Annotated in this window: 53 protein-coding genes and 1 tRNA gene (1 of these 54 cut by a window edge); 22 read left to right on the top strand and 32 right to left on the bottom strand. The window is 70.5% G+C overall.

The features are described 5' to 3' along the window. Positions 1-772: 772 nt before the first annotated feature. Positions 773-1,939 carry an alanine--tRNA ligase-related protein gene (locus tag ABZT74_RS24450; protein WP_356438064.1) on the top strand — a complete coding sequence of 389 codons (1,167 nt, stop codon included), beginning with the start codon at positions 773-775 and terminating at the stop codon, positions 1,937-1,939. Positions 1,940-2,000: 61 nt separating this feature from the next. On the opposite strand, the gene ABZT74_RS24445 is transcribed toward ABZT74_RS24450, so the two are convergent. The 12 genes from ABZT74_RS24445 to ABZT74_RS24390 all read right to left on the bottom strand — a co-directional run bounded on the left by ABZT74_RS24445 (position 2,001) and on the right by ABZT74_RS24390 (position 12,044). After that, positions 2,001-2,441 (bottom strand): glutaredoxin domain-containing protein, encoded by a 441-nt coding sequence (locus ABZT74_RS24445; RefSeq protein WP_356438061.1) that lies wholly within the window; start codon positions 2,439-2,441, stop codon positions 2,001-2,003. Positions 2,442-2,515: 74 nt separating this feature from the next. Then, entirely contained in the window at positions 2,516-3,535 is a 1,020-nt protein-coding gene (locus ABZT74_RS24440) for an alcohol dehydrogenase catalytic domain-containing protein (RefSeq protein ID WP_356175582.1), read from the bottom strand. Positions 3,536-3,828: 293 nt separating this feature from the next. Beyond that, the gene (locus tag ABZT74_RS24435; RefSeq protein ID WP_356438058.1) at positions 3,829-4,623 is read right to left on the bottom strand and encodes an enoyl-CoA hydratase/isomerase family protein; all 795 of its coding nucleotides are present in this window, start codon (positions 4,621-4,623) and stop codon (positions 3,829-3,831) included. Further along, positions 4,620-5,867, bottom strand: a complete 1,248-nt coding sequence (locus ABZT74_RS24430) for a cytochrome P450 (protein ID WP_356438054.1) — start codon at positions 5,865-5,867, stop codon at positions 4,620-4,622. Before ABZT74_RS24430 ends, ABZT74_RS24435 begins: the two co-directional genes overlap by 4 nt. Before the next feature lie 93 nt (positions 5,868-5,960). Then, positions 5,961-7,343, bottom strand: coding sequence for a cytochrome P450 (locus ABZT74_RS24425; RefSeq protein ID WP_356438051.1), 1,383 nt, complete (start codon positions 7,341-7,343; stop codon positions 5,961-5,963). Between the two features lie 10 nt (positions 7,344-7,353). Beyond that, positions 7,354-7,914, bottom strand: coding sequence for an ATP/GTP-binding protein (locus ABZT74_RS24420; RefSeq protein WP_355876043.1), 561 nt, complete (start codon positions 7,912-7,914; stop codon positions 7,354-7,356). A 3-nt stretch (positions 7,915-7,917) separates the two neighbouring features. Next, the gene (locus tag ABZT74_RS24415) at positions 7,918-8,301 is read right to left on the bottom strand and encodes a DUF742 domain-containing protein (protein WP_355876040.1); all 384 of its coding nucleotides are present in this window, start codon (positions 8,299-8,301) and stop codon (positions 7,918-7,920) included. Then, positions 8,294-9,136: a roadblock/LC7 domain-containing protein gene (locus tag ABZT74_RS24410; RefSeq protein ID WP_356175573.1), complete on the bottom strand. Its 843-nt coding sequence runs from the start codon at positions 9,134-9,136 to the stop codon at positions 8,294-8,296. The genes ABZT74_RS24415 and ABZT74_RS24410 overlap by 8 nt, the downstream gene beginning before the upstream one ends. After that, positions 9,133-10,314 (bottom strand): ATP-binding protein, encoded by a 1,182-nt coding sequence (locus ABZT74_RS24405; RefSeq protein ID WP_355876034.1) that lies wholly within the window; start codon positions 10,312-10,314, stop codon positions 9,133-9,135. Before ABZT74_RS24405 ends, ABZT74_RS24410 begins: the two co-directional genes overlap by 4 nt. Before the next feature lie 274 nt (positions 10,315-10,588). After that, the gene (locus ABZT74_RS24400) at positions 10,589-11,491 is read right to left on the bottom strand and encodes an alpha/beta hydrolase (RefSeq protein WP_356438048.1); all 903 of its coding nucleotides are present in this window, start codon (positions 11,489-11,491) and stop codon (positions 10,589-10,591) included. Then, entirely contained in the window at positions 11,491-11,838 is a 348-nt protein-coding gene (locus ABZT74_RS24395; protein ID WP_356438044.1) for a hypothetical protein, read from the bottom strand. Before ABZT74_RS24395 ends, ABZT74_RS24400 begins: the two co-directional genes overlap by 1 nt. Continuing rightward, positions 11,805-12,044 (bottom strand): hypothetical protein, encoded by a 240-nt coding sequence (locus tag ABZT74_RS24390; protein WP_356438041.1) that lies wholly within the window; start codon positions 12,042-12,044, stop codon positions 11,805-11,807. Before ABZT74_RS24390 ends, ABZT74_RS24395 begins: the two co-directional genes overlap by 34 nt. A 134-nt stretch (positions 12,045-12,178) precedes the next feature. On the opposite strand from ABZT74_RS24390, the gene ABZT74_RS24385 reads away from it, so the two are divergent. Then, on the top strand, positions 12,179-12,622 hold the full coding sequence (locus ABZT74_RS24385) for a MarR family transcriptional regulator (protein ID WP_356438039.1): 444 nt from the start codon (positions 12,179-12,181) through the stop codon (positions 12,620-12,622). A gap of 103 nt (positions 12,623-12,725) precedes the next feature. On the opposite strand, the gene ABZT74_RS24380 is transcribed toward ABZT74_RS24385, so the two are convergent. The 4 genes from ABZT74_RS24380 to ABZT74_RS24365 form a co-directional block, all read right to left on the bottom strand. After that, positions 12,726-13,043, bottom strand: a complete 318-nt coding sequence (locus tag ABZT74_RS24380) for an ankyrin repeat domain-containing protein (protein WP_356438036.1) — start codon at positions 13,041-13,043, stop codon at positions 12,726-12,728. Between the two features lie 43 nt (positions 13,044-13,086). After that, on the bottom strand, positions 13,087-13,677 hold the full coding sequence (locus tag ABZT74_RS24375) for a cysteine hydrolase (protein WP_356438033.1): 591 nt from the start codon (positions 13,675-13,677) through the stop codon (positions 13,087-13,089). Positions 13,678-13,789: 112 nt separating this feature from the next. After that, on the bottom strand, positions 13,790-15,157 hold the full coding sequence (locus ABZT74_RS24370; protein WP_356438090.1) for an MFS transporter: 1,368 nt from the start codon (positions 15,155-15,157) through the stop codon (positions 13,790-13,792). Between the two features lie 64 nt (positions 15,158-15,221). Further along, positions 15,222-15,668, bottom strand: coding sequence for a MarR family transcriptional regulator (locus tag ABZT74_RS24365; protein ID WP_356175555.1), 447 nt, complete (start codon positions 15,666-15,668; stop codon positions 15,222-15,224). Positions 15,669-15,988: 320 nt separating this feature from the next. Here ABZT74_RS24365 and ABZT74_RS24360 point away from each other — a divergent pair, with 320 nt between their 5' ends. Next, positions 15,989-18,346: an ATP-binding protein gene (locus ABZT74_RS24360; protein WP_356175552.1), complete on the top strand. Its 2,358-nt coding sequence runs from the start codon at positions 15,989-15,991 to the stop codon at positions 18,344-18,346. Here the strand turns inward: ABZT74_RS24360 and ABZT74_RS24355 are convergent. Beyond that, on the bottom strand, positions 18,298-18,774 hold the full coding sequence (locus ABZT74_RS24355; RefSeq protein ID WP_356175630.1) for a response regulator: 477 nt from the start codon (positions 18,772-18,774) through the stop codon (positions 18,298-18,300). The two genes, ABZT74_RS24360 and ABZT74_RS24355, sit on opposite strands and share 49 nt — an antisense overlap. Before the next feature lie 2 nt (positions 18,775-18,776). After that, a complete protein-coding gene (locus ABZT74_RS24350) occupies positions 18,777-20,585 on the bottom strand; it encodes a GAF domain-containing SpoIIE family protein phosphatase (RefSeq protein WP_356175549.1) in 1,809 nt (602 codons plus the stop codon). Positions 20,586-20,991: 406 nt separating this feature from the next. On the opposite strand from ABZT74_RS24350, the gene ABZT74_RS24345 reads away from it, so the two are divergent. After that, positions 20,992-22,098, top strand: a complete 1,107-nt coding sequence (locus ABZT74_RS24345; protein WP_356269288.1) for a ferritin-like protein — start codon at positions 20,992-20,994, stop codon at positions 22,096-22,098. Positions 22,099-22,144: 46 nt separating this feature from the next. Here ABZT74_RS24345 and ABZT74_RS24340 read toward each other — a convergent pair whose 3' ends face one another. Continuing rightward, the gene (locus ABZT74_RS24340; protein ID WP_355876016.1) at positions 22,145-22,492 is read right to left on the bottom strand and encodes a VOC family protein; all 348 of its coding nucleotides are present in this window, start codon (positions 22,490-22,492) and stop codon (positions 22,145-22,147) included. A 56-nt stretch (positions 22,493-22,548) separates the two neighbouring features. After that, positions 22,549-23,349, bottom strand: a complete 801-nt coding sequence (locus tag ABZT74_RS24335; protein ID WP_356175544.1) for a class I SAM-dependent methyltransferase — start codon at positions 23,347-23,349, stop codon at positions 22,549-22,551. Positions 23,350-23,731: 382 nt separating this feature from the next. Here ABZT74_RS24335 and ABZT74_RS24330 point away from each other — a divergent pair, with 382 nt between their 5' ends. Next, on the top strand, positions 23,732-25,024 hold the full coding sequence (locus tag ABZT74_RS24330; protein ID WP_356175540.1) for a phosphatase PAP2 family protein: 1,293 nt from the start codon (positions 23,732-23,734) through the stop codon (positions 25,022-25,024). Between the two features lie 12 nt (positions 25,025-25,036). Here ABZT74_RS24330 and ABZT74_RS24325 read toward each other — a convergent pair whose 3' ends face one another. After that, entirely contained in the window at positions 25,037-26,818 is a 1,782-nt protein-coding gene (locus tag ABZT74_RS24325; RefSeq protein WP_356175539.1) for a SpoIIE family protein phosphatase, read from the bottom strand. 358 nt (positions 26,819-27,176) lie between these two features. Here ABZT74_RS24325 and ABZT74_RS24320 point away from each other — a divergent pair, with 358 nt between their 5' ends. The 3 genes from ABZT74_RS24320 (at position 27,177) to ABZT74_RS24310 (ending at position 28,630) form a co-directional block, all read left to right on the top strand. Continuing rightward, complete coding sequence (locus ABZT74_RS24320) at positions 27,177-27,833, top strand: hypothetical protein (protein WP_356175536.1); 657 nt, start codon at positions 27,177-27,179, stop codon at positions 27,831-27,833. Positions 27,834-27,952: 119 nt separating this feature from the next. After that, positions 27,953-28,186 carry a hypothetical protein gene (locus ABZT74_RS24315; RefSeq protein ID WP_355876001.1) on the top strand — a complete coding sequence of 78 codons (234 nt, stop codon included), beginning with the start codon at positions 27,953-27,955 and terminating at the stop codon, positions 28,184-28,186. A 78-nt stretch (positions 28,187-28,264) separates the two neighbouring features. Continuing rightward, on the top strand, positions 28,265-28,630 hold the full coding sequence (locus ABZT74_RS24310) for a hypothetical protein (RefSeq protein WP_356175533.1): 366 nt from the start codon (positions 28,265-28,267) through the stop codon (positions 28,628-28,630). A 1-nt stretch (position 28,631) separates the two neighbouring features. On the opposite strand, the gene ABZT74_RS24305 is transcribed toward ABZT74_RS24310, so the two are convergent. From ABZT74_RS24305 to ABZT74_RS24290, 4 genes are all read right to left on the bottom strand, one after another. Continuing rightward, a complete protein-coding gene (locus ABZT74_RS24305) occupies positions 28,632-29,144 on the bottom strand; it encodes a GNAT family N-acetyltransferase (protein ID WP_356175531.1) in 513 nt (170 codons plus the stop codon). Between the two features lie 50 nt (positions 29,145-29,194). Continuing rightward, the gene (locus tag ABZT74_RS24300; RefSeq protein WP_356175528.1) at positions 29,195-30,520 is read right to left on the bottom strand and encodes a lanthionine synthetase LanC family protein; all 1,326 of its coding nucleotides are present in this window, start codon (positions 30,518-30,520) and stop codon (positions 29,195-29,197) included. A gap of 55 nt (positions 30,521-30,575) precedes the next feature. Further along, positions 30,576-30,977: a hypothetical protein gene (locus tag ABZT74_RS24295; protein WP_356175525.1), complete on the bottom strand. Its 402-nt coding sequence runs from the start codon at positions 30,975-30,977 to the stop codon at positions 30,576-30,578. 545 nt (positions 30,978-31,522) lie between these two features. After that, positions 31,523-32,539 (bottom strand): LacI family DNA-binding transcriptional regulator, encoded by a 1,017-nt coding sequence (locus tag ABZT74_RS24290; protein WP_356175522.1) that lies wholly within the window; start codon positions 32,537-32,539, stop codon positions 31,523-31,525. Between the two features lie 146 nt (positions 32,540-32,685). Here ABZT74_RS24290 and ABZT74_RS24285 point away from each other — a divergent pair, with 146 nt between their 5' ends. The 4 genes from ABZT74_RS24285 to ABZT74_RS24270 all read left to right on the top strand — a co-directional run bounded on the left by ABZT74_RS24285 (position 32,686) and on the right by ABZT74_RS24270 (position 37,814). After that, on the top strand, positions 32,686-34,509 hold the full coding sequence (locus tag ABZT74_RS24285; RefSeq protein WP_356175519.1) for a sugar-binding domain-containing protein: 1,824 nt from the start codon (positions 32,686-32,688) through the stop codon (positions 34,507-34,509). Between the two features lie 68 nt (positions 34,510-34,577). Further along, positions 34,578-35,918 (top strand): extracellular solute-binding protein, encoded by a 1,341-nt coding sequence (locus ABZT74_RS24280; protein WP_355875988.1) that lies wholly within the window; start codon positions 34,578-34,580, stop codon positions 35,916-35,918. 34 nt (positions 35,919-35,952) lie between these two features. Continuing rightward, positions 35,953-36,858 carry a sugar ABC transporter permease gene (locus tag ABZT74_RS24275; protein ID WP_355875985.1) on the top strand — a complete coding sequence of 302 codons (906 nt, stop codon included), beginning with the start codon at positions 35,953-35,955 and terminating at the stop codon, positions 36,856-36,858. A 2-nt stretch (positions 36,859-36,860) separates the two neighbouring features. Then, positions 36,861-37,814 (top strand): carbohydrate ABC transporter permease, encoded by a 954-nt coding sequence (locus ABZT74_RS24270; RefSeq protein WP_356175516.1) that lies wholly within the window; start codon positions 36,861-36,863, stop codon positions 37,812-37,814. A 70-nt stretch (positions 37,815-37,884) separates the two neighbouring features. Here the strand turns inward: ABZT74_RS24270 and ABZT74_RS24265 are convergent, their stop codons facing one another. Beyond that, positions 37,885-38,397: an SRPBCC family protein gene (locus tag ABZT74_RS24265; RefSeq protein ID WP_356175513.1), complete on the bottom strand. Its 513-nt coding sequence runs from the start codon at positions 38,395-38,397 to the stop codon at positions 37,885-37,887. Between the two features lie 306 nt (positions 38,398-38,703). Here ABZT74_RS24265 and ABZT74_RS24260 point away from each other — a divergent pair, with 306 nt between their 5' ends. Next, positions 38,704-39,915, top strand: coding sequence for an MFS transporter (locus tag ABZT74_RS24260; RefSeq protein ID WP_356175510.1), 1,212 nt, complete (start codon positions 38,704-38,706; stop codon positions 39,913-39,915). A 9-nt stretch (positions 39,916-39,924) separates the two neighbouring features. Here the strand turns inward: ABZT74_RS24260 and ABZT74_RS24255 are convergent, their stop codons facing one another. Further along, positions 39,925-41,187, bottom strand: a complete 1,263-nt coding sequence (locus ABZT74_RS24255) for an aromatic ring-hydroxylating dioxygenase subunit alpha (RefSeq protein ID WP_356175507.1) — start codon at positions 41,185-41,187, stop codon at positions 39,925-39,927. Between the two features lie 605 nt (positions 41,188-41,792). On the opposite strand from ABZT74_RS24255, the gene ABZT74_RS24250 reads away from it, so the two are divergent. Continuing rightward, complete coding sequence (locus tag ABZT74_RS24250) at positions 41,793-42,773, top strand: hypothetical protein (RefSeq protein WP_356438028.1); 981 nt, start codon at positions 41,793-41,795, stop codon at positions 42,771-42,773. 725 nt (positions 42,774-43,498) lie between these two features. Next, the gene (locus ABZT74_RS24245) at positions 43,499-47,773 is read left to right on the top strand and encodes a discoidin domain-containing protein (protein WP_356175501.1); all 4,275 of its coding nucleotides are present in this window, start codon (positions 43,499-43,501) and stop codon (positions 47,771-47,773) included. A gap of 120 nt (positions 47,774-47,893) precedes the next feature. On the opposite strand, the gene ABZT74_RS24240 is transcribed toward ABZT74_RS24245, so the two are convergent. After that, positions 47,894-48,505, bottom strand: a complete 612-nt coding sequence (locus tag ABZT74_RS24240) for a DUF4232 domain-containing protein (protein WP_356175498.1) — start codon at positions 48,503-48,505, stop codon at positions 47,894-47,896. Positions 48,506-48,659: 154 nt separating this feature from the next. Further along, a complete protein-coding gene (locus ABZT74_RS24235) occupies positions 48,660-49,097 on the bottom strand; it encodes a MarR family transcriptional regulator (protein WP_356438087.1) in 438 nt (145 codons plus the stop codon). Positions 49,098-49,205: 108 nt separating this feature from the next. Here ABZT74_RS24235 and ABZT74_RS24230 point away from each other — a divergent pair, with 108 nt between their 5' ends. The 5 genes from ABZT74_RS24230 to ABZT74_RS24210 all read left to right on the top strand — a co-directional run bounded on the left by ABZT74_RS24230 (position 49,206) and on the right by ABZT74_RS24210 (position 52,362). Further along, positions 49,206-50,084, top strand: a complete 879-nt coding sequence (locus ABZT74_RS24230) for an alpha/beta hydrolase (RefSeq protein WP_356175495.1) — start codon at positions 49,206-49,208, stop codon at positions 50,082-50,084. 128 nt (positions 50,085-50,212) lie between these two features. After that, positions 50,213-50,285, top strand: a tRNA-Gly gene (locus ABZT74_RS24225). A 403-nt stretch (positions 50,286-50,688) separates the two neighbouring features. After that, a complete protein-coding gene (locus ABZT74_RS24220) occupies positions 50,689-51,147 on the top strand; it encodes a lamin tail domain-containing protein (RefSeq protein ID WP_356175492.1) in 459 nt (152 codons plus the stop codon). 357 nt (positions 51,148-51,504) lie between these two features. Next, entirely contained in the window at positions 51,505-51,675 is a 171-nt protein-coding gene (locus tag ABZT74_RS24215) for a hypothetical protein (protein WP_356438024.1), read from the top strand. 87 nt (positions 51,676-51,762) lie between these two features. Continuing rightward, on the top strand, positions 51,763-52,362 hold the full coding sequence (locus tag ABZT74_RS24210; RefSeq protein ID WP_356438021.1) for a DinB family protein: 600 nt from the start codon (positions 51,763-51,765) through the stop codon (positions 52,360-52,362). 42 nt (positions 52,363-52,404) lie between these two features. On the opposite strand, the gene ABZT74_RS24205 is transcribed toward ABZT74_RS24210, so the two are convergent. Next, the gene (locus ABZT74_RS24205; RefSeq protein ID WP_356438018.1) at positions 52,405-53,577 is read right to left on the bottom strand and encodes an epoxide hydrolase family protein; all 1,173 of its coding nucleotides are present in this window, start codon (positions 53,575-53,577) and stop codon (positions 52,405-52,407) included. A gap of 100 nt (positions 53,578-53,677) precedes the next feature. Here ABZT74_RS24205 and ABZT74_RS24200 point away from each other — a divergent pair, with 100 nt between their 5' ends. Beyond that, complete coding sequence (locus ABZT74_RS24200) at positions 53,678-54,253, top strand: CGNR zinc finger domain-containing protein (protein WP_356438016.1); 576 nt, start codon at positions 53,678-53,680, stop codon at positions 54,251-54,253. 225 nt (positions 54,254-54,478) lie between these two features. Continuing rightward, on the top strand, positions 54,479-55,936 hold the full coding sequence (locus ABZT74_RS24195) for an FG-GAP and VCBS repeat-containing protein (RefSeq protein ID WP_356438013.1): 1,458 nt from the start codon (positions 54,479-54,481) through the stop codon (positions 55,934-55,936). A 137-nt stretch (positions 55,937-56,073) separates the two neighbouring features. Here ABZT74_RS24195 and ABZT74_RS24190 read toward each other — a convergent pair whose 3' ends face one another. Then, positions 56,074-56,502, bottom strand: a complete 429-nt coding sequence (locus ABZT74_RS24190; protein ID WP_356175479.1) for a pyridoxamine 5'-phosphate oxidase family protein — start codon at positions 56,500-56,502, stop codon at positions 56,074-56,076. 119 nt (positions 56,503-56,621) lie between these two features. Further along, a protein-coding gene (locus tag ABZT74_RS24185; RefSeq protein WP_356438010.1) for a PhzF family phenazine biosynthesis protein crosses the window boundary here: on the bottom strand, positions 56,622-56,729 show its final stretch. It continues 774 nt past the right edge of the window; the window shows 108 of its 882 coding nt (coding positions 775-882); its start codon lies beyond the right edge, outside the window; it ends in the stop codon at positions 56,622-56,624.

Here is a 56,729-nt window from a genome sequence, read left to right as displayed (position 1 = left end):
ACGGAGAGCGAGCGTTCCCGGCCCTCTCTGAGGCCGGGTTCGCATACGTCCCCCTCGAAGACCTGCTGAGGGTGCGCTGCGGTGGCGGCGCTGAATCTCAGGGGTGCCGCGCGAGAGTGGAAACGGCGAGGCGGGGTCCGGTCGGACCTCGGGTCGCGGTGACGCGCGTGCCGGGTGCGGTGCCCTAGGCGCGACAGGCGGCGCCGGCGACGCGGCCAAAGTCGATATGCCGACGACGAACCAGTCGTAGCTGCGGAAGGGCCATGTACATCATCCTGCGCAGTCGGCGGTCGGGCCGTCAATATATTCCTAGTAAATCGATAGGAAATGTAGGGAACGCAACATCGACGGTCTGCTCCGGTCATCCCTCCACGCGGGCGGCGGCGCGTTTCGCCATCGGTGCCGGATACGCGGTGTGCCGGGGGCCGTCGACGGACAGTGCCTGTCAGCGGCGCGTCGCCTTCCTGATCGCCATCGCCGACGGGACGGAGACGGTGGCGTCGCCATGACGGACTCGGTGCGGCGGGAAATGGCGTGCCGACGGGCTGCCGTGTCCGTTACCGTCAGCCCATGAACGTCACCGGCCGAGGCCTCACCGCAACCGCGCGAGCGACCAGCTCACCGGTTGCCGCCGTCTGACCTTCCCCCATCCACCGGCGACCGGAAACGGCCCGTCGGTGGTTCCGTGGCGTTCAGGCTCTCCTGCCCCGGTGTCGACCCGGCGGACCCGTTGTCCGGTGCCTCCCCGCATTGACGCGAAGGAGACCCCGTCATGAAGACGGATCAGATCGTCCGCACATTCGTCGAGTTCTTCGAGGAGCGCGGGCATCACCGCATCACCGGCTCGACACTGTCGCCGCCGAGTGGCGACCCGGTGCTGTTCACCACCTCGGGCATGCATCCCCTCACGCCCTATCTGCTGGGCCGGCCCCATCCGCTCGGCAGACGTCTGGTCAACGTGCAGCGCTGTCTGCGGACCACGGACCTGGAGGAGGTCGGCGACGACACCCATCTCACGGTGTTCGAGATGCTCGGCTCCTGGTCACTCGGCGACTACGAGGGTCCGCAGAGCCTCGACTGGGGCCACCGTCTGCTCACCGAGGGTCTGGGCGTCGATCCGAGCCTGCTGTACGTCACCGTCTTCGCCGGTGACGAGCAGACCGGGCCGGACACGGATTCGCTGAGGCTGTGGGAGGAACGCGGAGTCCCCGTGGAACTCACCGTCGAGGACAACTGGTGGTCCAACGGACCGGTCGGACCGTGCGGCCCCGACTCGGAGATCTTCCTGTGGAGCGGTGACACCCCTCCCCGGTCGACGCCCAGTCGCGACGATCGCTGGGTCGAGGTGTGGAACCACGTGATGATGCGCCATCGACGGCTCGGCGACGGATCCCTCGTGCCGCTTCCCCAGCGCAGCGTCGACACCGGACTCGGCCTGGAACGGCTCGCCTGCCTGCTCCAGGGCAAGTCGTCCGTCTTCGACTGCGACGTTTTCGAACCCTGGCGGCGCCTCGTGCCGCCCCTGTGGCCACTGGACGAACCCTCGCTCCGTGTCGTCCTCGACCATCTGCGCTCGTCCGTCGTGGTCGTCGGCGACGGCGTGCGCCCGTCCAACACGGGACAGGGCTACGTACTGCGCCGCCTCGTGCGACGCGTGCTCACCGTGCTGTGGCGGGGCGAACCCTCCCGCACGCTCGGCGACCTGCCCGACGACCTGGTGCGTCACACCCTCGATGACTTCCGGCAGGCCGTGGACCCCGGAGAGGTCCGCCGGGTGCTGCTGGACGAGGAGGGCCGGTTCCGCCGTCTCATGGAACGGGGCCGGCACCTCCTGGCCCGCCCCCGGTTCCAAGGTCCCTTGGGGGACGAGGACTTCCACTACCTGCACGACACCCACGGCCTGCCACGGGAGCTGGTCCTCAACCTGCGGGAGGAGTGAGGCACCGTCATGGTCCGCGCCGAGGGGGGCAGTTCACGTGCACGGGCGGTCCTCGCGTCGCCTATCGCGGTACGGACGTGATCTGCGCGCGTACCCACTCAGGGTCCGGGTTGACGTGGGGGCGGCCCGCGACGAGGACCGTCGGAACGGTCTCGTTGCCGTCGTTGGCCGCCCGCACCACCTCCGCGCCCGCGGGGTCGCGCCAGATGTTCACCCAGTGGATCCGACGGGAGCCACGGCCCAGCCGCATGCGCAGCCGCAGGCAGTACACGCATCCTGGCCGCCAGAAGACGACCGGCCGGCCGTCGACCGCGCTCAGGCTCTGCGCCTCGACGGCGCCGATCGACCGCGGGAAGGCCAGGGGCGAGTGCATGCCCGCGAGGATCACGAACACCGGCAGGAGTACGGCCGCGAGGCCGGGGCTCCCACGCAGGGCCGTCCCCGTCGCCACGAGAGAGCCGCAGAGCAGCAACAGCAGAGGCAGGATCCAGGCGCGCACCATGATGACGCAGGCTACCGGTACGTCGCCCCGTACCGGGCACGGCAGCCGGCCCCCTCGACCGCTCGCCCCGTTCCTCAGGACATGGTCAGCACCATGCGGAACCGGGCGTCACCGGACAGCATCCGTTGATAGGCGTCGCCCACTCCGTCCAGCGGTACGGTCTCGATCATCGGACGGATCCCGTAGAGCGCGCTGAAACCCATCGTGTCCTCGACGTCCTGCGAGGTGCCGGACGGATGACCGCGAACGACCCTGCCCGGGATGAGGAGTTGGGTGGGAGTGACGTCCAGGGACGACATGTCCGCGCCGACCACGATGAGTTCACCACGGGGAAGCAGTCCGTCGATGACCGCCGAGGTGGCCTGGGAACTCGCCGCCGTGGCCAGCACCGCCTTGGCGCCGCCGAGAGCCTGCAACGCCTCGGAGGGCGAACCGGCGGTGCTGTCGATGTAGTGGTGCGCCCCGAGCTGTTCGGCCAGTTCGGCCTTGGCACCGCCGCGCGCGATGACCACGGTCTCGAAACCCATGGCGACCGCGTACTGGACGCCCAGATGCCCGAGACCGCCGAGTCCGAGCACGCCGACCAGGTCACCGGGGCGGGCCGAGCTGCGCCGCAGACTGTTGTAGACGGTCACACCCGCACAGCCGAGAGGCGCCGCCTCCGTGAAGGACAGGCCGTCCGGGATCCGCGCCAGCGCGTCCTGCGGCACGATCACGGACTCGGCGAACCCGCCGTCGTAACTCCAGCCGGGCACCATGAGGTTCTCGCACACGATGAAGTCGCCCTGACGGCACGGCCTGCAGTGGTGGCAGCTTCCGCCGAACCAGCCCACGCCGACACGCTCGCCAGCCGTCCAGCCCTCGTGGACACCCTCCCCGATCTCCTCGATGCGCCCGGCGATCTCGTGGCCGACGACCAGGGGGAAGGTCACGCCCGGCAGCCCGGCACTGATGAAGAAGACATCGCTGTGGCAGATCCCGCAGGCCTCCACGCGCACGCGCACATGACCGGGGCCCGGTTTGGGCACCTCGCGCTCGGCGATCTCGAACGGACCGTTCGCGACCTGGACCTCCGCGACCCGATAGGTGCTCATGGCATCTCCCTCGTGCATGCGTGAAACGCCCCGCTCTCCAGCGAACCAGCTCCCGCGGGATCACGCACGCCGAGACGCCCGAGCCTCCTGTCTCCGGGGACGACGGACCGGCCACGGCGGACCATCGCCGTGTCGGATCAGTCGACTCGTGGAGGTTTGCGACCGCGGCCCCGCCGGGCAGGCGGTCCCCCATGATCCGGTCCAACACCCGTGTCGAGGCCCCGATGAGCACTCCTCGGGGCCCAACCCCCCTGTGCGGCGGTCCGGTTCCGCACAGGGGTCGGGGCGTGCCCCTACAGGGCCGTCAGGTCGCGGCTCTGCGGCCGGGTGAGGTGGGCGGTCAGGAGGTGGGCGTCGAGCAGGGAGACGTCGGCGGTGCGGGACGCCTGCGAGAAGCCGGTGAGCATACGTTTCGTCAGGACCAGACTCTCGGGAGCGCGTCGGACGAGCGGCCTGGTCCAGGCCGCCACGGTCCGGTCGAGCTCGTCGACCGGGGCGACCTTGTGGAGCAGACCGAGCCGATGGGCGGTGTTCGCGTCGAACACCTCGCAGGTGAGCATGAGTTCGCGGATCCTCGCGACACCGGCCTCGGAGACGAGCCGCCCCATCGCGCCTCCCCAGGCCGGGGGCAGGCCGAGGCCGACCTCCGGCATGCGGAACCGGCAGGTGTCGGCACCGACGCGCAGATCGCAGTAAGCGGCGAGGGCGAGACCTGCCCCGACGACCTTGCCGTGCAGCCGGGCGACGGTGATGGCGTGGGTGTTCTCCAGCGCCCGGCAGAGGCGTTGGGCCTTGTCGGCGATCCGGCGCATGGTGGCGCCGGCCGGGTCCGCGTCGAGCGCGGCCAGGTATTCCGTGCGGTCGGCACCGAGACAGAAGTCCTCGCCCAGGGAGGAGAGGACCACGACGCGGACGTCTGGCCGGTCGTGCAGCTCGTCGAGCAGGGCGGTCAGTTCGTCGAGGACGGCGACGCCCAGTGTGTCGTCCAGGTGCGAGGGGTTGAGGCGCACGTGGAGGACTGGTCCGTCCCGCTCGGTGCCGATGGAGCCGGGGGAGTGCGCCGGGAGGGCGGGAAGTATGTCGTTCATGCGAGGGCGACGTCCAGGTTCAGCAGACGCCTGAAGGCGACACGGGGTGCCCTCTGCGGGCGCCGCACGAGGGTGAGGCGCGGCAGGCGTCCAACCAGTTGACGGAGGAGGGTCTGGGCCTCGAGGCGGGCCAGTGGGGCGCCGAGGCAGTAGTGGATGCCTCCGCTGAAGGCGAGGTGGGCCGGTTTTCGCCGAGGGTCGAAGCGGTCGGGATCGGGGTGCTTGGCCGGGTCCCGGTGGGCCGCTCCCACCATCAGGTGGACCATGTCGTTCGCGTGGATCTCGACACCGTCCAGGACGCAGTCCTGCGCCGCGACCCTGCTGATCACGTGCGTGGGTGAGTCGTAGCGCAGGGCCTCCTCCACGAACGCGGGCACGATGTCCGGGTCCGCCGCGACCATGTCCCACCGCTCGGGATGTTCGAGGAGCAGGAACGTCATGGTGGACAGCAGGGTGGAGGTCGTCTCCAGCGCGGCCAGCAGAATGAACAGGACCAGCAGGTAGACGGCTTCGTCCGCCTTCTCCTGGTCCGGTTCTATGCCGTCCCATGTGGCGATCCACCGGGACACCGGGTCGTCGCCCGGATGGCGGCGCCGGTGGCGCACCACCTCGGTGAGATAGGAGCGCAGTTCGGCCATGGCCGCGTCGGACTGCGCCAACTGGCTGGCGGAGGGCAGCAGTTCCTGCGTGAAGACCTGGTCGTGGGTCAGTTCGCGCAGGCGCGGCCAGTCCGCGGGAGGCAGCCCCAGCCAGTCACCGATGGCGGCGATCGGCAGCTCCTCGCTGACCAGGGCCGCGAAGTCCGCCTCACCGTGCCGCAGTTGCTCCTCGAGGGTGTCGATGAGCGTGTCGGTCACCCGGCTCACCGTGCGACCGATCTGCTCGATGGTTCCGCGGTCGAAACTTCCCGCCGCCCGCCGCACCCTGGTGTGCTCCGGCGGATTGAGCGCCGGCAGGGTGCGGCCTATCTCGCGCGAGGAGAAGGCGCTCCAGCGGGTGCGCGGTCCCTGGCTCTCGCGCCAGTTCCTGTCCGGCTCCAGCCAGTTGGCGCTTCGGAGGATCTGGTCGCAGGCGGCGAAGCCGGTGACGAGGAAGCCTCCCCAGGGCGCGGGGCTGACCCCGCCTCGCGACCGGAGTTCCGTGTAGATCGGAAAGGGGTCGGCTTGGCCCTCTGCTGTCCGCAGGCGGGAGAAGAGGGCGACGGCAGTCCGACGGTCGGTGGACGGTGTCGTGGCGATCCCCACGGTGGCGGCTCCTTTCTGAGCAAACGCCGCCATGCATACCCGCGGGGTCATTGAAGCATCCAATAACACTCTGGTCTCTTAGGGTTACCTACGTCACTCGCCTCGCGTCCATGCCAGGAAGCGGCTGAAGAGTCCCCCCTTGTGCTGCGGCGCGGCGTGCGCGGCAGGACGGGCGCCGGGGGCCCCGGAGGCCTGCTGGGCCGAGGCGGACGTCTGCGCCGCCTGAGCGGGCAGCGAGTGGGCCTGCTGGGCCGCTGCGGAGGGCACCGGGCGCGGGGTGAAGCGGATCGGGACGGTCACCAGGGAGCGGCTCCAGGGCGCGGGCACCCAGGAGAGGTCCTTGAAGGGGACGCGCAGTTCGACGTCGGGGAGACGGTTGAGCAGGGACTCCACGGCGGTGACCGCGATCATGAACGCCGGGTCCTTGGCGGGACAGGCGTGGGGTCCCGCACCGAAGGCGAGGTGCGCCTTGCCGCTGAGCTGCTCACGGTGCTCGGTCAGCTTCGGGTCGGTGTTGGCGGCCGCGAAGGAGACGAGGACCGGGTCGTTGGCACGGAGCGTCCTGCCACCCAGTTCGACGTCCTGCGTCGGGTAGTGGGCCGCGTAGTTGGCGATCGGCGCGTAGTTCCACAGCGTCTGGACGACGGCGTCCTCGATGGGCAGACCGGCCTGCCACTCGTCGCCGAGGTACAGCGCGCTGCTGGTCCCGATGGCGGCCGCCAGGGGTGCGGTGCCGCCGGAGAGCAGGGTGACGAGCTGGTGCAGCACCTCCTCGTCGGTCAGACCCGCGGGGTGCTTCATCAGACGGGTGGTCAGGTCCTCGCCGGGCTGCCGGTGCTTGAGGGCGATCAGCTCGGCGAGTGCGCCTCCCAGCACCTCGTCCGCGCCGGGAGTGCCCTCGAAGATGCCGCTGATCCCGACGATGACACGGTCACCGATCTCGGGCGGACAGCCGAACAGGTCGCTGAAGACCAGCAGCGGGAGCGGCTGGGCGTAGTCCGCCATCAGCTCCGCCTGGCCACGGAGTTCGGTACTGAACCGGCTGATGAGGTAGTCGGCGGACTGCTGCACCTGCCGGATCAGCTGGAGTTCGTTGACGGTGGCCAGACTGTCGGTGACCGCCTGCCGGAGCCGCGCGTGCGCCGCGCCGTCGCTGAACAGGGCGTTGGGCCGGTAGCCCATCATCGGCAGCGCCGGGCTGTCCGCCGGGACCCGCCCCTCGTTCAGCGCGTTCCAGCGGCGCGAGTCGCGCACGAACCAGGCCGGGTTCTGCAGGATGTACAGGCTGGCGTCGTAACTGGTGACCAGCTCGACCTCGACACCCGGCGCGATGTCGACGGGCGCGCTGGGACCGGCGGCGCGCAGCTCGGCGTAGTGGGCCTCAGGATCGGAGCCGAACTGCGGGCCGAACAGCTGGACGTTCCCGTGCGCGGGGCAACCGGGCGGTATGCCGGGCGTGTTGAAGGGCTGCTGCATGGCGTGTCTCCTAGCCGAGGACGGTCATGAGGTGGGTGACGAGGGCGATGAGCGCCTGCGCGGAGGACTGCTCGTCGCGGACGTCGCAGTGCACGATCGGTGTTTCCTCGGAGAGGTTGAGTGCCTCGCGTACTTCGTCGAGCGGGTAGTCCGGTGTGTTGTCGAAGCGGTTGACGCCGACGGCGTACGTCAGGCCGAACCGCTCGACCAGGTCCAGGATGGCGAAGCTCTCGTGGAGCCGCGTGGGGTCGACCAGTACCAGGGCGCCCAGCGCGCCCCGGGACAGTTCCTCCCACATCTCCTTGAAGCGTTCCTGCCCGGGGGTGCCGAAGAGGTAGAGGACGAGCTCCTCGCTGAGGGTGAGCCGGCCGAAGTCCATGGCGACCGTGGTGGTCGTCTTGTCCGGCGTCCCCGACAGGTCGTCGAAGCCCTCGCTCGCCTCGGTGATCTCCTCCTCGGTCTGCAGCGGCTCGATCTCGGAGATGCTGCCGATGCAGGTGGTCTTGCCCACCCCGAAGTGCCCGACGATGAGTATCTTCACGGAGTTGGAGACGGCTGGATCCAGATACACGAGTCACGCTCCGAATCGGGTTCGCAGGCCGTCGAGCACGGCGCTGAGCAGTTCGCGGTCGACACTCTCGGCGCGGGGCACGGGCTTCCTCACGAGGATGAGGCCGTTCTCCTCCAACTGCGCCAGCAGGATGCGCACGATGCCGATCGGCAGGTGCGTGTGGCCCGACACCTCGGCCACGGACAGGAACCCGTCCGCGACGAGGTCCAGCACCTTGCGTGCCTCGGGGGACAGCACGGGCGCCGCACCGGGCGCGTCCTCGTGGGCGGTGACCAAGGTGGTGTGCTCGTACTCGTGGTCCGCGGGAAGCTCGCGTCCGCCCGTGATCACGAACAGGGGGACTAAGGGCGCCGTCAGTTCCAGTTCGTCGTCCGGTCCGTCATGCATCGTCGGCCCTCTCTCCCTGGGGTGCCCGCTTCGCGAGCAGTGTGGGAACGGCGTCCTCGAGACGTGCGGTGAACTCTTCGATGTCGCAGTCGTGGTCGGCGGACGCGGCGAGGAACGCGCCGTCACCGGCCGCGATCAGGAAGATCCAGCCGTGCTGGAACTCGATGACCGTCTGACGCCACTCGGCGTCCTTCAGGCCACCCGCGAACTGCGAGGTGACACGGCTGTAGGCGTGAATGCCCGTCATGGCCGCGGAGATGGTGTCCGCGAGGTCCTTGCTCATCCCGGACGTCGCGCCCCGCGGGAGCCCGTCCGACCCGAGGAGTACGGCGTGCCGGGCGCCCGGCACATCGGCGATGGCCTGGTCCAGCGCGGCGAGCACGAACCCCGAGGAGCCCGTCCCCTCGCGCAGGGCGGCCGCGTCGTCGCTGCGGGGGTCACCGGCGCTCACCCGCGGCGGTGAGGTGAGGTTGTCGCCCAGCCGGGCGACGAGGCGGTGCATACGGAACGAGATCTGCTGCAGGTCGACGTCGGGTTCCGCGGCGGCGGCCAGGTAGGCACCCTGCCCCGCGCCGATGAGGAAGATCCATCCGTGGGAGAACTCGATGACCGTCTGGTTCCACCGCCGCTCCTCGGCCGGGCCGGCGAAGTGCGCGGTGGCCCGGCTCAGCGACTGCATGCCGGCCATGGCGGCGGAGATGGTCCGAACGTCCTTCGGGGTCAGCCCGTCCGTGGACCCGCGGGGAATGCCGTCCGCGGACAGCACCACGGCGTGCCGTGCCCGGGGGACGTTGTCCACGATGTCCCGGACCATCCACGACATGTCTGTGGTCATGCGTCTTCGGACCCTTCGGGCGAGGGAACTGCGAGGTCGCGGCCGGAGAGAGTGCCACGCTGGAGGGCACCGAGCCCGCCGGAGCCGCGGGCGGTCCTGCGGGGCGTCCGGGCCGGCGGAGTGTCCTCGTCGTCGGTGAGGCTCGCGACGGGCTCCTGACGGTCCGCCCGCTTCGGCAGACCATGCAACGTACGCGTCGCGGGCTGCTCCTCCCGGCTCTCGACCCGGCGGATCCTCGTGACGGGGGCCTCCTTCGGGGTCGGCGGGGTCTCCTCCACGGTCCACAACTCCTCGGGCAGCAGGACGACGGCCCGGACGCCGCCGTACCGGGAGACCCCGGTGACGTCCACCTTGAAGCCGTACTGACGGGCGATCAGGCCGACCACCGGGAAGCCGAACTTCGGCTGGGTGCCCAGCTCGGACAGGCGCGGGACGGACTCGCCGGACAGCAGCGTGGTCGCCTTCTGCCGGTCCTCGTCGCTCATGCTCACGCCGGCGTCGTCGATGACGATGCAGAGGTTGCTCTGGACCCGCTGGAACGTCACCTCGATCGGTGCGTCGTGCTGCGAGAAGCTGGCAGCGTTGTCAAGCAGCTCGGCCACGGCGAGTGCGACGGGCGCCACGGCGGACGCCTTCAGCGCGATGCCGCTCTGTTGCATGATCTGGACGCGGTGGAAGTTCCGGATCTGCCCCTGCGCGCTGCGCACGACGTCGTACACGCTGGCGGGCTGGTTGCGGCGGCCGAGCGGGGCACCGCACATGACCGCGATGCCCTGGGCCTTACGGGCCATCTGCGCGTTGGCGTGGTTGACGTCCAGGAGGTCGGAGAGGACCGCGTGTCCGCCGTACTTGCGCTGGATGCTGTCGAGGAGCGTCGTCTGCTCGGCGGCGAGGCTCTGCAGGAAGCGGGCCGCGCCCTTGAGGACGGCCTTGGTACTCTCCTCCGCCGACCGCTCGGCCTCCTGGATGACGGCGGCCTGTTCGTCACTGAACTTCTGCAACTCCGCGCGCGAGTGCCCGAGTTTGCCCTCGGACTCGCTCAACTGCGCGGTGAGCGCCGCCTCGACCTGCTTCCTCCTGGCCCCGAGGGCCTTGTTGCGGATGACGAGGACCACGGCTGCGCCGACGGCGACCGCCGCTGCCGCGGCCAGACACCATATGAGCGTGTCTTGATTCATGGAAACCTTTCCTGGTGCGTGGCATGCAGGCATCGCCAGATACACCCCGAAAGGGCCCGCGACACATCCGCTAACTGCATGACCGCTGTTACACGAAGAGCAGGCCGACCTCGGACCACCACGCAAGCCGAGTTGATCAAGGTCGAAGACGCGGGAATGCTATCACTGTGCGATGGCCTCCGGATCGCGACCCCTTTGACCGAATTCGACGCCAACGCGGCTGCTGGGTAGGCTTGTTGATACCCCTTCAGTTACCGCTGCGGCCGGTTCCGGTTCACTTTGCCGCAGGCGGCCGGATCATGCGCGGATCCGTTCGGCCACCGGCCCGTTCGTGGGCCCAGTGGAGCGAGGCGGCGAACACCTCCTCGACCTGGTCCTCGGGCAGGCCGTACCAGACGTGGTCGGCACCCGGCACGAGCCGCAGGTCGACCGGCGTCCCCACCTCCGAGAGTCGTGCGGCCAGTCGCGTCGCGTGCTCGGGGCCGACCATGGAGTCGTCCTCCCCGTGTGCGAGGAAGAAGGGAGGCGCTCCCGGACGTACCTGCTGGACGGGCCCGGCCAGGACGGCGCGCCGCGGATTCGCGGAGGGGGCGGCGCCCAGCAGCAGCGCCTCCGGGCTGAGCGTGTTGTCCGCGTCCAGGGTGAGGTCGGTCGGCGCGTACCAGACGACGGCACCGACGATCCCTCGTACGTCGTCGGCCAGGGCGAACAGCGCCGCGAGGTGTCCGCCGGCCGACTCGCCCCACACCACCGTCCTCCCGGTGTCGAGGTCGAGTTCGTCGGAACGTGCCGAGAGCCAGTCGAAGGCGCCGCGCAGGTCGTTGAGTTGGGCCGGGAACACGGCCTCGCCGCTGAGCCGGTAGTCGACCGAGGCGACCGCGAACCCCGAAGCCGCGATGCGGGCGAACGGACTCGGCTCCCACGAACGCATGCGATACCCCATGTCGCCCCGGTGGCCCCTGCGCCAGGCGCCCCCGTGCACGAGGAGGACCAGCGGATGCGGCCCCGTCCCCGCCGGCAGCCACAGGTCGAGTTCGAGCGGACGTGCGCCGGGCACCTCCGCGTACGGGACGCCGCGGTACAGCCGCAGCCCGTCACCGACCGGTGCCGGCGGCGGGAGCGGTGCGACGCCGGGGTGGGGCGGCGCGATCAGCGGGCGGAGGTCCGGCGCGGGCATCAGACCTTCCACTGGTGCTGGGGCAGGAACCGGACGTCGTACTGCTGGGGCACGGTGCCGAACTTCTGCGGCTCGGGGACGTAGGGCTCCTGGGGGAGTCCGAGCGACTCCGTGGGCGTGCCCAGGTTCTCGAAGAAGCGCTCGAAGGTGCCCGAGGGTCCCGAGGCGACGCCGACGATGCGGCTGCCGTTGCGCTCGATGCGATAGGCGTGGGGGCAGTTCTTGGGTACGAAGCCGAAGTCCCCACTGGTCAGCAGTTTCGTGTGCTGCGTGCCGTCGGGCTCCTCGACGTAGAGCCGGACCGCGCCGTCCGTCACGAAGAACACCTCGTACGTGTCGGCGTGCATGTGGGCGGGGATGATTCGCCCTTGGGGCCCTCGCACGTGAAGAAGTTGAAGGTGTTCTCGGTCTGCTCGCCGCCCGCGTACACGGTGAACAGGTCGGTGAAGAGGTGAGCCCTGTCGCCCATGCCCTTCTCGACGAAGTAGGGCTTTCCGGGCTCCGGCGGGAGGTGCGAGGCGGGGCGGTAACGGGTGGCGTACTCGAAGGTCATGCGATCTCCTCGGAGTCGGCAGGGAATGTCGGGCTGCGAATGTCAGGCTGCCTGACATAGGTGTAAAGTAGCCTGACATGCCGGTCCGGGAGGTGCAATACCCGGGCCGTGGTCCGCGGGGAGGCGAGGAACGTATGGGTGGCCCAGGCCGCAACCTGCCGCAGTTGCTGGGCGCCGCGCGTCGGTGGTTCGACGAGGGACTGCTCGCGGCGCTGGAGGCCGAGGACGTGGATCCCGTCACCGCGACCCAGCTGCACGTCTTCACCGTTCTCGACGAACAGGGCACGACGGTGGCCGAGCTGGCCCGGCGCATGGGCGTCACCCGGCAGACGGCTCATCAGGCGGTGCACAGCCTGATCGCCGTCGGCCTGCTGGAGCAGACCCCGGACCCCGAGTCCGCGCGCCGACGGCTGATCCGCCGGACGCCCAAGGGCCGCACCGCGCACGAGCGGGCGGAAGCCATGGTCGGACAACTGGAGCGCGCGCTCGCCGCCCGCATCGGCGAGGACACCGTCACGGCACTGAGGGCCGCCCTCGAACAGCCCTGGGGCCCCCCACCCGAAGGCCTGGGCTCCTAACAGGCCATCTCATTTGGTGAAGTCGGCAGGCCGTGGGCCGTGCTGGGGATGGTCGAGCGGCTGGCGCAGGACGAGTTGTGGGGGCTGTTCCAGAGAGTGCGGCTCATTTGCTCATGTGGGTGCGCAACAGCTGAGCCGCCAGGTCATGCGCGTAGTAGGTGGCCATTTCCCAGGGCGTGCGACCGTCTGGATCCGCGAGTTCAGGATCCGCACCGAAGGCCAGCAGTACAGCAGTTGTGTGCACGGTCAACGGCTGACCGCTCTGCAGGGATCCGTCCCCCTCGGTATCGATCGCGTGCGTCAGCAGCGTCATGTTGCTGAAGATCTCATCGGGATCCGAACCGTTGGCGAGCAAGCGGGCCAGGGCCTCTGCATCCTCGTGCTCAACCGCGTGATGAGCGGGCGTCCAGTAGTCACTCACCATGGCATTCAACAACGTTCGAAACGCATCTACCAGCGACTGTCTACGCTGACCGCCCTTGCGGGCCGGCCGTCCGTCGGACAGAGGTCGTGAGCGTGTCGGCCCAGCCGCTCGTCGTCATGACCTCGCAGCGGCGGTCGAGGACCTGGGTGAGCAGGGTCGTGTGCAGGTCGGGGTCGCGGTCGGCGCAGGCGTCGGACAGGACCGTGACGCGGTAGTCCAGGTCTGCCGCCTCCAGGGCGGTGGACAGGACGACGCCGCTGGTGGCGATACCGGCGAGGACGAGGTGATCGATGCCCTGCGCCGTGAGGATCTGGCGGAGGTCGTTGCCCGCGAAGGCGCTGACGCGGTTCTTGTGCACCACGATCTCGTCGCCGCGCGGGGCGAGGTCTGGGTGGATGGCGGCACCCGGGTCGTCGGCGGTGAACAGGTGGAACGGCAGCGCACCGAAGATCTTGTCGGCGGGGTGGACGTCGAGGTGACCCGGGCGGAGCCGCAGGGCGACGTGGATGACGGTGACCTCGGCGGTCCGGGCCGTCTCCAGTGCCCGGACCGCGTCCGGCAGGTAGCCGTCGGGGACGTGCGCGATGTGGTTGAGCTGGACGTCCATGGAGAGGAGGGCGCTGCGGGACACGGCTTCTGCCTTTCACGACGGGTACGTGGTTCGGGAACGCCTGCGTGCACACGGGACTTGGTGATCCGCACGGAGGGGCCCTGCCTGCCCTCCCGCGCGTCAGGCCGCGCCGCTACGAGGACGTGGGAGACGCGGGAGCGGACGAAGGGCCGTCCGGGGCGGCCGAGCCCCGGCGCAGGCTCCGGTCGAGGACGGTGACGAGCAGATACAGCACGCCCGCGCCGAGCATGATCCAGGCGAGGCGGTGCATTCCCTCGGTACTGGCGCGCTCTCCGAAGGACGCGGCGGTGGCCGAGGAGGCGATCATCGACCCCACGTAGGCGAAGGTGCGCAGCAGGCCGGCGGACGAGCCGGTTCGCTCGGGATCGGCCTGGAAGTACACGGAGTTCTGCAGGGCCAGACTGTTGGACCCCTGGGGCACGCCGAAGACGACGGCGAGGAGGACCAGCGCCCACACCGGGCTCGCCGCGGTGAGCGTCAGCATCAACGCGCAGCCGACGATCTGGCCGACGCCCCCGAGCAGGAGCTTGCCGAGGACCCCGGCGCGCCGGCCGACGGTCACCGAGACACCGACCCCCACGAGGAACATCGGGATCTGCACCAGTCCCGCGTGGAACGGCGAGAGCCCGTAACTCTCCTCCGTCCACTGCGTGAATCCGTAGAGGAAGGCGTACGACACGACGTAGGCGACCAGGGCCCGCCCGTAGGTGGCCAGCAGTGGGGCGTTGCCGCCGAGGACGCGGAGGTCGATGAACGGTGTCCTCGCGCGCCGTTCCCGCAGGGCGAACGCGACCGCGGCGGCGACGGTGATCACCGGTAGGTACCAGTTGCCGGCGCGCAGGTTCATCAGGAACAGCAGCAGCGAGAAGAGCGTGGCCGCGAACAGCCCCATGCCCGGCAGGTCGACCTGGGAGGCCAGGCCACCTCGGCCGTCCGATCGCGCGCGGGGCTGCTTGGGGAGCCGCAGCCGGCCGAGTACGACGGCCACCACCGCGAGAGGGATGTTGAGCGCGAAGGTGGAGCGCCAACCGCCCAGCCCGATCAGCAGGCCGCCCAGCAGCGGGCCGACCACGGCGATGGTCTGGTTGGTGACGGCCAGCGTGGTCAGTACCCCCGCGGGACTGTCCTGCCCGGTCCGCTCGGCCTCGCTGCGCACCAGGGCCATGGCCGCCGGGTAGCCCGCACACGTGCCGAAGCCGAGCAGGACGCGTGCGGCGATGAGGACGCCGAGATTCGGCGCGAGCGTCCCGACCACGCCGGCGACGCCGACGAGGCTGGTACTGAGAAGGAAGAGGCGCCGGGGGCCGAAGATGTCGATCAGGCGGCCGACGATCGGCTGACCGAGGGCGGTGGCCAGATAGAGGGCCGAGACCAGCCAGGCGGTCTGCGAGGCCGGGGCACCGAACGCGACGCCGATCGGGACGAGCGCCACGGCGATGATGGTCGAGTTGACGGGGTTCAGGACCGACCCCAGCATCATCGGGGGGAGGAGCCGGTGGTCGAAGCCTGCCTTCCTGGTGTCGCCGGATACGGCGGTGCTCTGCTCAGTCACTGACGAGTCGCTCCAGTACGGCCATGGCCGCTATCACGGTCCGGCGTTCCTCTTCGGTGCACTTCTCCTGCAGCTCCCCTGCGAGCCATTCGCCGCGCGCCTGCCTGCCCGCCTCGGCCCGTCGGCGGCCCTCGGTGGTGAGCGCGATCAGCAGGCGACGGCCGTCCCCGGGGTCGCGGCGCCGTTCCACCAGACCCCGGCCCGCCAGGGCGCCGACCGTGGACGCCATCGACTGATGGCGCATCCCCTCGGAGACCGCCAGGTCACTGGTCGTGAGCCCTTGGTCGTCCGTCAGGCGGGCCAGCACCGACGCCTGGGTGAGGCTGAGGTCCTCGGTGCTCCCGGCGGCGCGGATACGGCGCCGCAGACGCCCGATGACACCTCTGACCAACTGTGAGGCGCGGACTGCTGAAGGCGACAGCGCACGATCGTCACTCATGGTTTCCAGCCTAGGATCGCCAGTTCAGGTTGTCCAGGTTACCTGCGCAGTTTAGCTGGAGAGCAGAGGCGTCGCGGGGTCGGAGGCGCGGCGTGCCGAACGGGCTCCCAGGGAAGGGAGTGCCGGATATGACGGACCGGGCGCTCCTCGCAGGGGCGGCGATCACTACCGAACCCCGCCGCCGGGACCACGTGCCGACCGAGAGGCGAAATCCCCGGCTGCGAGCCCGGGGCCGCACCGCGGCGGTGTCGCGCGTGCCGTCTCCCGGCCGGTGCGGCAGGATGCGCGGGAACGATCAGCTCAGGTGGAGGTGCGGTCCCGTGGGGGATGACTGGCTGTCGCAGCGGGCACAGGCGGCGGAGCAGGCGGTGCCGGGCGGCTTCGACCTGTCGGAGTGCGTCCGCGAGCCGATCCATCTCCTGGGCGGTGTCCAGTCGTACGGCACCCTGCTCGCCGTCGACGCGGCGACCGGTGTGATCGACACGGCGGCGGCGAACACGGGCCTGCTGCTCGGTGTGGCCGCCGAGGACCTCGTCGGCGGCCCCGTCACCCGGGTCGTGGAACCCGACGACTGGACCGAGGCACTGGAGGCGACGAGCGGTGACGAGGCGCCGTCCGCCGCGCTGCCCGTGACGGCCGGCGCGGGCAGCGCGCGCGGCACCTTCGACCTGTCCGTCCACCGCAGTGGCGAGCTGCTGGTGCTGGAGTTCGAGCCGCGTGACGAGCGGCAGGCGTTCCTCTTCTCCGGCTTCTACCAGGGCGTCCGCAGGGCGTTGGCCCGGCTCCGGTCGGCGTCGACGGTCACGGACGGCTGCCGCACCGCCGTGAAGGAGATCCGGACGCTGACGGGCTTCGACCGCGTCGTCGCCTACCGCTTCGACGGCCCGGACGGGCCGGGTGAAGTGGTGGCCGAAGAGGTCACCGAGGCCTGGGAGCCCTGGCTGGGACTCTGGTTCCCGGCCACCGACATCCCCCCGCAGGCACGCCGGCTCTACCAGGACAACTGGATCCGGGTCATCACCGACGTGGACGACCCGACCGTCCGCCTCCACCCCCAGGTCAGGCCGAGCACAGGACAGCCGCTGGACCTGTCGGGCGCCGCGCTGCGCACGGTCTCCGCATTCCATCTGGAGTACCTGCGCAACATCGACGTCCGCTCGTCCATGTCCGTCTCGGTCATGCGGGAAGGACGGCTGTGGGGCCTCATCGCCTGCCACGGGGCCGCCCCCAAGGTCCTGGCGCCGGAGGTCCGCTCCGCCTGTGAACTGTTCGGCGCCGCGTTCTCCCTGCAACTGGCCGCGATCGAGGAGCGCGAGCGGGCCGACGGGTTCGCCCGTTCCGGTGCCCGCGCGGGTGCCGTCGCCGAACTCCTCGACGCCGACGTCGAAGCGTCGCTGCTGCGCAACGAGGAGGCCTTCCGCGGGCTGACGAACGCCGACGGGGTGGCCCTCGCCCGGTCCGGCCGCGTGGTCACCGCCGGACTGCCGCTCCCGGACCGGCTGGCATCAGAACTGAGCCGCCGTGCCGCCCTGATGACGCCCGGCACGGTGTGGGCCACGGACCGGCTGCCGGAACTCCTGGCCACCGACACCGACGCCGACGCCGGCACCGATACCGACGCCGAGAACGGGCCGGTCGCTGAGCCGGACGGCCTCGCGGGCCTGCTGATGGTCTCGCTCGGCAGGTCGGGCGAGTTCCTCGCATGGACCCGCGCGGAGCGGCCGATGCCCCGTGAGTGGGCCGCCGACCCCGCGGTGCCCGTCCGCGTCGGCCCCCGCGGGGAACGGCTGACGCCCCGCGGCTCGGGCGCGGTGTTCCGTTCCGTCATGCGCGGCCGCAGCCTGCCGTGGACCGCCCAGGACCAGTCGGCGGCACTGGAGATGTGGCGCATGCTCACCGGCCTCGTCCTGCGCCACGCGAACGAGCTGGGCCGCCTCAACGACGAACTCCGCATGATCAACGTGGACCTGGACTCCTTCGCCCACGCCGCGGCCCACGACCTCAAGGAACCGCTGCGCGGCATCTCGAACGCCGCCACCTTCACCCTGGAGGACGCGGCGGACGACCTGGACGCGACCAGCGTGCGACGGCTGGAGACCATGCAGCGACTGGCCGGCCGCATGGACGAACTCCTCAACTCCCTGCTGCACTACGCCCGGTTGGGCCGCGGAGGCGTGCAACGCGTCGACGTGGCACTGGACGACGTGGTCGACGCCGCCCTCGAGGTCGCCGGCCCGCGCCTCGCGGACGAGAACGTCACGGTCGTACGCGAGGCCACCCTCGGCCGGGTCCGCGCCGACCCCGACCGGCTCTACGAGATCCTCGTCAACCTGCTGGTGAACGCGGCCAAGTACGCCGCCGACCGTCCCGACCGGACGGTCGAGATCGCCGTGGCGGCCGTGCCCACGCAGGACGGCGCGGGAAGCGAACAGGCCGTCCTGGTACGGGACAACGGGATCGGCATCCCTGCGGGCCGCCAGAGCGAGGTCTTCGACCTGTTCCGGCGGCTGCACGGGCCGGCCGAGTACGGAGGCGGCACCGGCGTGGGACTCGCGGTCGTGAAACGAATCGTCGAACGCCACGGCGGACGCCTCTGGCTGGAGAGCGAACCGGTGCAGGGCACGGCGTTCTACTTCACGCTGGGCGACCCGGGAACGGAGGCGTCCGGCCGCGCCTGACCCTTCGTCTGCTGCCAGTAGTCGATCGCGCCCTTGAGGACGGTACGGAAGAGGGCGAAGTTCACCGGCTTGTAGATGTAGCTGTCGGCGCCCGCCGCGTAACAGGCGTCGACCTCGGCGGGCGCCGTCGACGACGTGAACACGATCAGCGTGACCTCGGCGAGCTCCGGATGACCGCGGATCGCGCTGAGCACCGAATGCCCGCTCAGGCCGGGCATGTTGAGGTCCAGCAGGACGAGGCCCGGCAGTTCGGCCGCGTCCAGGAGCCGTTCGGCGATTCCGTCGCCATGGTCGGTGAACTCCAGCCGCAGGTCCGGGTGCGTGCGGTTCAGCGCCCGCTCGATGGCCTCGGCGTCCTCGGCGGAGTCCTCCACCACGAGGATCCATTGGTTGTCGACCCGCCGGCCGCCTTCGTCCGCGTGCCCCATGGTCATTCCCTCACCTCGGCGATCAGTACGGCCGTGTCGTCGTCGCCCGCCGCGCGGAACTCCGCGGCCAGGGAGATCAACCGGTCGGACGCGGACGGTCCTCCGCCGTTGCGTCGGACGGCTGCCGCGAGGTGCTCTTCGAAGAAGGTGCCGTCCACACCGCGCGCTTCGAGGAGCCCGTCCGTGAACAGCACCAGCGACTCGCCCAGGCCCAGCGTCCGACGGAGCGGCTCGTACGCGGACCGGTCGAGCACACCGAGCAGTACGCCCCCGGTCGTGAGCTCCTCCACCACCTCGCCGTCCGCGCTGCGCACCAGTGGCCTCGGGTGTCCGGCGTTGGCCAGCTCGACCTCCCAGCCGTCCGGCACGGGGGTCAGCACCGCCACCAGCGCGGTGACGAACCGGGAGCTGCGCTCCGCGATGAGCGCACGGTTCAGCCGGGCCAGGGCCTGCGCCGGCGGAGTCCCGTCCTCCAGCAGTGTGCGGAGGGTGTGCCGCGCCAGACCGGTCAGCGCCGCGGCCTCGGCCCCGCGACCGCACACGTCCCCGATGATCAGGGCGAGCCGGTCGTCACCGGTGACGACCGCGTCGTAGAAGTCGCCGCCGACCTCCAGCGACTCGTCGGCCACCTCGTACGCACTGCTCAGGATCAGCCCCGGCACCTCGGGCAGGGCCCGGGGGAGCAGATGCCGCTGCAGGATCTCCACATGGCGCCGCCGCTGCTCGTACAGGGTGCTCGTGTCGATGGCCAGAGCCGCACGCCCGGCCAGGTCGCCGAGCATGCGCAGGTCCTCGACGCCCTCGGAGCCGTGGTGCAGGAACGTCAGGGTGCCCAGGGCGCGCCCCCTCGCGCGCAGCGGACTGATGCTCAGGACGCGGACAGCGGCTCCGTACCCCTCGGAGCCGGAGCCGGGGCCGAACGGGCCGCCGGACAGGTCCGCTCCGCGCAGCAGCGCGCCCTCGGCCTGCTCCGAAGCGCCGCGCAGCGCCTTGCCGAGCCACGCGTCGTTCAGTGACACCTCCGCCAGCCAGGTCTGGGCGGGTGCCGCCACATGAGCCCACGCCACGGGCGCGAGCCGGCCGTCCGCTCCGAAGAGATGGACGACGCAGCCCTCCGCCATCGCCGGGACGGCGAGCCGTGCGACCCGGCGCAGCGTCTCCTCGACGTCCAGACTGGAGTCCATCTGGAGCGACGCCTCGGCGAGGAACGCGTCCTCCACCTGCCGGCGCTCATGGCCCCGGTGGACCAGCAGGCGGTGGTTGCTCACCATCAGGATCTCCGCGACCTGCTCCAGGCGTGCCCGCAGAACCGGGAGGTTCTCGGGAGGCGCGTCCAGGCCCACCCACAGAGCGGCCCGGTCGGCACCGAGCGGGAAGTGGCACTCCAATACCGTGACGGCCGCGCCGAACGCACGCATCGAGTCACCGGGCCAGAGTGCGGCGTCCCGTGTCAGAGCGTCGTCCTCTACGACCACCGGGCCCTCGACGGCGGCCCCGCGTCGGCGGAACGTCTCGGGGACGGCCCACCGCTCACCGGCCGGCGGCCGGTGCGTGTCGGGCGCGGCCATGGCCGTCGTCAACGTCCGGGTGTAGATCAGCAGCCCCTCGGCGTCCCAGCGCGCACCGGCCGCGACGACGGCGCCGGGCTGCGTCAGCAGGGCCTGATACACCAGGTGGGCGAGATCGGTGACGTCCTGGACGCCGTTCGCCGCCAGCCAGAGACTGTGCAGTTCCCTGGGCCAGCCGTCGGCCTCCGGGGAGCCGCCCCTCTCAGCTGTGTCCTGCTGCGCCTGCTCGGGTTCTTCTGGCATGGCCCCCGCTTCTTCCTCCGAGCCGCGTGGGGGCGAGCCCGAAGCCGCCCCGACCCCCATCAGTTGTCATGAGGAAACTACCTGTTCGGGGAACCATACGGCCTCCACTCCGTCCGGGATCGTGAGCCCGGCTCCCCTTCCATCCTGAAGCGGGGCCGGGATTCGTGCGAACCGCATCCCGTCCGGGTCGCTCCTTCCGTCGTGCGCGGCCCGCCGGACCCTCATCCGTTCGCCGCTGGGCTGTCCGTGGGGGAGGACGCGCCACGCGGTCCGTGCGCTCGGGGCAGGCGCGCCCCGGCTGTTAGCTTCTTGATCGTCAGTGGCCGCCCGGACCACGGGTGAGGCCCGTGTCGGGGTGAGCGTGGAGGCTGCGGTGGCGGAGACCAGAAGAACCCCCGAGGAAACCGTGTCCACCGCACTCGGGCGTCGCGGTTTCCTGGCATCGGCCGCACTGGCGGCCACCGCGCCGGTGGCCGTCTCCTCGGTCGCCCGGGCGTCCGAGCGGTCGGCGCCAGGACGGCTTCCCACCCCCGAACGAGGGGCAGCGGAACGCCTGCTCGCCGTACCGCTGAAGCACCGCCGGGACGACTGGCTCCAGGAGGCCCTGCAGATCGCCGTGGCGGTCGAGTTCTCGACCATCCCGCCGTATCTGTGCGGCTGGTGGTCCATCGGGGACCGCAAGAGCGAGGCCGCCCAGCTGATCCGGCGCGTCGTGCTCGACGAGATGTACCACCTCGGCGTCGTCTGCAACCTGCTCGTGGCGGTGGGCGGCCGGCCCGACATCAAGGCGGCGGCGCCGGTCTATCCGGGCCCGCTGCCCGGCGGGGTGCACCCTGGGCTCACCGTGTACCTGTCGGGCCTGACCAAACCGTTCGTGCGCGACGTCATGATGGCCATCGAGGCCCCCGCGGCGCCCCTCACCGACAGTGGCGACGACTCGCTCAGCATCGGCCTCTTCTACGAGGAGCTGCTGAAGACGTTCCGGTCGGCCGCCCCCGAACTGTCCACGGCCCGGCAGTTGCAGCAGCGCGTCGGTGTGGACGATCTCACCCCCGTGAAGACGCTCGATGACGTGGAGCACGCCATCGACATCATCCGCGAACAGGGCGAAGGCAGCTCCGGCTCACCGGCGGACGCGCCCGGCGACGACCACGTGGCCCACTACTACGCGTTCGCCGAGATCTACCACGGCCGGCAGCTGCGCGAGGAGGACGACGGCTGGCAGTACACCGGACCCGTCGTGCCCTTCCCGGACTCCCGGCCCATGGCCAGGGTGCCCGCCGGCGGCTGGGACAGCCCGCCCGACGAGGCCCAGCGGCTCATCAGCGCCTTCGACAGCGCGTACGCCGGTGTGCTGGAGTCGCTCGACGCCGCGTGGGCCGACGGTGGTGCGAGCAGTCTGACCGCGGCGGTGCGGGGCATGGGGAGACTGGAGTCGCCCGCCGTGGAACTGATGGAGATGCAGATCCCCGGCAGCCAGGAGACGTACGGCCCGCAGTTCCGGCCGGCCTGACCGCTCGGGCCCGCGGGGCCGGGGCGCCGCGCGACGGCGGTGGGCGTCACTCCACCGGGTTCTCGATCAGCGTGATCCGGTTGCCGTCGGGGTCGTGGAGCGCGGCGAACCGCACGGTCTGCGCTCCGGGCTGGACCGCCCCGGCGGTGAGACCGCGTGCGGCGAGGTCGGCGAGCGCCCGGTCGAGGTCGTCAACGTTCAGGTTGAGCAGCGTCGAACCGGCGTGTTCGGGGTCCTGGAACACCTGGATCCAGCCGGTGGGCGTGAGGTGCCAGTCCGCGAGCCCGGGCATGGGCCTCAGATCGGCGGGCCTTCCCAACAGCCGTTCGTACCAGGCCACCGCCCGCTCGATGTCACTCACCGGGGCGACCGCGAGAACGCGTGTGATGGTCATGGAGGGTCTCTTCTCACTCTGGGCGGGTGTCGTCGGGACGGCCGCGTCCTCAGGCCTCAGGGCCGCTGTCCCCAGGCCATCGCCATACCCGGTCCGAACTCGGCCAGAGCCGGGGAGGCCAGGTAGGCGAGGGCTTCGTCGATCACGGCCGAGTCGACGAGCCCGGTCTCCTCCAGCGCGGGGCGCATCCGGTTCCACGTCTCGGACCAGAAGCGGGCCAGGGGGCGGTCCGCGGCCAACGGCGGGCAGACGAGCTCTCCGGCGACGTGCTGGAGACCCTCGTCCCGCAGGAAGTGCGGATACGCGGGGACGGTGGACGTGTCGGTCCCGATGGTCGCCCTCAGCGCCTGCCACATGGCGTCCATGGTCCGGCGGTAGGCCGAATCCGCGTCCAGGGCGTTCGGCAGCTCCACGGCGTCGCCGAGCACCAGCCAGCCGCCCGGGTTCAGCCATCGCGCGAGCCGTGCGATGAGCTGACGGCGTTCGGGCAGATGCATGAGCACGAACCGGGCGTGAATCAGGTCGAAGCCGCCGAGGTCCAGGCCCTCGTCCCTGAGGTCCGCGGTGACCACCCGCACGCGCGAGTCGTCGAGGGAGCCGAGGCCGCTGGTGTCCCGGTCCAGGGCGACCACCTCGGAGGCACCCGCCTCGTCCAGCAGCCAGCGAAGGATGGTGCCCGTTCCGGCTCCCACCTCAAGGCAACGGCGTCCCGGCGCCGCGTCCAGGGCGCGCAACCGACGAACGGTGACCGGGTCGTACACGAGCGCGGCCGCGTCGATCCGCTCCGCTTCCTCGGGGTGCTCGGGTTCGAACAGGTCCTTGCCGTAGTCACCCTCGGAGACCGGAGCGCCGCTCACGACCGGAACCCCGGTCGCTGACCTCCCGGGGCTGCCCTGCCTGTCCGTGCCATGAGAACTCCCTGAGCAGAGAAGACCGGCCGTGTCCCAGGGTGGCAGCATTCCGTTCGCGTCGCAGGCCGTCGAGGGCCCGGGAACGCATTGGCCCCCGCATCGCGCGTGCGCGCCGGAACCCACTTGTGCCGCTCCGATAACATCGTCGGGCTCACGGTGATCGCCCCGATCGCCCGACCTTCACCGGGACGCCATGCCGTCCGGCCGGAAGGGTGAGCCGGGATGACCACCACCTAACACATCGGCCGAACAGTTGATATCTGGAACACCGCGAGAGCCCTCGCGAACAAGCAGCAGCATCGCGTCCGCCGTACGGCGACAGCCCCAGGTGGTTCTGTGGGGCGCGGCGGGGGCGGCGGTCCTGGGATTCCTCATCGCGCTGGAGATCGTCGCGCGGAGGTACGGCGATCCCGGGCCGATCACCAACCTGGGGCGGGAGTTCGTGGCGGCCCCGCATTCGGGACCGCTGCTGTACGCCGGGCTGGCGCTGATGATGGTGGTGCTCACCTGGCGGGAACGGTTCGTCGCGGCCGGCACGGCGATCGGCATCGACGTCGTCCTCACCCTGGTGCGCTGGGCGGCAGGCGCCGACCAGAACTTCGGCAGCGGCGCGCTGTGGGTGATGCTGGGCTGCGCGGGCGTCGCCCTCGTACGTCGCACCGGCCGGGAACGTGCCCTGCTGCTGAAGGGCGTCGGGCTCGGCCTGCTCCTCGTGGGCGGTCACAAGACGGGCGACACCTGGCTGCTCATCACGTCGAAGACGCGCCACGCGGTGCTCGACCCGTACGTGGCGACCGCCGATCACGCGCTGGGCAACCCTTCCTGGCTGGTGGGCCGCGCGGTCATGGCCACCGATCCGATCGGCACCCACGTCCTGAACGCGGTCTACGGTCAGCTCCCGCTGGCCGCCGCCCTCTTCGGGCTGTACCAACTGCGCAACGTGGCCGCCGAACGCGGCTTCCCGGGCCATCACCTGGTGCGTACGTTCCTGGTCATCGGCCTGCTCGGACCAGCCATCTACATGATCTTCCCGGTGGTCGGACCGGTCTTCGCCTACAGCACCGAGGGCGGCCGGTGGGCGGTGGCCGATCTGTGGCCGAACACGGCGCCGCCGCTCGGAGCGCTGCACGCGGTCCCCTTCGACGAGATCACTCCTCGCAACTGCATGCCCAGCCTGCACACGGCCTGGGCCACCACGCTCTTCATCCACTCGCGCAGAGCACCGCGCGTCCTGCGCTGGGTGGGCGCCTTCTGGCTGGTCGCCACGCTCACCGCCACGCTGGGGTTCGGCTATCACTACGGCGCCGATCTCCTGGCCGGCGCGGTGTTCGCGCTCACGATCGAGGCGGCGATGCGCTCGTTCGACCGCGGCTGGGAACGCGCCGGAGTCCAGTTCGTCACCTACGGGGCGGTCGTGTTCACCGCGCTCCTGGTGTCGTACCGCTTCCTGCCGCTGGACATGGCCCGCCACCCCTACGTCTTCGGTCCCCTGCTCCTCCTGGCGACAGGTTCCGTGATCCACCTCTACGTCCGGACCACCGGCCGCTGGGACGCGACACCGGGTCCGAAGCCGGCCCTCGCGCCGCAGGTGGAACCGGAACCCGCGCTCCAGCAGGCGTAGACCGCGCGGCGGTCAGGCGGGCAGGTCGGGTCGGTCCTCGTCGAGCTCGAACCAGACCGTCTTGCCCTCCGGCTCGGGGCGGACACTCCACTGGTGGGCCAGCAGGTCGAGGAGGACCAGGCCGCGGCCCGAGGAGGACAGCTCGCCGGGTGCGCGCCGGTGAGGGACGTCGTCGCTGCGGTCGGTGACCTCCACGCGCAGCCGGCGGTGGTCCGACGCGCCGCTGATCTCGGCCCGCAGGACGGCGGCCTGCTCGGTGTGGACCAGGACGTTGCCGAGGAGTTCGGACGTGAGCAGGACGGCCGTGTCGACCTGGTCGGGACTCGCCCAGTCGTGGAGCAGGCCCTGGAGTTCCATCCGGGCTTCGGACAGGCCACGCGCCTGGTCCTGTTCGAGGGTGAGGAAGAGCCGGCGCTCGGGTGGGGAGACCCGCGCCTCGCCGGCGTCGCGGCGGAGCAGGAGCAGGGCGATGTCGTCCTCGGTGAGCGGCGTGTGCTGCGGGTGGTCTCCCGGCTCCTGGGGGGCGACCACCGCGTTCAGCAGGCGGTCCGCCATTCCGTCGAGGTCCTCGGACGAGCCGGGGGAGAGGGCGTTGCGCACACGGAGCCAGCCGGAGTACATGTCGTGGCCGCCGGTCTCGATCAGACCGTCGGTGCACAGCATGAGGACCTCGCCCTCGTTCAGGGTGAGGACGTTGACCGGATAGTCGTCCTCTCCGAGGTTCAGCCCCAGCGGAAGCCCGCCGTCCAGGTGCTTGAGCAGGCAGGTTCCGTCCGGGAGCCGCAGAACGGGGTGGGGGTGCCCGGCGCGGGCGATGCGCAGGGTGCCGGTGGCCGGGTCGGCCTCCACGTAGATGCAGGTGGCGAAGCGGTCCTCGTCCAGCGCCGCGAGGAACTGGGAGGCCCTGACCAGGACGGCATCGGGTCCGTGCCCCTCGGCCGCGTAGGCGTGGATCGCCGTACGCAACTGGGACATCAGCCCGGCCGCGTGCACGTCGTGGCCCTGTACGTCACCGATCACCAGGCCCAGCCGCCCGTTGGGCAGGCTGAGACTGTCGAACCAGTCGCCTCCGACCATCAGGCCGCCGCCGGTGGGCACGTACCGTGCGGCGACGGTGAGGCCGTCCACTCCGGGGCCGACCCGGCTCATGCTGCTGCGCAGACTCTGGGAGAGGGCCAGATCGGCTTCGTCGGTGTACGTGCGCTCGATGCTCTGGCCGAGCAGGCGGGCCACGGTGGCCAGGAGCGTGCGGACGCCGTCGGTCATCTCCATCGGCGCGCTGAAGCCGGCCACCCACACGCCGGTGACCTGTCCGTATGTGGTCAGCGGCAGGTAGGCCCAGGCCTCGTGGCCCTTCACCTCACAGGACTGCCCGGCGACGGGGAAGCGGTTCCGGTACTCGTCCGCGGAGGACAGGAGGACGGGCCGCCCGGTACGGACGGCCTGGGCCCCCGGGTGATCACTGCCGAGGATGACGCGGAAGTCGTCGACCCCGCAGTCGGTGAATCCGAGCTGGGCCACGCAGTGCAGCCGCTCACGGTCCGACCGCAGCACCAACTGGCTGCGCACCGGCAGCGAGGCGTCGGCCAGCCGGGGGACGAGCGCCAGCGCCTCGCGCAGCGTCTCCGCCCGTGCCAGCGCGTGCCCCACCAGGAGATCGGCCTCGCGGCCGCGCAGACGGTCCGACGGATCCCCCGATCCGTCACCGACGGGCCCCGCCATCCGGTTGAGCGCCTCGACCTGGCGCACCTCGGCGGACTCCTCGGAGCTGCGGCGCTCCCGACCTCCACCCACCTGCGCACTCCCGTCACTGCTCGGCGGCTTCCGTCCTCCCTATGCTCCGTCGGGCCCGAGCGGGCCGCCTCCTCAGCGCGCCGCTCGTCGACGCCCTGCGCGCGCGGAGACCCCGCACGGCCCGGCGCACCCCCGCGGCGGTTGCGGGCGGAGACCGAGGAAACCCGGCTCCGCGACGCCGGGCGCCCGCACCCGTTCGGCCCACCCGTTCGGCCCACCGAGCGCGCGGGCGTCACGACCGGGCGGCACGGTGGTGGTGCCGACGCGGAGCACCGGTCGGCGGCGTCGTGGAGGCCGCCGCACCGTCCGCCGCGCACCTCGGCCGACCGGCTCTCGGGAGCGTTCATCAGGAGGTCTCGTGCACGACAAGCCGCTCCTCAAGAGTGTCGGTGATCTTCTGCGCCGGCGGCACGGCGTCTCGACACGCGCCGCCAGGGCCACGCCGGACGGGTTCGTCCTGGACAACAGGAAGGTCGCCGCGTTCATATCCGGCACGATCAGCACCGAGGACGAGGCGGCACTCGCCGACGAAGTGGCCCGGTTGCTCCCCCACCACTGGGACCTCCCCACCAAGTCGGTCGAGGCGCTGACCCCGCTCGTCGACCACCTCGGCGGCCAGCCGCAGCTGATGGCCTGGCTGGACCACCAGCCCGGCCTGCCGCGGCTGACGGCGCGGATCTACGTCCTGCTGGGTCACCTCGACCAGTACAGCGAGAACAGCGCCGTACTCGACGCCGTTCGGCAGGCCAGGGCCCAGAACCCCTATCCCGCCGGACTCCGGGGCTACCTGATCCCCGAGACCAACGACGAGACGCTGGGCGGTCTCGCGTTCCGGATCGAGGAACTCCTCGGCGACAACCGCCAGGAGGACGCCACCGCGCTCGCGCTGACGACCGCGGACTGGTTGCGCCGCGCCGCACAGAACGCCGAGAACCCCGACTCGGACGTCCGCGAGATGGGCGAGCTGATGGGCCACATGTACGAGGACATCAGCGGGGCCGCACCGCGTTCCTAGGCTGTGAGCATCCGTTCCACAGGCCCGTCTCCGTCCTCCGCATCCATCGACACCCCGTTGCGCGAAAAGGGTTAAATCGCGCCAAAGCGTGGCGCCGATCGGTGACGAGAGGAAACACCATGATCGTCAAGAAGCTGCACGAGGCGGGCGTCCAGAGCGAGCACGCCTACGCGGCGGCCTTCGGCTCCATCGGTCTGTCGCTCGTCTCCTGGCTTGCGTCCAACAAGCAGGAGAACATCGAACGGGCCGACCGGTGGGGCATCTTCGTGGGGGAGTGGGCGCCGACCTTCTTCGCCCTCGGCCTGGCCCTGGCCAACTACGAGAAGGCCGACCCTTTCACGGCCGACGGCTGAGGCAGGAACGCCGGACGCCGCGATCGGCGAACGGTCGACAGGTGACCGTCGACGACGGCTTTCGGGCAGGATGACCTCATGACAAAACTGCCCGCACGGTCGGTCGGTCGTGGCTCCTCCGGTTCGGTGCTGTCCTTGTGGTCGCAGGACTCCGTCCTGTCCATCGGCTCGGTGGGTTCGGTGCTGTCCGTGGGATCGGTCGGCTCGGCCCTGTCCGTGGGGTCGATCGGGAGTGCCCTGTCCTTCGGGTCGATCGGCTCGTCCTTGTCACTGATCTCGGCGGGTTCGTGGCTCAGCACGGGGTCCGTTCTTTCCGCACAGTCCCGCTGGTCGGTGCTGTCCTGGCGTTCCACCCGCGGCTTCCTGGCCGTCGGGGCCGTGGGGGCGGCGGCAGGAGGCGTCGTGCTGGTGACCCAGTTGCTGCGCGCGGCCCAGCGGGACTGACTCAGCCCGCCAAGTCCCTGCCGGGGTCGATGGACCAGTGGTTGGAGTGGATGACCCGCCCCGCGAAGTCCACCTCGACCTGGTCGAGGAGGCGGAAGCCGACGGAGCGGCAGATGCCGTTCGAGGCCGCGTTCCGCGTCGCGGGGAAGGCATGCACCACGCCCCAGCGGTCCTGGTTGCGGGCCTCTTCCAGGAGGATGCGCACGGCGCGCTTTCCCAGACCCCGCCCCTGGAACTCGGGCAGGACCATCCAGCCGATCTCGGAGATCGGCCCGTCGGCGCTGTCGTGCGACCACAGGGCCACCGATCCCGCGACGACACCGGGGTCGCCCGCATCGGGAACGATCATCCTGATCCACTCCAGGTCGCCCGCCGCCTGTTCGGCATCCCGGCGCACCTTGTCGGCCATGCCGTGCGACGGGAGCGGGCCGCCGAGGTCGGCCATCATCCCGGGGTCGCACCGCATCCGGACATAGGCCTCGACATCGTCCGGCGTGACGTTGCGCAGCTGCACGTGCCCCTCCTCGATTACGTCCGGGGCGCTCACCTGACCGGGCCCGTGGCTCACGAACGCGTCACGCGCACCTCGGCCGGCACGGCCCACCACTGGTCGGGGCGGTCCACGACAGGAGACTGCGGGCCGTTCTCGATGTACCGGGCGAGCCGCAGAAGGTAAGCGGCGATGCCCGACGCACCCTGCATCCACGCGGTACCGGGCGGCAGCAGGGGTTCGTCGTCGCGGTACTCGAGGAACCGCCAGCGGGCCCCCGACCCGTCGCGGATCGCCCGCTCCCCAAGGGCGTCGCCCATCGTGCGGGCTCCTCGCAGAAGAGTGTCCGACAGGTCCGTCCCCGCCAAGTCCTGCACGGCGTCCAGGAGTACGTCGCCGACCCCCGCGGTTCCGCAGCAGCGGCCGTCGTTGTCCCAGAACCCGGGGCGGAGCCGTTCGGGCACGCCCGACGTGAGGAGGGAGTTCAGACATCGCCGGCGCAGCTCGTCGACCTGGAGGCCGGCCACCTCCGTGACGCCCGCGTGCGCGAGGGCCGAGAACAGGTGCGAGGTGCCCGCCGGGCCGTGGCACCAGGTGTAGGTGATCGGCTCCACCTCACGCCTGGACGGCGGGATCGTGTGCGGGACGACGAAGCCGTCGTCGTCGAGCAGGCCCACCGACAGCACGTGCCGGGCGCCGTCGACCGCGGCCTCGACGAAGTCCGCCCGTCCGAGCGAAGCGCCGGCGACGGCCAGCGCGGCGGCCACCCCGGCGGTGCCGTGGGAGTAGTTCGGGGCCCGTGACGGGGTGCTCGGCGCGATGCCCCAGTCCAGTCCCGCCTCCGTGCGATCGGCCGTGCGCAGCAGTGCCTCGCCGCCCGTCGTCGCGATCGCGTCGGCGAACTCGCCCCTGGCCCAGACCGCCGTCATGACGACGCCCGCGGTCCCCATGATGATGTCGTTCAGCGGGGCGTCGGAGCCCGGTTCGAACTCGGTGGTCGTCTTCCAGCCGTCGGATGTCGTCAGCTCGTCCAGACGCCGAAGGGCGATGGCTTCCTCTCCTGGGGCGAGGAGCTTCAGCGCTGTGGCGTCGCCGGCCAGCCCGTCGTACAGGGACGGCTCGACGCGGCCTCTCGCCTCGGCCGACAGCCTCGCCACGATGCCGTCGGACAGGGTTCGTTCCCGGTCGCTCAGCTCACGGTGCTGTGCGATCTCCGCCAGTACGGGCGCCAGGCCTGCGATGCCCGAGTACAGCGAGTCGCGGTCCTTCGCCGGTGTCATGTCCCGCCCGTTGCCGGACACCGTCTCCGGGAACCATGGGCCCTCGTCCTCGCGCACCTGGTCCAGCACCCACGACCACGCCGCCTCGCCCAGCTCCTTGTATGCCTCGCTCGTCGCCACCCGGCAACGTTACAACTACGCCCGTCCCGCCAGTAGGCCGCTGCCACGGGACCGGCTAGGGAGACCGGAGTGGGGCGGAGCCGATCGCGGTTCGTCGCTGCGTCACGAGGAACAGCGTGACTCCGCCGGCCAGGACGAGTGCGCCGACGGCCAGCAGGATCCGAGGGTCCAGCAGGCCCTCGGTGCAGGTGCCGCCGTGAGCGGACGTACTGCAGTAGGTGCCGGGACCGTGTCTGTTGAGGTAGGTGAGGAGGAAGAGAGGCAGGCTCGCACTCGACACCAGACCGGGCAGCCCCCGCTGGGCGTCGTGACGCGTCGCCAGAACAAGGGTGCCGATCAGCGGGACCGGCAGGATGAAGATCCCGATCGAGAGGATGCTCAGCAGCGCCAGCAGGTAGCCCGCACCGGTCAGCGCCCATCCGGTGAAGAGCAGCCAGTCACGTCTCCTGCGGGTCATGCGTTCTTCCTTCCCCTGAACGCGCCGCTTCACCGCTCGATCCGCGCGGCCTCGCCTTCCGTAGAGCGGGGGCGTAGCACCTGGCGTCGCCTTCGCGGTTGAAGGCCCCGTGCCCGCCATCGCTGCGGCTGTTGGTGAACACCCCTTTTCTGTAAGGGAGTTAGCTGGTCAGGACCGACATGGAACCCGAGATTGTGGAAACCCTGGGTCGTGCGCACGCGGGCGCGCGGCCTTCCGGACGTGGCCCGCTCGGCAGCCGAAAAATGCCGCGCGCCTCCTGATCACCCGCGTTACGGTGATGTCGTCCAGGTGCGCAGGCAACGGCTACTTCTCCTGTCAAGAGGGAAACGCGGGTTCGAATCCCGTCGCCGGCTCTGCCGGTGTCGTCCAGTGGCCCAGGACGCCACGTCGCCGTCGCCGACCTCGATCTCTGGACACGCGACACGTGCGGCCGTCACGGGGGAGTGGCGGCCGCTTCGCGGACTTCGATGTAATCGATGTAAACGGTCACGTCCGGTGCCGGCCCGCCTCCCGCGCGGACCCCCTCAGCCGCCCGAACTCTCCCGCACGATCAACTGATGTCCGGCGACGTGCTCCGCCGACCCCGACCCCATGTCGGGTCGCTCGATGCGGTCGAGCAGCAGGTCGACCGCCGCCCGGGCGATGCCCTCCTTGTCGGGGGCCACCGTCGTGATCGTCGGGATGCTGTACCGCGAGGCCTCGATGTCGTCGAAACCGACCACGTCGATGTCGTCCGGAACCCGCAGTCCGCGATCGTGGAGTGCGCGCACCGCGCCGAGGGCCAGGTGATCGTTGAGGCACAGCAGCGCGTCCGGCCGCTCGGGGCGCTCGACCAGGGCTGCCGCGGCGCGCGCTCCGTCGAGCCAGTGGAAGGCGTCGACCGGCGCGACGAGATCGGCGTCGAAGGGCAGGCCGGCGGCTTTCAGGGCCTCGGTGTAGCCGATGGTGCGCAGTCTGTCGGTGCCCTGCCTGCCACGCAGCGATCCGCCGACGACGGCGATCCGCCGGCGCCCCCGGGCCAGCAGGTGGGCGGTGGCCTCGCGGGTGGCGGCGATGTTGTCGATACCCACGTGGTCCAGGCTGCCGGGCGTGTGCCGCTCGCCGAGCAGGACGACGGGCAGGTGCTTCTCGTGATTGTCCAGGTCACTCTGGCGCAGGGTCAGGGCGCTGAGGATGACGCCGTCGGTGAACTGGGCGTCGAAGCCGTTGAGGGCCGACAGCTCGCGGTCCCTGCGACTGCCGGTCGCGTGGATGAGGACCGTGCAGCCCCTGCGGTCCGCCGCGGCCATCACGTGCTTGGCCAGTTCGGAGAAGTAGGCGACGTCCAGTTCGGGCACGGCCAGAGTGATCATGCCCGTCCGGCCGCGCCGCAACTGGCGGCCCGCGATGTTGACGCGGTATCCGAGAGCCTCGATCGACTCGCGCACGGCGGCCCGCGTCTCGGGAGAGACGTGTTCGAAGTCGTTGATCACGTTGGACACGGTCTTGGGTGAGACCCCCGCGTGTGCCGCGACGTCCTTGATCCTGACCCTTGCCGCCACCTGTGTCCTCCTCAGCCCCGCCGATCGTATCCGGCGTCACGAACGGGGTCTCGCGTCGGGGCTCGCTCCGCCCAGGGTATTTACATCGATGTAATCGCATGGTGGCATAGGCGCCGCAACGGTCGCCAGCACGAAGCGAGACGCACATGAGTTCTCCCAAGACCCAGGACGTTCCGCGTCCCGAGTACCCCCGGCCCCAATTCGCCCGCACGGACTGGCTGAACCTCAACGGCAGGTGGCAGTTCGAGATCGACCGGTCGGACTCCGGCCTCGAACGCGGCCTGCGTGAGCGGGAGCTTTCGGACGCGATCACCGTGCCGTTCTGCCCCGAGTCGGAGCTGTCCGGAATCGGCGACACGGACTTCATGGAAGCCGTCTGGTACCGCCGCACCGTCCGGATACCCGAGCAGTGGGGCGACGCCCGCGTGCTGCTGCACTTCCAGGCCGTCGACCACGACACCACCGTCTGGGTCAACGGCGTCGAAGTGGCCCGCCACCGCGGCGGCTTCACCCCGTTCACCGCCGACCTCGACGGAGTCGCCGCTCCGGGCACCGACGCCGTCGTCGTGGTCCGGGCCCGCGACACCCGGCACGGCCCACAGGCCCGCGGCAAGCAGGCGACCTGGTACGCCAACACGCACTGCCACTACACCCGCACCACCGGCATCTGGCAGACCGTGTGGATGGAGCCGGTGCCGCGCACCGCCCGCCTCAAGCGGCCCCGCGTCACTCCCGACCTCGGCTCGGGCTCCTTCCACCTGGAACTCCCCGTGACCGCCAACCTCCCGGGCCACCGCGTGCGGGCCGTGCTCACGAGCGCCGGGACCGAGGTCGTACGGGCCGAGGCCCGCGCCGACCTGGACCTGTGCCCGCGCCTCACGCTCGTCGTGCCGTCCGACGCCGTCCGCCCGTGGTCCCCGTCGGACCCGCACCTGTACGACCTGAGCCTCGAACTGGTCGACGCCGAGGGTGCCGTGGTCGACGCCGCCGACTCCTACGCCGGGCTGCGCTCCGTCGCGCTGCGGGGCAAGCAGGTGCTGATCAACGGGGAGCCGGTGTTCCAGCGGCTCGTCCTGGACCAGGGCTACTACCCCGACGGCCTGATGACCGCACCCTCCGACGCGGCACTGGTGCGCGACATCGAACTCGGCCTCGCCGCCGGATTCAACGGGGCCCGCCTGCACCAGAAGGTCTTCGAGGAGCGCTTCCTCCACCACGCCGACCGCCTCGGCTACCTGGTCTGGGGCGAGTTCGGCGACTGGGGCTGCGAGACGGGCGTACGCGACGACAACCAGCAGCCCACCGCCTCGTACACCGCCCAGTGGCTGGAGGCGCTGGAACGCGACTACTCGCACCCCTCGATCATCGGCTGGTGCCCTCTCAACGAGACCTACCAGCACCTGCACGACCGCATCACCCAACTCGACGACGTGACCCAGGCGATGTTCCTCGCCACCAAGGCGATGGACACCACCCGCCCCGTCGTCGACGCCTCCGGCTACGCCCACCGCGTCGCCGAGACGGACGTCTACGACTCCCACTGCTACGAGCAGGACCCGGAGGCCTTCGCCAAGATCATGGGCGGCCTCGCCGAGGACAAGCCCTACCTCAACACCGGCCCCGACCGGGCCACATGGTCCCTGCCGTACCGCGGACAGCCCTACTTCTGCAGCGAGTTCGGCGGCATCTGGTGGGACCCGCAGGCGGCCGCGACCGCCGCCGGCAACGAGATCGGCGACTCCTGGGGATACGGCGAACGACCGCGTACCGCGGGGGAGTTCACCACCCGCTTCACCGGACTCGTGGACGTGCTGCTCGACGACCCGGACATGTTCGGCTACTGCTACACGCAGCTCACGGACGTCTTCCAGGAGCGCAACGGCGTGTACGCCTTCGACCGCTCCGAGAAGGTCGACACCGCCCTGCTGCGTGACGCCCAGCGGCGTGCCGCGGCCTTCGAACGCCGCTGATCACCCTGTCTCCGGTCAGGCACCGGCCCTGACCGCTCCCTGCTTTTACAACGATGTAAGGAGGGCTCATGAGCGATCTCCCCCCGAACCCCGGAACCGGCCTCTCCCGGCGCCGTGTCCTCACCGCGTCACTCGCCTCCGCGGGAGCGCTGCTCGCCGGCGGCGCGCTGAGCGGCTGCGGCGCGGCGCTGGCCGCCGACGACACGACCGTCCGCCTCTGGGATCTGTTCAGCGGCGCCGACGGCGGACTGTTCAACACCATGGTGGACGCCGGGAAGCCCGACATGCCCGGCACTCGCGTCGACCGGACGGTCCTCGAGTGGGGATCGCCCTACTACACCAAGCTGGCGATGGCCTCGGCCGGCGGCCGAGGCCCCGACGTCGCCATCGCGCACATGTCCCGGCTTGCCGGCTACGCGCCCACCGGCCTCCTCGATCCGTGGGACCTCGACACCCTCGCCGAGTTCGGCGTGGGCGAGGACGACTTCGCCGACGCGGTGTGGGCGCGCACCCAGTACCGCAACCGCACGTACGCGATCCCGCTCGACACCCACCCCTTCATCGTCTTCTACCACCCGGAACCGGCGCGGAAGGCCGGTCTCCTCACCGCCGCCGGCACCCTGGACATGGACGCCTTCTCCTCACCCGACCGTTTCCTGGCCGCCGGACGCGAACTCGCCAAGGCCTCCGGCAAACAGGGCATCGCCTTCGGCTACGTCACCGACGCCTCACAGGGCTGGCGGTTGTTCTACGGCCTCTACAAGCAGACCGGCGGCCGCTTCGACCTGCCCGAGGGCGGCCCCGCCGAGGTCGACGAGGACCGTATGGCCGAAGTCATCGCCTTCATGGCCAAGCTCGTCGACGGCAGGACCAACCCGCACCGGCTCGACTACCCCTCGGCCATCGCGGCCTTCGCCAACCGGCAGACCGCGATGATCCTGTCCGGCGAATGGGAACTGGGCACCTTCCGCGCGGCCGACAAGAACGTCGACGCGGCCCCCTTCCCCACTGTGTTCGGCACCCCCGCGGTCTACGCCGACTCGCACTCATTCGTCCTGCCCCGCCGCCCGCACGCCGACGCCGCCCACCGCAGGCGCACCCAGCGCGCCGTGGCCGCGCTCCTCAAGGCCTCCCGGGTGTGGGCCACCGCCGGCCACATCCCGGCGTACAGCCCCGTCACCCGCACCGCGGACTACGGCCGCCTGCGGCCCCAGTCCCACTACGTCGCCGCCCAGAACCACGTCGTCCTGGACCCGCCCGTCTGGTTCGCGGGCGCCGGCTCCGACTTCCAGAACGCGATGTCGCAGGTCCTCCAGCAGGCCATGCTCGACGGCCTCGCGCCCGACCGCGCGGCCCGCGCGATGGTGCGCCGTCTCAACACCTTCCTCTCGAAGCCCAGCCCGGCCTGACACCGGCCGATCCGCCCGCGCAGGAGGCACAACGATGTCCTCTCCCACCGCTCCACCCCGCACCGGCGCCCGCCCCGCACGCCGCTCCGTTCCGCCGGGCCTGCTCTTCGCGCTGCCCTTCCTCGTGCTGTTCGGCCTCTTCATGGTCTGGCCGCTGGTGCAGGGGCTGTGGATGAGCCTGACCGACACCTCACTGTCGGCGCACAGCCCCTCGTTCACCGGCCTGGACAACTTCAGCGAGGCCCTCCAGGACGCCGAGATGTGGCGCTCGCTCGGCCACACCCTGCTGTTCACGCTGGTCTCGACCGTCCCGCTCGTCGCGGTGGCGCTCGGCATGGCGCTGCTCGTGCACACCGGCCTGCCGGGCCAGTGGGTGTGGCGGCTGGCGTTCTTCGCCCCCTACCTCCTGCCGGTCGGCGTGGTGAGCCTGCTGTGGATGTGGCTCTACCAGCCCGACCTCGGGCTCTACAACCATCTCCTCGGCGTCCTCGGACTCGACGGCTACGCCTGGCTCAGCGACGAGTCCGTGGCCCTGTGGGCGATCGTGCTCACCACGCTCTGGTGGACGGTCGGCTTCAACTTCCTGCTCTACCTCGCCGCTCTGCAGTCCATTCCGGACCATCTCTACGAGGCGGCCGCCATCGACGGCGCCGGCGCCTGGCGCCGCCTGTGGTCGATCACGCTGCCCCAGCTCGGCCGCATCACCGGAGTGATCACCGTCCTCCAGATCCTCGCCTCGCTGAAGGTCTTCGACCAGATCTACCTGCTGACCAAGGGCGGCCCGAACAACTCCACCCGGCCCGTCATCGAGTACATGTACGACGTCGGGTTCACCGGCTACCGGCTCGGCTACGCCTCGGCGATCAGCTACATCTTCTTCGCCCTCGTCCTGCTCGCCTCCGCAGCACAGTTTGCTGCCCTCCGCCGCCGGGAGAAGTGATCATGGCCACCACCCAACTGCCATCACGGCCACCGAGGACGACCACGGGCACGGTCCGTCCCACCGCCCTCCGCAGGCGGCCGGTCAAGCGTTCCGCGGCACCCCGCGAAGGCCAGCCGCTCACCCTCGGCGAGAGCCGCACGGCCCGTGTCCTCGCCCTCGTCGTCCTCGGAGTGCTGGCCCTCGTCTGGCTCCTGCCCATGACCTGGGCGCTCCTGACGGCCTTCAAATCGGAACAGGACGCGAGCGACCCCGCCCACTGGTTCTGGCCCAGCTCCGGATTCACCCTGGGCCGCTTCACCGACGTCATCACCCGGGGCGACCTGCCGCTGTGGATGTTCAACAGCCTCTTCATCTCGGCGGCCGTCACCGTCATCACCGTCGCCGTGTCCGCGATGGCCGGGTACGCCTTCTCCCGGACCCTGTTCAAGGGGCGCCGCGTCCTCTTCGCCGTGACCGTGGCCTCGATGCTGGTGCCGCCGCAGCTGCTGATCGTCCCCTGGTTCCAGCAGATGCTCACGCTGAACCTCACCGACACCTACGCCGCGGTGATCCTGCCCCAGACCGTGGCGCCGATCATGGTCTTCATCCTGAAGAAGCACTTCGACTCCCTCCCGAAGGAGCTGGAGGAAGCGGCGCGCATCGACGGGGCGGGCCCCTGGCGCATCTTCTGGTCCGTGCTGCTGCCACTGTCGCGGCCCATGCTCGCGGCGGTCTCGATCTTCGTGTTCATCGGCGCCTGGAACAACTTCCTGTGGCCGTTCATCTCCACCTCCGACCCGTCCCTGATGACGCTCCCGGTCGGCATCACGTCGGTGAAGAACGCCTACGGACTCCAGTACGCCCAGACCATGGCGTCGGCCGTCGTCGCGGCGCTGCCCCTGGTGCTGGTCTTCCTCTTCTTCCAGCGGCAGATCGTCAAGTCCGTCGCCACCACGGGGCTGGGGGGACAGTAGGCGCCGCCCCGCCGGCACGCCTCGGGAGCCGGGCCGGCGGGGAGGGCCCGCGGCTGAGGGACGAGGCGCCTCAGACCGAGCGGTCGTGCTCCAGCTCGCGCTTCAGGTTGCGCAGCGTGATCTCGATGTTGCGCGCCTGGAAGGCGGCGAACGTCTTGCCCGACGTGGCGACCCAGTCGAAGGCGCGGGCCGCGAACGTCGGCCACCTCCGGCGGTCGTCGGTCCACGTCTCCGTCACCCGGGTGCCGCCGTCGACCGCCTCGAAGCGGTACTCCCACGTCGCGATCGGAGCCCGCAGGCGGGGGCGCCCCACACCGATCGCGCAGACGCGGAACGCGAAGCGGCTCCCCGGATCGGCCGCGGTCACCTTGCACCGGGTGACCCACCGAAACATCCCGCGCTTGTTGCGTCCGACGAAGGTGGTGCCCAGAGCGGCCGGACCGGCCGGGGACCCGGCCGTCGTGCCCCGGTTCTCCGGACTCCAGCGGCCCATGTCCGCCGGACAGCTCACCGCCCGGAAAGCCTCCTCGGGCGACACGTCGTCGACGATGATGCTGCTGCTCACGGTGAACACACGGGTCACTGCACGCCTCCCGACCGACCGGACACGAAATTACTGCCGAGTAGGGATCATGGCACGCACGACGCCCCGCGCCCAGGGCAGGGTCCGGGCGCGATGACGGAATGCCCGCGATCCGGCGCGATCCACAGATCGATCTTGGAATGTACCGCGCTTTGGCATTGCCGCACGTCCAGGGGCCTCACACTGGTGTCAGAGGTGCTCCGGGCAATGGTGCTCGGCACGACCGGACCCGGGAACCGTCGGCGATCTCCGTCCCGACCGCTCCCACGTCCCCTGCCCGCTGTCCTCGAAAGGTTCTCCTGCACCATGCCCCTGGCTCTGCTGGCCCTGGCCGTCGTCGCGTTCGGCATCGGCACGACCGAGTTCGCCACGATGGGGCTGCTGCCCCAGATCGCCGACGGCATCCACGTGTCCGTGCCCCAGGCCGGCAACGTCGTGTCGGCGTACGCGCTCGGTGTCGTCGTCGGCGCCCCGGTGCTGACGGGCATCGGCGCGCGCATCCCGCACAAGCGGCTGCTGCTGCTCCTGACCGGCCTGTTCGTGGTCGGCAACGTCGCGTCCGCGCTCGCTCCCAGCTTCGGCACCCTGTTCGCCGCCCGCTTCCTCGCGGGACTGCCGCACGGCGCGCTGTTCGGCGTCGGTGCCGTCGTCGCCTCACGGCTGGTCGCCCCCGAGCGTGCGGCGCGAGCGGTCTCGAAGATGTTCCTCGGCCTCACCGTCGCCAACATCGTCGGCGTTCCCGTCTGCACGGCGCTCGGCCAGCACCTGGGCTGGCGGGCCGCCTACGGAGCGGTCGCGGTCATCGGTCTCATAGCCCTGGCGGCCCTCGCCGCCTTCGTTCCGCACCAGCCGCGCAGCGGGCAGTCCGGAATCCGCCACGAACTACGGGCCATGGGCAACCGGCAGGTCGCGATGGGCCTGATCACCGCGGTCGTCGGATTCGGCGGATTCTTCGCCGTCTACAGCTACCTCGTGCCCATGCTCACGCACCTGACCGGCATCTCCGGCACGTCGATCACCTGGGTCCTCGCGCTCTACGGCGTCGGCATGACGCTCGGCACCCTCATCGCCGGACCGCTCACCGACCGCGCCCTGCGCCCGACGCTCTACGCCGGGCTCATCCTGCTCACCGCGGGACTGGTGACGTTCTACTTCACGGTCCACAGCACCGTTCCCGCTCTGCTGACCATCACGTTCATCGGCGCGATGGGATCCCTCATCACCACGCCCGTCCAGATGCTCCTCATGGCCAAGGCCAAGAACGCCCCGACCATGGCGGCGGCGTCCAACCACTCCGCCTTCAACCTGGCCAACGCCGGCGGCGCCTGGCTCGGCGGGCTGGTCATCTCCGCGGGCTGGGGCTGGGCGTCCCCCAACCTGGTCGGTGCGGCCCTCGCCCTGGCCGGTCTCGGCCTCGCCTTCGCCGGCGGCCTCATGGACCGCGGGCAGCGACGCTCCGAGATCATCACGGAAGGCGCGCCCGTGGCAGGGCAGGAGACCGCCGCCCACAACGCCTGAGCGGCGGGACTACTCGGCCGCGCCCTCCGCCGCCGGAGTGGCCGGCCGTGTCGGTTCGGCGCTGTTCGTGACACCGGCCCGGTGCGCGGGCGTCGCGAGCCCGCACGGCGTGCAGCCGGGTGCCTCGTCCGAACGCAGCGGCACGCCGTTGCTGCGCAGCACGTCGCGGAGATCGAGGATGAGCGGGAACACCTCGTGGTTGCGGTCCTCGCCCTGCTCGTCCCAGGCACGCTGTTCCGCCTCGACCGCCGTCCTGTCCTGGGCGAACACGCGCTCCGTGAACCGTCGGATGAGCGGCCAGGCCAGGTGCATCGCCCCCGGGACCGACGGCTTCGCGATCGTCAGCAGCCCGTAGGCGTGGTTGAGGCGCTGCTCCGCGTCCTCGGGAACGTAGGCGGCCCACAGCGAGAAGGCCGGGAGATCGGTGCCCTCGGGTACACCCCGCAGCGTCTGGTACGGGTACTCGGTGCGGATGGTGATGACGTCGGGGGTGTCCCGGCCGCCGACCCCCTCCGCCGACAGCAGACCCGCGCCCCGGTCCTTGCGGCCCCCCGCGGGAACGAAGAGGTACCTGGCCTCGACGTGCTGGGGCCCCGTCTCGTAGCCGAGCAGTTCGGGCCGGATCCTGCCGAGCACGCTCCGGTGCAGGAACTGATGGTTCATGTCGAGCAGGTTCTCGTGCATGAACGAGTAGTGGCAGCGCACCGTGCGCGAGAACGTCATCGTCCGGTGCGCGGGCGAGTGGTACTCCGGCAGCCGCGGGAACGCCGCCGCTTCAGCCAGGGCAGGGTCTCCCGGGAACACGAACACCAGGCCGTACGCCTCGCGCACCGGATAGGACCGCACACCTCGCGGCGGTCGCTCACTGCCCTTCGGCAGGTAGGGAATCTGCGAGATGCGGCCGTCGCCCCGGTAGGCCCAGGCGTGATAGCAGCACCGCAGGATGTCGCCCTCGACCACGCCCATGCTCAGCGGCACCTGACGATGCGCGCAACGGTCCTCCAGCGCGTGGACGGTACCGCTGCGCCCCCGGTACAGCGCGATCCGCTGCCCGGCGAACGCCGTCGCGAAGGTGCGGTTGCGCCGCACGCTCCGCGACCTCGCCACGGGATACCAGTGGTCCGGCGCGATCCCGATCCGGCGCAGGTCCGGCACCGGGCCCGGAAGGGCTCCGAGACGGCCGTCCGCGCGATGCGGCGGGAACGCTCCGGCGGCGGTGGACCGCCTGTCCTGCTGGTCTGCTCCGGGTCGGTCGGGTCGGGCCTCGGTCATGGGCTGTGGTCCCTTGCGCTCGGGCGGACGGTCAGGTCCTGCGGCAACGGGAGCACCGCGCCTCCGGACGCGTGACTCCCACACACCCACGACGCCACCCCGGTCGCCCCCGCAACACACGCGGTGCTCCGCCGGCCGCCCCGCGGGGCTCCACCTCCCTACCGTCGCCGGGGGCTCCGCGCCCGTCAACCGCGGAGGTGCGTTGGTGTGGCGTACGGGCACGCAGGGGCGAGGCCGACCGGATCGCACACGGTCCGCCGCCCCTCGGCCGCCCGGATGTGGTGCCGTTCGGTCCGGCTGTTCGCGTGGCCGCCGCTCCGCACGGGGCGCGGCACACCACCGGAGCGCCCGCCGCCGGTCGTGCCGTTCCGGTGGAGATCGTCGTGTGCTCCGCAACGGGTGGGGCCGTCCGACGGTCGTAGTGCTCGTGCCCGTTCCCGGTGTCACAGACGGGACGGGCACGTCGACAGTCGACAGAGGGGGATGACGTGGGACGGTGGGGATGGGCCGCGTTGGCGGTGCTGATGCCGGTGGCCGTACTGGCGCAGACGGCTGGGGGTGCGAGAGCCGTCGCTGCGGACGATGGCTGCCGGAATCCGCGGATCATGGTTCTGAAAACGCTGAAGTCCGATCGGACGGGGGTCGTTGAGGACGTCAGCGCGAGCGGACTCGCCGTCGGCGTCTCCGGACAGCGGCCCGTGTACTGGACCAGGACGCGAGTGCACAGCGTCCCCGTGCCGGCCGGATTCGACGGTGGGCAGGTCGCGGCGGTCAACTCCGGTGGACTGATGGTGGGTTGGTTCACGGCCGGCGGAGATCCGTGGAACCGCACGCCGTTCAGCTACGAGGCCGGTGCGCCGGCCGCCACCCTGTTGCCGACCGGCGGAGTGTCGGGCTGGGCGGCGGACGTCGACGACAGGGGTCGGATCGTGGGCACGGTGAACGGAGCCGACCGAGGCGCGGTCTGGCGGAAGGGGAAGCTCGTCGCGACCCTCCCGGTCACCGACGGCCAGTCGATCACGGAGGTCACGTCGATCGGCTCCGCCGGCACGGTCGTCGCGAACGGCACGATCTGGAACGCCGGCCTGGAGGACTACCAGAGCGTCGTGCTCCGGTGGGAATCCATCGGCACACCCGCCGAGATCCTCGGGCCGCCCGTCGGACCGAGTCTCCAGGGATGGGGACGCCCGGCACTCGACGGCCGGGGACAGGTCGTCGGTTCCCTGCTGAGCAGTGTCGAGGCCACCGCGGTGCACTGGGACCCGCCCGGATACGGCGACCCCGCCGACGTTCCGAGCCTGCCGGGCTTCAACTCCGGCCAGTTCACGGCGATCAGCCCGCACACGCACCTCGCCGCCGGAATCGCGGACATGCGGGACGACGTGGGCCCCGCGGACCAGGCCGAGGTCTGGCCGGGCAGCGGACCGGCGCTCGCGCTGCCGCGCCTCGCCGACGACCAGGCGTCTCACGCGTACGCCGTGTCCGACAACGGCTCGGTCGGCGGAGACGCGGTCGACGCCGTGGGCGACGCGAAGCCGGTGGTATGGACGTGCGCGATGAAGCAGGCCTACCTTCCGCCGAGTTGACCCGGTCGTCGACACGTGGTCCAAGGCCGACTCGCTCCGGTGAGGCGGCCTTTGCGCGCAGTCGTCGCGTGCCGCCCTCGGGTGTGGCCTCCGCGCACTCTCGCCCCACTCGCGTGAACGCCCCATTCCGCCGAACACCTCACCCGGTGTCGAAGGTGCGCAACCGTTTGCGCGTGGTCGACCCGGAGATCGACCCCTCGGACACCTTGCGGTGACGCAAAAAATTGCGTGACTTGCGTTCACTTGCGGCTCCGGTCGTGTGACCGGATTTCTGACCGTGAGGGCCAGGCGCCGGGGGAGGAGAGTTCAGGGGATCTCGCCCCCTCAGGCCTATCCGAAATGCTGCCGACAGGTCATGTGGAGTACTCCGCAAGGGAGTTCGGCCCGATGTTCCGCAACACTCCCGCCTTCTCCCGGTAGGGCGGCACGCGTTCGGTCGCCTGCGTGCCGGATCCGAGCTGCGCATGTCACGCCTCCATCGATGAGACGCGGGTGCGTCCGGTGAAACTTGTGCCGCACGGACCGTAGACGGACTCGCATTGCTCTGCAATATTGCGATGAAACATTGCAAGAACCTGCGTGTGCGCCCCTTTTCGGGCCGTGCACCACTCCAGGGACGACAGCTTCCGCCGTCCCGCCCGTCGTACCGCGCCATCGCTCTGCCCAGGAACGAGCCGACCTCGCCGCCCCTCCGGCGCGCGAACCTCCGCAGGGAGTGACCCCGCATGACTCGATACAAGCCGAGATCGTGGAGACGACGCGCAGCGACAGCTGTGCTCGCCTCGACGGTCATGGTTCTAGGCCTGCCCGCCGTCAGCGCCACCGCGGCCGGCGGTCCCAACACCGCCGCGGACGCCCCGACCAAGGCGGGCAGTGCCCGTGACGCGCACGCGGCCGCCAACGTCACCGACGGCGACCTCGACACCTACTGGCAGGCGGGAAAGAAGTCCGCCCAGTGGGTACAGACCGACCTCGGGCGCACCCAGCGCGTCCGCCAGGTCGTGCTGCGCCTGCCCGAGCACTGGCAGACCCGCAAGCAGACGCTCGCGCTGCAGGGCAGCGCCGACGGGAAGAGCTTCGCCACACTCAAGTCGTCGGCGCGGTACGTCTTCAGCCCCGGCAACGACAACACCGTGAAGGTCTCCTTCCCCGCGACCCTCGCCCGCTACGTACGCGCCGACTTCAGCGACAACTCGGTCGCCTCCACCGCCCAGCTCGCCGAGATGCAGGTCCTCACGGCCGCCGCGTCGACCCCGAACCTCGCCCAGGGCAAGCCCTTCACGGAGAGCGGGCACGCCGACGTCTACGGGGCGGCCAACGCGGGTGACGGCAACCGGGCCACCTACTGGGAGAGCAAGAACAACGCCTTCCCGCAGTGGATCCAGGTCGACCTCGGCTCCTCGGTCAAGGTGAACCAGGTGGCCCTGCGGCTGCCCAGTGGCTGGCCGAGCCGCAGCCAGACGCTCAAGATCCAGGGCTCCACCGACAACCAGAACTTCACCGACCTGACCGCCTCGAAGGCGTACACCTTCGACAGCAGCACCGACCAGTCGGCGACCATCAGCCTCGACACCACCACGACGCGGTACGTACGGGTGCTCGTCACCGCCAACACCGCATGGCCCGCGGGGCAGTTGTCCGAGCTCGAGGTCTACGGACCCGCGACCGGAGACACCCAGGCCCCCACCGCGCCGTCGAACCTGGCCTACACCGAGCCGGCCACCGGCCAGATCAAGCTCAACTGGAGCGCGGCGACCGACGACACGGCCGTCACCGGGTACGACGTCTACGCCAACGGCCAGCTCCGCGCCACCGTCGCCGGGAACGTCCTGACGTACACGGACACGCAGCCCGCCGGCACCGACATCACCTACTTCGTGCGGGCCAAGGACGCCGCGGGGAACGTCTCCGCCAACAGCAACAGCGTCACCCGCAAGGGAACGGGCGGCGACACCCAGGCGCCCACCGCGCCGGGCAACCTCGCCTACACGCAGTCCGGCAGTGACGTGAAGCTCACCTGGCAGGCATCGAGCGACAACGTCAAGGTCACCGGCTACGACGTCTACGCCAACGACCAGGTCGTCAAGTCCGTGGCGGGCGACGTCCTGACGTACACCGACACCCCGTCGGCGACGGCCACCGTCACCTACTACGTGAAGGCCAAGGACGCCGCAGGGAACACGTCCACGGCGAGCAACAGCGTCACGCGGACCGGCTCGACCGGCGGTGGGTCCAACCTCGCCCAGGGCAAGCCCATCGACGCCTCCTCGTCCACCTTCACCTTCGTCGCGGCCAACGCCAACGACGGCTCGACGAGCACTTATTGGGAGAGCGGCGGCGGCGCCTACCCGGCCACCCTCACCACCAAGCTGGGTGCCAACGCCGACCTGAGCCAGGTCGTCGTCAAGCTCAGCCCGGACGCCGCGTGGGCGACACGGACGCAGAACATCCAGGTCCTCGGACGCGACCAGGACGCGACGGCCTTCACCAGCCTCGCCGCGGCGAAGGACTACACCTTCTCGCCCGCGAGCGGCAACACCGTGACCATCCCGGTCTCGGGGTCCGCCGCCGACATCCAGCTCAAGGTCACCTCCAACAGTGGCGCTCCGGGTGCGCAGGTCGCCGAGTTCCAGGTCATCGGCACCCCCGCCGCCAACCCGGACCTCAAGGTCACCGGCATCACGAACACGCCGGCGGCTCCCGTCGAGTCGGACGCGATCAGCCTCACCGCGACCGTCACCAACAGCGGCACCAAGGCGTCCAAGGCCACCGACCTGAACTTCACCCTCGGAGGAACGAGGGCCGCCACGGCGGACGTCCCCGCCCTCGCGGCGGGCGAGACGAAGACGGTCACCGCGAGCATCGGCGCCCGGGACGCGGGCAGTTACTCCGTCGGCGCCGAGGTGGACCCGTCGAACAAGGTCATCGAGCAGAACGACGCGAACAACGTCTTCACCCGCTCGGACGCCCTCGTCGTCAAGCCCGTCTCCAGCTCCGACCTGATCGCCGCCCCCGTCGCCTGGAGCCCGTCCAGCGCCTCGGCCGGTGACGACGTCAAGTTCACCGTCGCGATCAAGAACCAGGGCACCGTCGCCTCCGCCTCGGGCGCGCACGGCGTCACCCTGACGGTGCAGGACTCCAAGGGCGCCACCGTCAAGACGCTCACCGGCTCCTACAGCGGTGCCATCGCCGCGGGCCAGACGACCGCACCGGTCAGCCTCGGCTCGTGGACGGCCGTCAACGGCAAGTACACCGTCAAGACCGTCATCGCCGACGACGCCAACGAACTGCCGGTCAAGCGGACCAACAACACGACCAGCCAGGCGCTGTTCGTCGGCCGCGGCGCCGACATGCCGTACGACATGTACGAGGCGGAGGACGGCACGGTCGGAGGCGGCGCCAAGGTCGTCGGCCCGAACCGGACCGTCGGTGACATCGCGGGCGAGGCGAGCGGCCGCAAGGCGGTGACCCTCAGCGCGACCGGTCAGTACGTCGAGTGGACCACCCGCGCGGCCACCAACACCCTGGTGACCCGTTTCTCGATCCCGGACGGCACCAACACCACGCTCAACGTCTACGTCGACGGCACGTTCCTCAAGGCCATCGACCTCACCTCCCAGTACGCCTGGCTGTACGGCAGTGAGACCGCGCCCGGCAACTCGCCCGGCTCCGGCGCCCCGCGCCACATCTACGACGAGGCGAACCTGCTGCTCGGCAAGACCGTGCCGGCGGGTTCCAAGATCCGGCTGCAGAAGGACGCGGCCAACACCTCCACCTACGCCGTCGACTTCGTCAACACCGAACAGGCGACCGCCGCCGCGAACCCGGACCCGGCCGCCTACACCGTCCCGGCCGGCTTCACGCACCAGGACGTGCAGAACGCGCTCGACAAGGTCCGTATGGACACCACGGGCAAGCTCGTCGGTGTCTACCTGCCCCCCGGCGACTACGAGACCGCCAGCAAGTTCCAGGTCTACGGCAAGGCCGTCAAGGTCGTCGGAGCCGGGCCGTGGTTCACCCGCTTCCACGCCCCGTCCTCGCAGGAGAACACCGACATCGGCTTCCGGGCCGAGGCGACCGCGAACGGCTCGACGTTCGCCGGATTCACCTACTTCGGCAACTACACGTCCCGGATCGACGGCCCGGGCAAGGTGTTCGACTTCTCCAACGTCTCCAACATCACCATCGACAACGTCTGGGTCGAGCACATGGTCTGCCTCTACTGGGGCGCCAACACCGACAGCGTGACCATCAAGAACTCCCGTATCCGTGACACGTTCGCCGACGGCATCAACATGACGAACGGCTCCACGGACAACCACGTCGTCAACAACGACGCCCGCGCCACGGGCGACGACAGCTTCGCGCTCTTCTCGGCGATCGACTCCGGCGGCGCCGACGAGAAGAACAACCTCTACGAGAACCTCACCTCGACCCTCACCTGGCGAGCGGCCGGTATCGCCGTCTACGGCGGATACAACAACACCTTCCGCAACATCCGCGTGGCGGACACCCTGGTGTACTCCGGCATCACGATCTCCTCGCTGGACTTCGGCTACCCGATGAACGGCTTCGGGACCGACCCCACGACGATCGAGAACGTCTCCCTGGAGAGGACGGGCGGCCACTTCTGGGGCTCGCAGGTCTTCCCCGCCATCTGGGCCTTCTCCGCCTCGAAGGTGTTCCAGGGCATCCGGGTCAATGACGTCGACATCGACGACTCCACCTACGGAGGCGTCATGTTCCAGACCAACTACGTCGGCGGCCAGCCGCAGTTCCCGGTCAAGGACACCATCTTCACCGACATCTCCATCACCAACTCCAAGAAGAGCGGAGACGCGTTCGACGCCAAGTCCGGGTGGGGTATCTGGGCCAACGAGCTCCCCGAGCCCGGTCAGGGCCCCGCCGTGGGCGAAGCCACCTTCCGCAACCTGCGGATGAGCGGCAACGCCCAGGACATCCGCAACACCACCAGTACGTTCAAGATCAACGTCGAGTAGATCCGCACGGCACCGAACAGCGCGGGGTCGCCCTTCGAAGGGGCGGCCCCGCGCTGCCGTGCTCCCGACCGGACCGCACGCAGGTTCCGCGGACGTCGGCAGGGCGCCCTACCGGAGGGGTCAGTCGGTGACGTCGATGTGCTTGGCGAGCGCGGTGACGCTCAGATTGCCGTTGTCGACCCATTCCGGGAAGGCGAGGGTCTTGTGCCGGGTGGCGGCGGGCGGCGTGATCTCGAGGTAGGCCGCGTGGACGGCCTGGGGCGTGCCGGTGTTGGCGTGCGTCCAGGAGACGACGGCCTCGGCACTCTCGCCGTCCCTGAGCGTGAGGGTCTTGGTTCCCGGGTTGCCGGCGTACCAGGTGTCGCCCCAGTGGGTGTGGGACGAGAGCGTCTTGTGCGCCGAGTTCTCCAGGCCGAGCCCCGGGAATCCGCGCAGCGCACACGCGGTGCCACTGAGGTTGCGAAGCTTGACGACGACCCCCTGGTGGTTCATCCCGCCGGCCAGCTTCTCGCCGAAGGTCGCCTTGAGCGCGGCGACGGCGCAGGTCGGCGTGGACTTCGCCGCACCGGCTCCGCCGGCGCCCGCCGCCTGCGCGACGCCCGCTCCGGTGAGTCCGAGGGCGGCGGCAGCGGCCACCGCGAGAGCGGTACGGCGCAGCCGGCGGTCCGGGCGGCTGTCACTCGTGGAACCGGAGACGGCGGTCTGGTCGGCGGTGCTGTGGCGGTCGCTCATGACAATGCTCTCCACTCGTGTTCATCGACGCGGGCCGTGCCCCGCACCCGCGCCGTCGTTTGGTGCCGTACACGAGGTCCGATGAGCGACCGAACGGAAAAGTTCGCGAGAGTGCGAGAAAAGTTCAGAAACACCCGAGTGGCGCCGGCTCAGGTCAGCGTGGCGGGTCCGCCCGGGCGAGGTCGACGTCGTCGAAGAGTTCCAGCATCCGGCCCAGGACATGGAGGCACGCGTCCACATCGGCGGCGGTGAGGTCGCCCCCGGTCGCGCGCAGGAGCGCGTGCTCGCGGGTGGTCACCTCGGTGATCGCCGCACGGCCGTCTTCGGTCAGCCGGATCAGCGAGGAGCGTTGGTGCGCGGGATTCGGGATGGTCTCGACGAAGTGACGTGCGGCGGCCTCGTTGACCATCCGCTGGACGAACTGGCGGCTGAGGGACTGGGCCCGGCCCATCTGAGGGACGGTCATGGGCCCGTGCTCACGAAGGAGATCCAGCACCGCGCGGATACCGGCGGACAGATCCGGCCCGGCGTCCTGCTCGATCTTGCGTTGGACGCGCCGGTAGAGCGGCCCGACCAGGGCGAAGACGTCCATGAGCCGTTCGGGGAGTTCATCGGGAGCGAGGGGACGGGAAGCGTCGGTCACGCTCCCATCATGACACTCAGGTTGTCATGATGGGAGCGATATGACACCTTGGTTGTCATGACTGAGATGGCGAACCCCTCCAGGGCGACACCGCCCATGCCCGAGTTCGACACCTTCGCGTCCGAGGACGGCCCGCTGGCCTATCGCGACGAAGGGCCCCGTTCCGGCCGGCCGCTGGTCCTGCTGCACGCGGGGTTCGCGGACCACACCGAGTTCGACAACCTGGTTCCCCGTCTCGTCGGGCACGGTCACCGGGTCATCGCCCCGGACGCCCGGGGGCACGGCTGGTCGGCCAACGCCGGCAAACCGTTCCGCCAGACCGACGACCTCGCCGCTCTGCTGGACCATCTCGACCTTGCGGCTCCGGCCGTGCTGGTCGGTGTCTCGATGGGTGCGCTCATCGCCATCGACACCGCCCTCGAACACCCCGATCTCGTAAGGGCGTTGGTGGTGAGCGGCCGGGGTCTGGGCGAGCCGGACGTCAGTGACCCCTGGTCGGCGGCCCGGCAGGAGGCCCAGGCGAAGGCGCTGGCAGCCGGCGACGTCTCCGGCTGGCTGGACGGGTTGATCCGTTGGGCGGCGGGCCCTTCCCGCACCCTTGAGGACCTCGACCCGGAACTGGTGCGACAGCTGCGGGAGATGGCGACGCGCACGCTGGTCAAGCACACCCCGGACGAGCCGGACCGCACCATCGCGGTGTCCGACGTGCCCTCGCGCGCCAAGGGCATCGCCGTACCGGTGCTGGCCGTCAACGGCACCCTGGACGTGCCCGCCTGCCTGGACAGCGTCACCTCCCTGATGGAAGCCGTCCCGCACGGGCGGACCGTCGACATCGAGGGAGCCGGTCATCACACGTCGCTGGAGAGGCCGGAACGGTTCGCCCAGGTTCTCGTTGACTTTCTGTGCGAGGTCTACGGCGACACGGACCGCCCCTGAGTCGGAACGGCACCAGGTGGCGGGACTCCCCGGCACTCCCGGGGTCGGCGTACCCCTGGTTGGCTCCGCGCGAGGCGGCTGATACCGTTGATCTTGAGCTGAACGGCGGAAACCCGAAGGCTCCTGACGCGTCGGTGGTCCAAGGAAAGACGCCCCACTTCCTGTGGGGAGATGCAGGTGCAAGGCCTGCCCGGCGCTCCATGAAGACCCTGTCCCCGGTTCTTTCGGGGGCAGGGTCTTTTGCTGTCCGCGCTGATCCGGTCCGCCCCGTTACGGGGGCTGTTACCCACTTTCGGGTGACGGTGCGATGCCTGGCTGGGGTGGCGGGACATGGCGAAGATAGGCCCGTGACCAGCGTTGGCAACGAATTGTCGGACGTGCGGGCGTCAACCTCATGCCTACACGAACTAGATGGACGCTGCAATCAAGCGTCACTGAAATGTAGTTGAACGGAAACGCGATCCACGTCTCGTTCACATCGCGGCGATGAGGTGGGCAAGGTGTGAATGCGCGGTCGACCGACCGCCACCCGCACGCCGCACAACCGGCCAGTACTCCTGCCGGCTGTGCCCGCACGATCCAGGGGGAACCTGTGACCGTATCCGTGACTGCCCGTCGTCTGACCGCTGCCGCGCTGACCACCGCGGCCGTGACCGCGGCGATCGCGGTGCCGGCGTCCGCCGCCGACCACCGCCCGCACCGCCAGAGTGTCGAGATCAGCCGCGTGCAGTACGACTCCCCGGGGCGTGAGGACCGCTCCAACCGCTCCCTCAACCAGGAGTGGGTGGAGATCACCAACAACACCCGGCAGGCCGTCAACCTGGACGGCTGGACCCTCTCCGCCAAGGACGGTCGCACGTACACCTTCCACCACTACCGTCTCGACGGCCGCTCGACGGTCCGCGTCCACACCGGTGTCGGCCACGACAGCCGCCGCGACGTGTTCCAGGACCGGCGGAACTACGTGTGGGACAACCACGCCGACACCGCGACCCTGCGCAACGACCACCGCCGCTTCGTCGACGACGCCTCGTGGGGTCGCCACCACCAGTTTCGCCGCTAGCCGGACCTGATCCGTCGCCGTAGGCCGTGGATCCTCACGGCCGCGGTGGGCGGTGGTGTGGCACGCACTACGTAACGGGCGGTGGAGTGCTCCGGGCCGGCAATGGCCCCGGGCACTCCACCGCCTGCTGTGTCGTCTCAACGGTGCGAAGGCCGGCGACCTCGCAGGCGAGGCCCGGCCGGGCGGCGGTCATGTGATCCCGACGGTCGGCACGAGGGCTCTGTCACGCGGGGCCGTGTGTCTACGGGGCGGGTTCGGGGGCACGCGGGGGAGGTGGTTCGTCGACGGGAGGCGCGCATGCCGGAACGTTCACGCAGTCGAACCGCGCCCGCGTGGGCGCGGCCAGGTGCGCGGTGGGTGCAGTGGGTGTGCTGGCCGCTCCTCTGCATCGGTGTCGGACTCCTGGTGTGGCGGATCGCCGACGGTGCCGGCGGCGCGAGCATCGTGTGGAGTTCGTTGCAAGTGCTGCTGTGGAGCTGGCTGTTGGTCAGCAATCACTCGGCTCGGCGCAAGCACCGACAGACGTGAGCTGCCCGAGCCCTCGATCTTCTGGACAGGGGTAAGGCGCGGGGACGTTGGAGGCCGATGTCAGTGGTGGGTGCGACACTGCCCGTCATGATGGATCACGACGCCAAAGCCGATCTGCTCCGCTACCTGCAGGAGGCCCGCGACTCCCTGGTGTGGAAGGTGGACGGGCTGGGGGAGTACGACATCCGGCGTCCCCTCACGCCGACGGGAACGAACCTGCTGGGGCTGGTCAAGCACCTCAGCGGCGTGGAGTTGGGGTACTTCGGGGACACCTTCGGGCGGCCGTTCTTCGACAAGGAGCCGCCGGCCTGGTGGTACACGGAGGACGCCGAACTGAACGCCGACATGTGGGCCACCCCGCAGGAGTCGCGCGAACAGATCGTCGACCTGTACCGGAGAGCGTGGGAGCACGCGAACGCCACGATCGACGCGCTGACGCTGGACGCGGTGGGCCGGATCCCCTGGTGGCCCGAGGAGCGAGGCGAGGTGACGCTGCATCACGTCATCGTGCGGGTCCTGGCCGAGACCCACCGGCACGCGGGTCACGCCGACATCGTGCGCGAACTCGTGGACGGGTCCGTCGGCGAGAAGAAGGGCAACGGCAACATCCCGGAAGGGAGTCGAGCGGAGTGGGAGCGCTACCGCGACCGACTGGAGCGCGCGGCGCGAGAGGCCGACGGCGTGTGAGATCCCGGACGGCTCCGAAACCGTGCCGGCGCCAGGCCGCGTTCACCGACGAGCGGCCAGCACTGCCGCGAGGCCCTCTCGCAGGTCCTTGACGAAATACTCGGGAACCTCCAGCGACGGGAAGTGGCCACCGGTTTCGGGCTCCGTCCATCGGACGATGCGTCGGTACCGCTCCCGCGCCCAGGTGCGCGGGCACTTCTCGATGTCGCGGGGATACATGGTGATCGCTGACGGGACGTCGACCCGAAGCGCGGGGTCGAGAGACTTGTGGCTTTCGTAGTAGATGCGGGCGGCCGACGCACCGGTCCGCGTCAGCCAGTACAGGGTGACGTCGTCAAGGACGCTGTCGACGGAGATCGTCTCGAACGGGCTGTCCTCGGTGTCCGACCACTCGGCGAACTTGTCGAGGATCCAGGCAAGAAGCCCGACCGGTGAGTCGACGAGCGAGTAGCCGATGGTCTGCGGTCGGGTCGCCTGCTGCTTCGCGTACGCCGCGCGATGCCGCCAGAAATCGCGGGTTTCCTCGGTCCACCCGCGCTCGACCGCCGTCAGCCCGTCCGTGGTCAGCCCGGGCGGCGCCTCCGCGAACGTCGTGTGGATGCCGAGAACGTGCTCCGGGAACCTGCCGCCGAGGGTCGTGGTGATCACACCTCCCCAGTCGCCGCCGTGGGCCAGGAACTTGCCGTAGCCGAGCCGTCCCATCAGCTCCACCCAGGCGGCCGCGATCCTTTCGGTTCCCCAACCGGTGGCGGCCGGCCTGTCGCTGTAACCAAATCCCGGCAGGGACGGGACCACGACGTGGAACGCCGGGGCCTCCGCGTCCTTCGGATCTGCCAGCTCGTCCACCACGTCGGTGAACTCGGCAATGCTGCCCGGCCAGCCGTGCGTCAGGATCAGAGGAGTGCCGTCCGCGCGCGCCGACCGGCGGTGCAGGAAGTGGATCCCCAGACCGTCGATGGTCGTACGGAACTGGCCGATCCGGTCGAGGCGCGCTTCGAAGGTCCGCCAGTCGTACCCGGTGCGCCAGTAGTTCAGGACATCGACGAGGTCGATGAGGGGAACGCCCTGCTCCCATCGGCGAGGACCGGGCGGGGCGTGATGGACCGTCTCGGCCTCCGGCAGTCGCGCCGCGGCCAGTCGTGCGCGCAGATCGTCGAGGTCGGCGTCGGTCGCGTGGAATTCAAACGCTTGCACGTCGCTGCTTGGGCGTGGCATGGGACCTCCTGGCCGTCGTGGACCGGCTGCGAGTGTTAGAACCATCTAAGACGGTTCTAACAGTTCTCCGAGCCGCGCTGCAACCAGCTAAGGTGGTTCCATGCGTGTTGCGTTCCCTGAATTCCGCCTCGGCAGCGTGCTGGCGACCAGCTTCACGGGCACTCTGTCGGAGCGTCATGGCGACTCTGTGGAGCGCATTCCCGCGCCGCACCGACTCGTCGACTGGCTGGCGGTGAGCGGCCTCGCCGTGGACTCCTGCACCACAGTCCAGCTCGACCTCGCTCGGGAACTGAGGGAGTCGATTCACGCCGCCGCGACAGCGGCCGCGGTCCAGGACCCTCTTCCGGCGTCCGCTCTCCACGTCATCAACGACCGCAGCGCTCAGGGTCGGGCCGCGGCGATTCTGACGCCCGAGGGCGAGCGGCAATGGCGGCTCGGCCCGGTTTCCGGCGTGGAAGACGCCCTCGGCGTGATCGCCGCCGACGCGATCGGCATCATCGCGGGCGAACGCGACGGACGACTGGCCCTGTGCGCATCGCCGACCTGCCGAGCCGCCTTCTTCGACACCAGTCAGAGCCGCACCCGCAAGTGGTGTGACATGAATACGTGCGGGAATCGACAGAAGAAGGCGCGCTTCCAGGCCAACCAGCGCAAAGGGCCTGGCTCGGCGGAGTGATCGTTGCCCTCGGTGCATCCACCGGCGCAGTGGAAACGAGGGAGCCTCCGAGGCGGCGACACCCGCCCCAATCTCCCTGCTCCAAAGCCGAGTAGGGCGTGGCTTCGCAGTGCTCGCGCCACTGCGGGGCTCTCCGTGAACTCAGGGTGAATCCCAGCACAACCCCGGCCCCCTCTCGGCTGTCACACGAGTGCCCCCTTGTCTGCTGTCTGAGTTGGAGCTCCCGTGCGCATACGGACGTACGCCATCGCAGTGACGGTCGCCGCTGCGGCCACCGCCGGTCTGACCCTCGCCCCGCCCGCGATCGCGGCTGTACCGAAGGCGTTCGTCAGTGACTTCGACGGCGACGGTTTCGCGGACCTCGTCGTAGGAGTGCCCGACGGCACCGTCGACGGAGAAGCCAAGGCCGGATACGTCAACGTCGTCTGGGGCGGACCGAAAGGGCTAGGAGCGAGCGGCAACACCCGGGTCACCCAGGCGAGACCCGGTATGCCCGGTACCCCCGAGAAGGGGGACCGGTTCGGTGCGGCGGTCTCCGCGGCCGACGTGAACGGTGACGGCAGGGCGGACGTGGTCATCGGCGTTCCCGGTGAGGACGTCGACGGAGCCGGCGCCGACGCGGGCACCGTCGCCGTCCTGTACGGCGTCCGAGGCGGCCTGGGTACCGGGGCCACCATCCTGAACGGCCCCGCGTCCTCCGCCGGGTACGGAAAGTCCCTGGTGGCGGCCGACTTCACCGGTGACGGCACCACGGACGTCGCCATCGGCGCGACGGACAAGGTCGTGCTGAAGCAGGGCGGCGGTCCCGCGGTCACCGTGTTCACCGGTGCGATGGGCGGACGCGCGCCCGTCCTGGCGACCGGCGACTTCGACGGCAGCGACGACGGAACGGCCGACCTGGCCGTCGGGTACTGGTCCACGGCCCCCTTCACCCAGTCCCACGTACGCCTGTGGAGCTGGTCCGCCGAAGAGAAGTCGCTCGCCAACTTCTGGAACACCGACAACGCCGGCATCTCCGCGCTGGCCGCAGGCGACTTCGACGGGGACGGTCACGACGACCTCGCCCTCGGCGAGTGCCGGGAGATCGCCGACGAGAACATCGACGACCCGTGCGGCCCCGAAGAGCTCGCCAAGGGCGGCGGCATCCACATCCACTACGGCGCCGGCATCCCCTGGAACTTCGGCTACCGCCAGCAGACCCTCAACCAGGACACCGCGGGCGTGATGGGCGTCGCCGAGACCGACGACCACTTCGGCGCCGCCCTCGCCGCGGCCGACGTCAACGGCGACGGCCGCGACGACCTGATCGCGGGTGCCCCCGGTGAGGCCATCGGCAGCCGCGCGCGGGCGGGCGCCGCGACGCTGCTCCTGGGCGGCCCGACCGGCCTCGTCGACGCGCACGGCGAAGCCCACTCGATGGGCTACCAGCAGAACACCCCAGGTGTTCCCGGCGCCGCGGAAGCGGGAGACGCGTTCGGCGGCGCGGTCGCGACGGGCGACTACGACCACGACGGCACGCCGGACATGGCGGTCGGATCACCCGGCGAGAACACCGGATCGGGCGGCGTCTGGGTGCTTCCGGCTGCCTCTCCCGACGGCTCCTACGTGTTCACCCCCGGCAAACTGGGTCTGCCCTCGCCGTCGAGCGCGCTGAAGTACGGCGGGACGCTGACCAGCGACTGAGGCGCAGAGCGGCGTCACGCCCTGCCCAGGGGGGAGACCGCTCGGAGACGCGCGCCGGGCCCGGTGCCACGGGCCCGGCACGCGCCTCCGGGGGATGTTGTGAGGTTGCGGCGCCCGCTGCTTCGGGCCTCTGTCGGTCAGCCGACCGCGCCGAGGTCGGCGCCCGTCCAGTGTGTCGGACGCATACGGACCACCACGTGGTCGTCGAGTTGTGTCTCGGCCCATGCCGTGTACCGGTCGAGTGCCTCGCCGGACAGGTAGCGCGCGGCGAGTTCACGGTGCACGCCCGCGGCGGGTTCGGTGACCTCGGCCACGGGGCCCTCGACGGAGACGTACCGCGGAGTGGGTTCGACGCGCTGCACGAGCAGGCTGAAGGAGCCGGCCGCCTTGATCAGCTTCATCTTGCGGGACTCCGCGCCGGTGAGGATCCAGGGCATGCCGCCGGACTCGTAGTCGTACCAGATCGGTACCAGCAACGGTCCACGGTCCTCCCCGGCGGCGACGCCGAGCGTGGCGACGTGCGGCTGGGCCAGGAAGGCTTCGCGTTCTTCACGTGAGAGTGCCATGCCTTCGACTGTAAGTCGGGGCCCCGACCGTGTCTCCGTGAAGGGCCGGACGCCGCAGGTCTCCTCGCGGCGAGCGCAGCCCTCGGTACCGAGCCCGGTCCTGACTCCGGGCCGACGAGCTACGGGCCGGCCAAGGGCAGGCGAAAGGTGCGCGCGATCCTCGCGGCGCCGCCCACGTGAACGAGCGGACCCGATGTGTCGTGCCGCGCCGTGGCGGTGATGGTGGA

Origin of the sequence: Streptomyces sp. NPDC005302 (assembly GCF_040607345.1) — a bacterium.
Taxonomy (GTDB): Bacteria; Actinomycetota; Actinomycetes; order Streptomycetales; family Streptomycetaceae; genus Streptomyces.
Note: the sequence above shows the minus strand (reverse complement) of the source record. Positions and strands in the feature narration are given on the sequence as shown.

Bases quoted from the DNA above. Each gene is read 5' to 3' on its own strand.
- ABZT74_RS24250 (WP_356438028.1), top strand. From the start codon at position 41,793: ATGGTTCTGAAAACGCTGAAGTCCGATCGGACGGGGGTCGTTGAGGAC.
- ABZT74_RS24200 (WP_356438016.1), top strand. From the start codon at position 53,678: ATGCGTGTTGCGTTCCCTGAATTCCGCCTCGGCAGCGTGCTGGCGACC.
- ABZT74_RS24340 (WP_355876016.1), bottom strand. From the start codon at position 22,492: ATGACCATCACACGCGTTCTCGCGGTCGCCCCGGTGAGTGACATCGAG.
- ABZT74_RS24295 (WP_356175525.1), bottom strand. From the start codon at position 30,977: ATGACCCGCAGGAGACGTGACTGGCTGCTCTTCACCGGATGGGCGCTG.
- ABZT74_RS24255 (WP_356175507.1), bottom strand. From the start codon at position 41,187: ATGACCGAGGCCCGACCCGACCGACCCGGAGCAGACCAGCAGGACAGG.
- ABZT74_RS24405 (WP_355876034.1), bottom strand. From the start codon at position 10,314: ATGAATCAAGACACGCTCATATGGTGTCTGGCCGCGGCAGCGGCGGTC.
- ABZT74_RS24425 (WP_356438051.1), bottom strand. From the start codon at position 7,343: ATGCAGCAGCCCTTCAACACGCCCGGCATACCGCCCGGTTGCCCCGCG.
- ABZT74_RS24395 (WP_356438044.1), bottom strand. From the start codon at position 11,838: ATGCACGCCGACACGTACGAGGTGTTCTTCGTGACGGACGGCGCGGTC.
- ABZT74_RS24350 (WP_356175549.1), bottom strand. From the start codon at position 20,585: ATGCCAGAAGAACCCGAGCAGGCGCAGCAGGACACAGCTGAGAGGGGC.
- ABZT74_RS24270 (WP_356175516.1), top strand. From the start codon at position 36,861: ATGGCCACCACCCAACTGCCATCACGGCCACCGAGGACGACCACGGGC.
- ABZT74_RS24280 (WP_355875988.1), top strand. From the start codon at position 34,578: ATGAGCGATCTCCCCCCGAACCCCGGAACCGGCCTCTCCCGGCGCCGT.
- ABZT74_RS24205 (WP_356438018.1), bottom strand. From the start codon at position 53,577: ATGCCACGCCCAAGCAGCGACGTGCAAGCGTTTGAATTCCACGCGACC.
- ABZT74_RS24370 (WP_356438090.1), bottom strand. From the start codon at position 15,157: ATGATGCTGGGGTCGGTCCTGAACCCCGTCAACTCGACCATCATCGCC.
- ABZT74_RS24390 (WP_356438041.1), bottom strand. From the start codon at position 12,044: ATGACCTTCGAGTACGCCACCCGTTACCGCCCCGCCTCGCACCTCCCG.
- ABZT74_RS24235 (WP_356438087.1), bottom strand. From the start codon at position 49,097: ATGGACGTCTTCGCCCTGGTCGGGCCGCTCTACCGGCGCGTCCAACGC.
- ABZT74_RS24275 (WP_355875985.1), top strand. From the start codon at position 35,953: ATGTCCTCTCCCACCGCTCCACCCCGCACCGGCGCCCGCCCCGCACGC.
- ABZT74_RS24440 (WP_356175582.1), bottom strand. From the start codon at position 3,535: ATGAGCACCTATCGGGTCGCGGAGGTCCAGGTCGCGAACGGTCCGTTC.
- ABZT74_RS24210 (WP_356438021.1), top strand. From the start codon at position 51,763: ATGATGGATCACGACGCCAAAGCCGATCTGCTCCGCTACCTGCAGGAG.
- ABZT74_RS24385 (WP_356438039.1), top strand. From the start codon at position 12,179: ATGGGTGGCCCAGGCCGCAACCTGCCGCAGTTGCTGGGCGCCGCGCGT.
- ABZT74_RS24245 (WP_356175501.1), top strand. From the start codon at position 43,499: ATGACTCGATACAAGCCGAGATCGTGGAGACGACGCGCAGCGACAGCT.
- ABZT74_RS24400 (WP_356438048.1), bottom strand. From the start codon at position 11,491: ATGCCCGCGCCGGACCTCCGCCCGCTGATCGCGCCGCCCCACCCCGGC.
- ABZT74_RS24365 (WP_356175555.1), bottom strand. From the start codon at position 15,668: ATGAGTGACGATCGTGCGCTGTCGCCTTCAGCAGTCCGCGCCTCACAG.
- ABZT74_RS24260 (WP_356175510.1), top strand. From the start codon at position 38,704: ATGCCCCTGGCTCTGCTGGCCCTGGCCGTCGTCGCGTTCGGCATCGGC.
- ABZT74_RS24240 (WP_356175498.1), bottom strand. From the start codon at position 48,505: ATGAGCGACCGCCACAGCACCGCCGACCAGACCGCCGTCTCCGGTTCC.
- ABZT74_RS24410 (WP_356175573.1), bottom strand. From the start codon at position 9,136: ATGACCACAGACATGTCGTGGATGGTCCGGGACATCGTGGACAACGTC.
- ABZT74_RS24445 (WP_356438061.1), bottom strand. From the start codon at position 2,441: ATGGTGCGCGCCTGGATCCTGCCTCTGCTGTTGCTGCTCTGCGGCTCT.
- ABZT74_RS24190 (WP_356175479.1), bottom strand. From the start codon at position 56,502: ATGGCACTCTCACGTGAAGAACGCGAAGCCTTCCTGGCCCAGCCGCAC.
- ABZT74_RS24315 (WP_355876001.1), top strand. From the start codon at position 27,953: ATGATCGTCAAGAAGCTGCACGAGGCGGGCGTCCAGAGCGAGCACGCC.
- ABZT74_RS24230 (WP_356175495.1), top strand. From the start codon at position 49,206: ATGACTGAGATGGCGAACCCCTCCAGGGCGACACCGCCCATGCCCGAG.
- ABZT74_RS24310 (WP_356175533.1), top strand. From the start codon at position 28,265: ATGACAAAACTGCCCGCACGGTCGGTCGGTCGTGGCTCCTCCGGTTCG.
- ABZT74_RS24355 (WP_356175630.1), bottom strand. From the start codon at position 18,774: ATGGGGCACGCGGACGAAGGCGGCCGGCGGGTCGACAACCAATGGATC.
- ABZT74_RS24285 (WP_356175519.1), top strand. From the start codon at position 32,686: ATGAGTTCTCCCAAGACCCAGGACGTTCCGCGTCCCGAGTACCCCCGG.
- ABZT74_RS24415 (WP_355876040.1), bottom strand. From the start codon at position 8,301: ATGCATGACGGACCGGACGACGAACTGGAACTGACGGCGCCCTTAGTC.
- ABZT74_RS24435 (WP_356438058.1), bottom strand. From the start codon at position 4,623: ATGAACGACATACTTCCCGCCCTCCCGGCGCACTCCCCCGGCTCCATC.
- ABZT74_RS24450 (WP_356438064.1), top strand. From the start codon at position 773: ATGAAGACGGATCAGATCGTCCGCACATTCGTCGAGTTCTTCGAGGAG.